This is a genomic window from Pseudomonas sp. A2 (assembly GCF_023100865.1).
Classification (GTDB): Bacteria; Pseudomonadota; Gammaproteobacteria; order Pseudomonadales; family Pseudomonadaceae; genus Aquipseudomonas; species Aquipseudomonas asiatica.
Map to the genome: position 1 here is coordinate 2340738 of NZ_CP039127.1, position 57267 is coordinate 2398004.

General features: G+C 64.2%; 48 protein-coding genes, 1 pseudogene and 1 riboswitch (1 of these 50 cut by a window edge). Of the genes and pseudogenes, 18 read left to right on the forward strand and 31 right to left on the reverse strand.

All coding sequences use genetic code 11. The features are described 5' to 3' along the window. The 4 genes and pseudogenes from E5221_RS10935 to E5221_RS10950 form a co-directional block, all read right to left on the reverse strand. Positions 1-3 (reverse strand): annotated as a pseudogene (locus E5221_RS10935) (LLM class flavin-dependent oxidoreductase); its annotated part reaches 246 nt to the left of the window's first position; the annotation flags it as partial. A gap of 4 nt (positions 4-7) precedes the next feature. Beyond that, positions 8-811 carry a 2,5-didehydrogluconate reductase DkgB gene (gene dkgB / locus E5221_RS10940; RefSeq protein ID WP_015269745.1) on the reverse strand — a complete coding sequence of 268 codons (804 nt, stop codon included), beginning with the start codon at positions 809-811 and terminating at the stop codon, positions 8-10. A 356-nt stretch (positions 812-1167) separates the two neighbouring features. Continuing rightward, on the reverse strand, positions 1168-1662 hold the full coding sequence (locus E5221_RS10945) for a DUF934 domain-containing protein (RefSeq protein ID WP_013971943.1): 495 nt from the start codon (positions 1660-1662) through the stop codon (positions 1168-1170). Continuing rightward, complete coding sequence (locus E5221_RS10950; protein ID WP_085721263.1) at positions 1646-3298, reverse strand: nitrite/sulfite reductase; 1653 nt, start codon at positions 3296-3298, stop codon at positions 1646-1648. Before E5221_RS10950 ends, E5221_RS10945 begins: the two co-directional genes overlap by 17 nt. 213 nt (positions 3299-3511) lie before the next feature. Here E5221_RS10950 and E5221_RS10955 point away from each other — a divergent pair, with 213 nt between their 5' ends. Then, positions 3512-4588, forward strand: a complete 1077-nt coding sequence (locus E5221_RS10955; protein WP_247847380.1) for an ABC transporter substrate-binding protein — start codon at positions 3512-3514, stop codon at positions 4586-4588. Positions 4589-4851: 263 nt separating this feature from the next. On the opposite strand, the gene E5221_RS10960 is transcribed toward E5221_RS10955, so the two are convergent. Together E5221_RS10960 and metH are read right to left on the reverse strand one after the other, a co-directional pair. After that, the gene (locus E5221_RS10960) at positions 4852-5067 is read right to left on the reverse strand and encodes a DUF2970 domain-containing protein (RefSeq protein ID WP_003256398.1); all 216 of its coding nucleotides are present in this window, start codon (positions 5065-5067) and stop codon (positions 4852-4854) included. A 160-nt stretch (positions 5068-5227) separates the two neighbouring features. Next, complete coding sequence (gene metH / locus E5221_RS10965; protein ID WP_013971946.1) at positions 5228-8935, reverse strand: methionine synthase; 3708 nt, start codon at positions 8933-8935, stop codon at positions 5228-5230. A 183-nt stretch (positions 8936-9118) separates the two neighbouring features. Between metH and E5221_RS10970 the strand changes: the two genes are divergently transcribed. The 5 genes from E5221_RS10970 to E5221_RS10990 all read left to right on the forward strand — a co-directional run bounded on the left by E5221_RS10970 (position 9119) and on the right by E5221_RS10990 (position 14645). Beyond that, positions 9119-11419 carry a fatty acid cis/trans isomerase gene (locus tag E5221_RS10970; RefSeq protein WP_247847734.1) on the forward strand — a complete coding sequence of 767 codons (2301 nt, stop codon included), beginning with the start codon at positions 9119-9121 and terminating at the stop codon, positions 11417-11419. Positions 11420-11654: 235 nt separating this feature from the next. After that, complete coding sequence (locus E5221_RS10975; RefSeq protein WP_061550516.1) at positions 11655-12689, forward strand: acyltransferase; 1035 nt, start codon at positions 11655-11657, stop codon at positions 12687-12689. 58 nt (positions 12690-12747) lie between these two features. After that, positions 12748-13332, forward strand: coding sequence for a Fe-S biogenesis protein NfuA (nfuA, locus tag E5221_RS10980; RefSeq protein WP_003250416.1), 585 nt, complete (start codon positions 12748-12750; stop codon positions 13330-13332). Positions 13333-13553: 221 nt separating this feature from the next. After that, a complete protein-coding gene (locus E5221_RS10985; RefSeq protein ID WP_024086651.1) occupies positions 13554-14162 on the forward strand; it encodes an SCO family protein in 609 nt (202 codons plus the stop codon). Continuing rightward, complete coding sequence (locus E5221_RS10990; protein ID WP_013971950.1) at positions 14163-14645, forward strand: copper chaperone PCu(A)C; 483 nt, start codon at positions 14163-14165, stop codon at positions 14643-14645. It abuts the gene before it with no gap. A gap of 44 nt (positions 14646-14689) precedes the next feature. Here the strand turns inward: E5221_RS10990 and E5221_RS10995 are convergent, their stop codons facing one another. The 8 genes from E5221_RS10995 to E5221_RS11030 form a co-directional block, all read right to left on the reverse strand. Continuing rightward, a complete protein-coding gene (locus E5221_RS10995) occupies positions 14690-14917 on the reverse strand; it encodes a hypothetical protein (RefSeq protein WP_003260451.1) in 228 nt (75 codons plus the stop codon). 72 nt (positions 14918-14989) lie between these two features. Continuing rightward, a complete protein-coding gene (locus tag E5221_RS11000; protein ID WP_003260449.1) occupies positions 14990-15823 on the reverse strand; it encodes an AraC family transcriptional regulator in 834 nt (277 codons plus the stop codon). Then, positions 15820-16134 (reverse strand): AzlD domain-containing protein, encoded by a 315-nt coding sequence (locus tag E5221_RS11005; protein ID WP_003260448.1) that lies wholly within the window; start codon positions 16132-16134, stop codon positions 15820-15822. The genes E5221_RS11000 and E5221_RS11005 overlap by 4 nt, the downstream gene beginning before the upstream one ends. Further along, positions 16131-16823, reverse strand: coding sequence for an AzlC family ABC transporter permease (locus E5221_RS11010; RefSeq protein WP_025338488.1), 693 nt, complete (start codon positions 16821-16823; stop codon positions 16131-16133). Before E5221_RS11010 ends, E5221_RS11005 begins: the two co-directional genes overlap by 4 nt. Positions 16824-17046: 223 nt before the next feature. Beyond that, positions 17047-17742 (reverse strand): hypothetical protein, encoded by a 696-nt coding sequence (locus tag E5221_RS11015; protein ID WP_013971959.1) that lies wholly within the window; start codon positions 17740-17742, stop codon positions 17047-17049. Positions 17743-17880: 138 nt separating this feature from the next. After that, complete coding sequence (locus tag E5221_RS11020; protein ID WP_247847383.1) at positions 17881-18963, reverse strand: hypothetical protein; 1083 nt, start codon at positions 18961-18963, stop codon at positions 17881-17883. Between the two features lie 39 nt (positions 18964-19002). Next, complete coding sequence (locus E5221_RS11025; RefSeq protein ID WP_061550513.1) at positions 19003-19629, reverse strand: LysE family translocator; 627 nt, start codon at positions 19627-19629, stop codon at positions 19003-19005. Positions 19630-19631: 2 nt separating this feature from the next. Next, positions 19632-20420, reverse strand: a complete 789-nt coding sequence (locus E5221_RS11030) for a YqcI/YcgG family protein (RefSeq protein ID WP_015269755.1) — start codon at positions 20418-20420, stop codon at positions 19632-19634. A 159-nt stretch (positions 20421-20579) separates the two neighbouring features. On the opposite strand from E5221_RS11030, the gene E5221_RS11035 reads away from it, so the two are divergent. From E5221_RS11035 to E5221_RS11065, 7 genes are all read left to right on the forward strand, one after another. Next, the gene (locus E5221_RS11035) at positions 20580-21500 is read left to right on the forward strand and encodes a LysR substrate-binding domain-containing protein (protein WP_039614091.1); all 921 of its coding nucleotides are present in this window, start codon (positions 20580-20582) and stop codon (positions 21498-21500) included. Between the two features lie 435 nt (positions 21501-21935). Then, the gene (locus tag E5221_RS11040) at positions 21936-24296 is read left to right on the forward strand and encodes a DNA polymerase II (protein WP_247847385.1); all 2361 of its coding nucleotides are present in this window, start codon (positions 21936-21938) and stop codon (positions 24294-24296) included. 81 nt (positions 24297-24377) lie between these two features. Further along, positions 24378-28865 (forward strand): NEL-type E3 ubiquitin ligase domain-containing protein, encoded by a 4488-nt coding sequence (locus E5221_RS11045; RefSeq protein ID WP_247847387.1) that lies wholly within the window; start codon positions 24378-24380, stop codon positions 28863-28865. 199 nt (positions 28866-29064) lie between these two features. After that, on the forward strand, positions 29065-29619 hold the full coding sequence (locus E5221_RS11050) for a DUF4174 domain-containing protein (protein WP_247847390.1): 555 nt from the start codon (positions 29065-29067) through the stop codon (positions 29617-29619). Positions 29620-29782: 163 nt separating this feature from the next. Next, complete coding sequence (locus E5221_RS11055) at positions 29783-30274, forward strand: EF-hand domain-containing protein (RefSeq protein ID WP_247847391.1); 492 nt, start codon at positions 29783-29785, stop codon at positions 30272-30274. 76 nt (positions 30275-30350) lie between these two features. Further along, positions 30351-31199 carry a DUF692 domain-containing protein gene (locus tag E5221_RS11060; RefSeq protein WP_247847393.1) on the forward strand — a complete coding sequence of 283 codons (849 nt, stop codon included), beginning with the start codon at positions 30351-30353 and terminating at the stop codon, positions 31197-31199. Continuing rightward, positions 31192-31890 (forward strand): putative DNA-binding domain-containing protein, encoded by a 699-nt coding sequence (locus tag E5221_RS11065; protein ID WP_247847396.1) that lies wholly within the window; start codon positions 31192-31194, stop codon positions 31888-31890. The genes E5221_RS11060 and E5221_RS11065 overlap by 8 nt, the downstream gene beginning before the upstream one ends. A 120-nt stretch (positions 31891-32010) precedes the next feature. Here the strand turns inward: E5221_RS11065 and E5221_RS11070 are convergent, their stop codons facing one another. From E5221_RS11070 to E5221_RS11085, 4 genes are all read right to left on the reverse strand, one after another. Continuing rightward, complete coding sequence (locus E5221_RS11070) at positions 32011-32499, reverse strand: DoxX family protein (RefSeq protein WP_247847399.1); 489 nt, start codon at positions 32497-32499, stop codon at positions 32011-32013. Positions 32500-32513: 14 nt separating this feature from the next. After that, positions 32514-33131 carry a ferric reductase-like transmembrane domain-containing protein gene (locus tag E5221_RS11075; RefSeq protein WP_247847401.1) on the reverse strand — a complete coding sequence of 206 codons (618 nt, stop codon included), beginning with the start codon at positions 33129-33131 and terminating at the stop codon, positions 32514-32516. 247 nt (positions 33132-33378) lie between these two features. Further along, positions 33379-34665 carry a HAMP domain-containing sensor histidine kinase gene (locus E5221_RS11080; RefSeq protein WP_024086661.1) on the reverse strand — a complete coding sequence of 429 codons (1287 nt, stop codon included), beginning with the start codon at positions 34663-34665 and terminating at the stop codon, positions 33379-33381. Further along, positions 34662-35402, reverse strand: a complete 741-nt coding sequence (locus tag E5221_RS11085) for a response regulator (protein ID WP_003250463.1) — start codon at positions 35400-35402, stop codon at positions 34662-34664. The genes E5221_RS11080 and E5221_RS11085 overlap by 4 nt, the downstream gene beginning before the upstream one ends. Before the next feature lie 220 nt (positions 35403-35622). Between E5221_RS11085 and E5221_RS11090 the strand changes: the two genes are divergently transcribed. Continuing rightward, positions 35623-35898, forward strand: coding sequence for a DUF2790 domain-containing protein (locus tag E5221_RS11090; RefSeq protein WP_061550505.1), 276 nt, complete (start codon positions 35623-35625; stop codon positions 35896-35898). Then, on the forward strand, positions 35888-36424 hold the full coding sequence (locus tag E5221_RS11095; protein ID WP_177328667.1) for a thioredoxin family protein: 537 nt from the start codon (positions 35888-35890) through the stop codon (positions 36422-36424). The genes E5221_RS11090 and E5221_RS11095 overlap by 11 nt, the downstream gene beginning before the upstream one ends. 131 nt (positions 36425-36555) lie before the next feature. Here the strand turns inward: E5221_RS11095 and E5221_RS11100 are convergent, their stop codons facing one another. Together E5221_RS11100 and aroQ are read right to left on the reverse strand one after the other, a co-directional pair. Then, positions 36556-37404, reverse strand: coding sequence for a shikimate dehydrogenase (locus E5221_RS11100; RefSeq protein WP_061550504.1), 849 nt, complete (start codon positions 37402-37404; stop codon positions 36556-36558). After that, positions 37401-37850 (reverse strand): type II 3-dehydroquinate dehydratase, encoded by a 450-nt coding sequence (gene aroQ, locus E5221_RS11105; protein ID WP_013971975.1) that lies wholly within the window; start codon positions 37848-37850, stop codon positions 37401-37403. The genes E5221_RS11100 and aroQ overlap by 4 nt, the downstream gene beginning before the upstream one ends. A 328-nt stretch (positions 37851-38178) precedes the next feature. Here aroQ and E5221_RS11110 point away from each other — a divergent pair, with 328 nt between their 5' ends. The 3 genes from E5221_RS11110 to E5221_RS11120 are packed head-to-tail and all read left to right on the forward strand — an operon-like array spanning position 38179 to position 43787. After that, positions 38179-39432 (forward strand): TolC family protein, encoded by a 1254-nt coding sequence (locus tag E5221_RS11110; RefSeq protein ID WP_247847403.1) that lies wholly within the window; start codon positions 38179-38181, stop codon positions 39430-39432. After that, entirely contained in the window at positions 39425-40624 is a 1200-nt protein-coding gene (locus tag E5221_RS11115; RefSeq protein ID WP_247847406.1) for an efflux RND transporter periplasmic adaptor subunit, read from the forward strand. The genes E5221_RS11110 and E5221_RS11115 overlap by 8 nt, the downstream gene beginning before the upstream one ends. A 16-nt stretch (positions 40625-40640) precedes the next feature. Beyond that, positions 40641-43787 (forward strand): CusA/CzcA family heavy metal efflux RND transporter, encoded by a 3147-nt coding sequence (locus E5221_RS11120; protein WP_247847409.1) that lies wholly within the window; start codon positions 40641-40643, stop codon positions 43785-43787. 134 nt (positions 43788-43921) lie between these two features. Here the strand turns inward: E5221_RS11120 and E5221_RS11125 are convergent, their stop codons facing one another. The 11 genes from E5221_RS11125 to E5221_RS11175 form a co-directional block, all read right to left on the reverse strand. Further along, a complete protein-coding gene (locus E5221_RS11125) occupies positions 43922-45259 on the reverse strand; it encodes an MFS transporter (RefSeq protein ID WP_023662525.1) in 1338 nt (445 codons plus the stop codon). Between the two features lie 329 nt (positions 45260-45588). Then, positions 45589-47739, reverse strand: a complete 2151-nt coding sequence (locus tag E5221_RS11130; protein ID WP_247847410.1) for a TonB-dependent receptor — start codon at positions 47737-47739, stop codon at positions 45589-45591. A gap of 70 nt (positions 47740-47809) precedes the next feature. After that, complete coding sequence (locus E5221_RS11135; RefSeq protein WP_013971980.1) at positions 47810-48220, reverse strand: DUF2946 family protein; 411 nt, start codon at positions 48218-48220, stop codon at positions 47810-47812. A gap of 83 nt (positions 48221-48303) precedes the next feature. Next, the gene (locus E5221_RS11140) at positions 48304-49080 is read right to left on the reverse strand and encodes a ParA family protein (protein WP_039614116.1); all 777 of its coding nucleotides are present in this window, start codon (positions 49078-49080) and stop codon (positions 48304-48306) included. A gap of 228 nt (positions 49081-49308) precedes the next feature. Beyond that, positions 49309-50880 (reverse strand): sensor domain-containing diguanylate cyclase, encoded by a 1572-nt coding sequence (locus E5221_RS11145; RefSeq protein ID WP_061550498.1) that lies wholly within the window; start codon positions 50878-50880, stop codon positions 49309-49311. A gap of 78 nt (positions 50881-50958) precedes the next feature. After that, positions 50959-51438, reverse strand: a complete 480-nt coding sequence (locus tag E5221_RS11150) for a hypothetical protein (protein WP_003260897.1) — start codon at positions 51436-51438, stop codon at positions 50959-50961. Between the two features lie 111 nt (positions 51439-51549). Continuing rightward, a complete protein-coding gene (locus tag E5221_RS11155; RefSeq protein ID WP_247847412.1) occupies positions 51550-52875 on the reverse strand; it encodes an OprD family porin in 1326 nt (441 codons plus the stop codon). A gap of 16 nt (positions 52876-52891) precedes the next feature. After that, positions 52892-53680 carry an ABC transporter ATP-binding protein gene (locus tag E5221_RS11160; protein ID WP_061550496.1) on the reverse strand — a complete coding sequence of 263 codons (789 nt, stop codon included), beginning with the start codon at positions 53678-53680 and terminating at the stop codon, positions 52892-52894. Next, positions 53677-54693, reverse strand: a complete 1017-nt coding sequence (locus E5221_RS11165; RefSeq protein WP_013971986.1) for an iron ABC transporter permease — start codon at positions 54691-54693, stop codon at positions 53677-53679. Before E5221_RS11165 ends, E5221_RS11160 begins: the two co-directional genes overlap by 4 nt. Continuing rightward, on the reverse strand, positions 54693-55703 hold the full coding sequence (locus E5221_RS11170; RefSeq protein ID WP_247847415.1) for an ABC transporter substrate-binding protein: 1011 nt from the start codon (positions 55701-55703) through the stop codon (positions 54693-54695). Before E5221_RS11170 ends, E5221_RS11165 begins: the two co-directional genes overlap by 1 nt. Positions 55704-55813: 110 nt before the next feature. After that, a riboswitch (cobalamin riboswitch) is annotated at positions 55814-56012 on the reverse strand. A 28-nt stretch (positions 56013-56040) separates the two neighbouring features. After that, entirely contained in the window at positions 56041-57207 is a 1167-nt protein-coding gene (locus E5221_RS11175) for a DUF1624 domain-containing protein (protein WP_247847416.1), read from the reverse strand. Positions 57208-57267: the final 60 nt, after the last annotated feature.

Here is a 57267-nt window from a genome sequence, read left to right on the forward strand (position 1 = left end):
CATGGTATCAATCCCAGATTGGCGCCAGGCCGTCAGGGCTGACTTCACGGCCGTTGCGCTCGAGCTTGGCGATGCGTGCCATGTCGTCAGCGTCCAGCTTCAGGTCACGGGCGAGCAGGTTGCTGGCCAGGTTTTCCCGCTTGGTCGACGACGGAATCACCGCGTAGCCCAGCTGCAAGGCCCAGGCCAGGGCAACCTGGGCCACGGTGGCCTTGTGCTTGGCGGCGATGTCGGCCAGTACCGGGTCTTTCAGCACCTTGCCGTAGGCCAGGGTCATGTACGAGGTGACGGTGATGCCTTGCTCCTTGAGGAACGCGGTCAGCTTGCCGTTCTGCAGGTAGGGGCTGAGTTCGATCTGGTTGGTGGCGATCTCGCCTTCGCCGACCACTTCGATGGCCTGGCGGGTCAGTTCGATGTTGAAGTTGGATACACCGATCTGGCGGGTCAGGCCCAGCTTCTTGGCTTCGGCCAGGGCGGCCATGTACTCGGGCAGCTCAACGCCGTTGCCTGGGGCTGGCCAGTGGATCAGCAGCAGGTCGACGTAGTCGGTGCCCAGTTTTTGCAGGCTGTCGCGCAGGCTGGGGACCAGCTTGTCGGCGGCGTAGTTTTCGACCCAGATCTTGGTGGTGATGAACAGCTCGCCGCGCTTGACGCCGCTTTCGGCGATGGCCTGGCCGACGTCGGCTTCGTTCTTGTAGATCTGCGCGGTGTCGATGACGCGGTAGCCAAGTTCCAGGGCCGACTTGACCGAATCGATGACGGCTTGGCCGGTTAGGCGAAAGGTGCCGAGGCCGAAGGATGGAACGCTCATGGATCTGCTCCTGGTGAGTGAGGGGGTGAGCCGAATCGAGCTTGGTCGCTCGGGTTCGATCGCTCTTCGTGTGGGGGAGCAGTGTGCGGCTTTGAGGGGGATTGATTAAGGTGGGGCGGGGCCAAGGTCATTTGACCGGGAGGCAAGAATAGGTCGCTGTGCCGTGACTGTTGCTGGGGGAATGCAGGATAAACCTGTACCGGCCTCTTCGCGGGTGAACCCGCTCCCACAGGGACCGCGCCGCATTCAAGAACGGTGCAGTACCTGTGGGAGCGGGTTCACCCGCGAAGAGGCCGGTACAGGAAAATGAAACGGCCCGCCATATAGGCGGGCCGTCTGGCATTGCAAGGTGACGATCAGCGCCGGCGGAACAGCGGCAGCGGCTCGTCGGTGGCAGCCTGGTAGGTCACCGAGAAGTCCTTCAGGCTTTGCAGCGCGTCTTCCGGGTCCTTGTCGGCACGGATGGCGAACGCGTCAAAGCCGCAACGGGCCATGAAGAACAGCTGGTCGCGCAGCACGTCGCCAATGGCGCGCAGCTCGCCCTTGAACTTGTAGCGGTCACGCAGCAGGCGCGCATTGGAGTAGTTGCGCCCGTCGGTGAACGCCGGGAAGTTCAGTGCGATGACCTGGAAGTGCTGCACGTCTTCGCCGATTTCTTCGGCTTCTTCGTCACTGTCCAGCCATATGCCCAGCCCGCCGTCACGGGCTTTGAGCGCATGGGCATGGTCGCGCCACATCTGCAGCGGGACGATGTAGTCGTCGCAGTTGGTCAGCTCGTCAAAGGACGTTTCCTTGGGCAGCAGATGCCAGGTTTCGTCGACGATCTGGTTGTTCTTAATGATTCGCTGCATAGACGCGTTCCTTGAAGGGGTCGATGCCGATACGCTGGTAGGTGTCGATGAAACGCTCTTCCTCGGTACGTTGCTCGACGTACACGGCGATCAGCTTCTCGATCACATCGGCCATGTCATCCTGGGCGAAGGACGGGCCGAGGATCTTGCCAAGGCTCGCGCCACGCGCGGCATTGCCGCCCAGCGACACCTGGTAGAACTCCTCACCCTTCTTGTCCACGCCGAGGATGCCGATATGGCCCACGTGGTGGTGGCCGCAGGCGTTCATGCAGCCGGAGATGTTCAGGTCGATCTCGCCGATATCGAACAGGTAGTCCAGGTCGTCGAAGCGGCGCTGGATGGATTCGGCGATCGGGATCGACTTGGCGTTGGCCAGCGAGCAGTAGTCACCGCCCGGGCAGCAGATGATGTCGGTCAGCAGGCCGATGTTCGGCGTGGCGAAGCCGTTTTCACGCAATTCCAGCCACAGGGCATGCAACTGACGCTGCTCGACGTCGGCAAGAATGATGTTCTGCTCGTGCGAGGTGCGCAGGAAACCGAAGCTGTAGCGCTCTGCCAGGTCGGCCACGGCGTCCAGCTGCTTGTCGGTGATATCGCCAGGTGCAACGCCGGTGGGCTTCAGCGACAGGGTCACGGCCACGTAGCCCGGGCGCTTGTGGGCGCGGGTGTTGCGCGAGCGCCAACGGGCGAAGCCTGGGTACTCGGCGTCCTGCGCGGCGTAGTCGACGTTGTCCAGGGCCAGGTAGGCCGGGTCGACGAAGTGGCGCGATACACGCTGCACTTCGGCTTCGGTCAGGGTGGTGCTGCCGCCGCGCAGGTGGACCATTTCGGCCTCGACCTTCTCGGCGAACACTTCCGGGGTAAGGGCCTTGACCAGGATCTTGATCCGCGCCTTGTACTTGTTGTCACGGCGACCGTAACGGTTGTACACGCGCAGGATGGCGTCGAGGTAGCTGATCAGGTCCTGCCACGGCAGGAACTCGTTGATGAACGAGCCCACCACCGGGGTACGGCCCAGGCCGCCACCGACCAGTACCCGGAAGCCCAGCTCGCCAGCGGCATTGCGCACCGGCTCCAGGCCGATGTCGTGCACTTCGATGGCGGCGCGGTCTTCCTGCGAGCCGTTGATGGCAATCTTGAACTTGCGCGGCAGGTAGGCGAATTCCGGGTGGAAGGTGGTCCACTGACGGACGATTTCGCACCACGGGCGCGGATCGACGATTTCGTCTGCGGCCACACCGGCGAACTGGTCGGTGGTGGTGTTGCGCAGGCAGTTGCCGCTGGTCTGGATCGCGTGCATCTGCACGGTGGCCAGTTCGGCGAGGATGTCCGGGATGTCCTCCAGGGCCGGCCAGTTGAACTGCACGTTCTGGCGGGTGGAGATGTGGGCGTAGCCCTTGTCGTAGTCGCGGGCGATCCTGGCCAGGGTGCGGACCTGGGTGGCGTTCAGCTGGCCGTACGGCACGGCGACGCGCAGCATCGGCGCGAAACGTTGGATGTAAAGGCCGTTCTGCAGGCGCAGAGGGCGGAATTCTTCTTCGCTCAGCTCACCGGCCAGATAGCGGCGGGTCTGATCACGGAACTGCTTGACGCGGTCCTCGATGATCCGCTGATCGTACTCGTCGTATACGTACATAAAAGTCCTGTCTCAGGCATGCAGCTATTCGCGCGCACGGCCGCGCACTCCGCTTCGGAGCCGGGGAACGATAGCAGGTTGCGTTTATGCGCTAAAGTGATGTTTTTGCATATGAAAAGAACCAAATGGACTATGTGAGACTGACTGCCATTTGTGCGCTGGGCGTGGCTTGGCGTTTATAATCCGGCGTTTGCTTCGCAGGGATGTCAGCCCATGCTCAAGGCGTTGTGCCAAAGCTTGTGTCTTGCCTTGCCGCTGGCGGCAAGTGCGCAACCGGCTTCGGTGGTTTTCCTCAACCCGGGGCTGTCCACCGAAACGTTCTGGACCAGTTATACCCGCTTCATGCAGGCCGCTGCAGACGATCTGGGCATGACCCTGCACGTGGAATACAGCGAACGCCGCGCCGACCTGGCGCTGACCCAGGCCAGGGCGATCCTGGGCGGACCGCAGCGGCCGGATTACCTGGTCCTGGTCAATGAGCGGTACGTGGCGCCGGAGATCATCCGCCTGTCGCGTGGCACCGGCGTCAAACTGTTCCTGGTCAACAACGGCCTGACTGCCAGCCAGGCCCGTAGCATCGAGGCCCAGCCGGACAAGTATGCCGAGCTGCTGGGCACCTTGACGGCCAACGACGAGCAAGCGGGTTTTGAGATGTTGCACCAGATGGTCGCGCAATTGCCCCGCGACAGTGGGCCGGTGGACCTGCTGGCGTTTGCCGGGGTCAAGACCACCCCGGCCTCGCAGCTGCGCGAGGAGGGCATGCGCCGCGCCCTGGCCGACTTCCCCCAGGTGCGCCTGCGCCAGGTGGTATATGGTGGTTGGAGCCGCCAGCGCGCCTACGAGCAGGCGCAGCAACTGGTGGAGCGCTACCCGGCCACCCGCCTGGTATGGTCGGCCAACGACGAAATGGCCTTTGGTGCCATGCAGGCGTTCGAGGAGGCAGGGCGCAAGCCGGGGCGCGATGTGCTGTTCAGCGCCATCAACAGCTCGCCCGAGGCCCTGCATGCCCGTATCGACGGGCGTCTTAGCGTGCTGATGGGCGGGCATTTCACCCTCGGCGGCTGGGCCATGGTGATGCTGCACGATGATGCCCAGAGACTGACGGTGAACCGCGACGGCCTGCGCGAGCATCGCATCCCGGTGTTGCAGTCGATTGACCAGGCCAAGGCAACCCGTTGGCTGAAACTACTGGAACGGCCCGACTACGGTATCGATTTCCAGCATTACAGTGCCGAAGGGCGGCCGCCCGACTACCAGTACCCATTTCTGACATCACCGATCAATTATTGAAAGACCCTGCTTGAGGGAAGGGCATTGCTCGTCTTAACTGCTGGTGGTGAAGTGCATTCCCATAACCACTACAAGAGGCAATGCAATGGGAAACTCAACCAAGGTCCGCAAAGCTGACAGCAGCGTCGATGCCTGGGCGATCCTCTGCCTGATCGTTCTGGTGGTGGTCACTGCCGTGTATTGGGTCAGCCACCAGTAGACTTGTATTCAAGACCGTGATGCAGCCAGAGCGCCTGCGGGAGGGAGTCCCGCAGGCGTTCTTGCTAGCGCGCAAGGTGCAGGGCCAATTGCACCAGGCCGATCAGTACGGCAATGAACACCAGGGTGAACAGCGTCCCCAGCGCAATGAAATGGCTGGCCTTGCCGTGGGTGAAGTCGCGGGCGCGGTTCTTGCCGCTTTGCACGCCGAAGGCGGCAGCGAGGATGCTGTGCAGCATCTGCCAGAAGGTAGGGGGCTTGCCCTGGCTGGAATCGTCCATGGTGGCTCCTGAGGAAATCAGAGGCAATCAGGGACAGTGTAGGTGGCTATTGGGGCTGCTGTGCAGCCCATCGCGACACAAGGCCGCTCCTACAAGGGATTGCATTCTCCTGTAGGAGCGGCCTTGTGTCGCGATGGGCCGCAAAGCGGCCCCAAGGGTCTTAGCTGTCGTAACCCAGGTTAGGCGCCAACCAGCGCTCGCTGACACTCACATCCTGGCCCTTGCGCGCGCTGTAGCGCTCGATCTGGTCCTTGTCGACCTTGCCCACCGCAAAGTACTGCGCCTGCGGGTGGGCAAAGTACCAGCCGCTGACCGCCGCTGCCGGGAACATCGCAAAGTGGTCGGTAAGGAACACGCCGCTCGGCCCGGTCTCACCGATGGCAGTGCCATCAAGCAGGCGGAACAGGGTTTCCTTCTCTGTGTGGTCCGGGCAGGCCGGGTAGCCGGGGGCCGGGCGGATGCCGCGGTACTGCTCCTTGATCAGCGCCTCGTTGTCGAGGTGTTCGTCGCGGGCATAACCCCAGTGCTCTTTACGCACCTGCTCGTGCAGCCATTCGGCACAGGCCTCGGCCAGGCGGTCGGCCAGGGCCTTGACCATGATCGAACTGTAGTCGTCGCCCTTGTCCTGGTAGGCCTTGGCCACTTCCTCGGCACCGATGCCGGCGGTAGTGATGAAACCGCCCACGTAGTCGGTAACGCCACTGGCCTTCGGCGCGACGAAGTCGGCCAGCGACCAGTTGGGCTTGCCGTCCGGCTTGATGGTCTGCTGGCGCAGGTGGTGCAGGGTAGCCAGGGCCTGGCCGTCCTCGCCGTACACTTCGATATCGTCATCGGCCACCTGGTTGGCCGGCCAGAAGCCGAACACCGCGCGGGCGCTGATGAGTTTTTCGTCGATCAGTTTGTCGAGCATCTCGCGGGCATCCTTGTACAGCGCCGTCGCCGCTTCGCCGACCACTTCGTCGGTGAGGATGCGCGGGAACTTGCCGGCCAGGTCCCAGGAGATGAAGAACGGGGTCCAGTCGATGTACTCGGCCAGCGTGCGCAGGTCGATGTCTTCCAGCACCTTGACGCCGGTGAAGGAGGGCACCGCTGGCTGGTAGCCAGCCCAGTCGTACTGCGGCTTGGCGGCGATCGCCTGGGCGTAGCTCAGGCGCTCGGTGCGGGCACTGCGGTTGGCGGTGCGCTCGCGTACTTCTTCGTATTCCTGGCGGGTCTTCTCGACGAAGCCGGCTTTCAGCTCCTTGGACAGCAACTGGGTGGCAACACCGACCGCGCGCGAGGCGTCGGTGACGTAGACCACGGCGTCGTTGCTGTACTTGGGCTCGATCTTGACTGCGGTGTGCGCCTTGGAGGTGGTGGCGCCGCCGATCATCAGCGGCAACTGGAAGCCCTGGCGCTGCATTTCGCGGGCCACGTGGACCATCTCGTCCAGCGACGGCGTGATCAGGCCGGACAGGCCGATGATGTCGCACTTCTCGTCGCGGGCGGTTTGCAGGATCTTCTCGGCCGGCACCATCACGCCGAGGTCGACGATGTCGTAGCCGTTGCAGCCCAGCACCACGCCGACGATGTTCTTGCCGATGTCGTGCACGTCGCCTTTTACCGTGGCCATCAGGATCTTGCCCTTGGCTTCCGGCTTGTCGCCTTTCTCGGCTTCGATGAACGGAATCAGGTGCGCTACCGCCTGTTTCATCACGCGGGCCGACTTGACCACCTGGGGCAGGAACATCTTGCCCGCGCCGAACAGGTCGCCGACCACGTTCATGCCATTCATCAGCGGGCCTTCGATCACTTCGATCGGGCGGGCGCACTGCTGGCGGCATTCCTCGGTGTCTTCGACGATGAACGCGGTAATGCCCTTGACCAGCGCGTGCTCCAGGCGTTTTTCCACCGGCAGCGAGCGCCACTCTTCGTTTTCCACTTCCCTGGTTGCGCCGCCGCCCTTGTAGTCGTCGGCAATGGCCAGCAGTGCGTCGGTGCCATGCGGGGTGCGGTTGAGCACCACGTCCTCGACCTTTTCACGCAGGGCAGGCGGGATCTCGTCATAGATCTCCAGCTGGCCAGCGTTGACGATACCCATGGTCAGGCCGTTCTGGATCGCGTGGTACAGGAACACCGAGTGGATGGCTTCCCGCACCGGGTTGTTGCCACGGAACGAGAACGACACGTTGGACACACCGCCCGAGCTCAGGGCGTGCGGCAGGTGGTCGCGGATGTAGGCGCAGGCCTCGATGAAATCGACGGCGTAGTTGTTGTGCTCTTCGATGCCGGTGGCGACGGCGAAGATGTTCGGGTCGAAGATGATGTCTTCCGGCGGGAAGCCCACTTCATTGACCAGGATGTCGTAACTGCGTTGGCAGATCTCTTTCTTGCGCGCGGCCGTGTCGGCCTGGCCGACCTCGTCAAAGGCCATCACCACTACGGCAGCGCCATAGCGCTTGCACAGGCGGGCGTGGTGCTTGAACTGCTCGACGCCTTCCTTCATGGAAATGGAGTTGACGATGCCCTTGCCCTGAATGCACTTGAGGCCCGCTTCGATCACTTCCCACTTGGACGAGTCGATCATGATCGGCACGCGCGAGATGTCCGGCTCGCCGGCGATCAGGTTGAGGAAGCGGACCATGGCGGCCTGGGAGTCGAGCATCCCTTCGTCCATGTTGATGTCGATCACCTGGGCGCCGGCCTCCACCTGCTGCAGGGCGACTTCCAGGGCTTCGGTGTAGTTCTCTTCACGGATCAGTCGGGCGAACTTGGCAGAGCCCGTGATGTTGGTGCGCTCGCCGACGTTGACGAACAGCGACTGGCGGTCGATGGTGAACGGCTCCAGGCCCGACAGGCGGCAGGCCTTGGCGATTTCCGGAATCTCGCGCGGCTTGTACTTGGCCACGGCCTCGGCAATGGCCTGGATGTGGCCCGGCGTGGTGCCGCAGCAGCCGCCGATGATGTTGAGGAAGCCGCTGGCGGCGAATTCCTCGACCACCACGGCCATTTCGGCCGGGGTTTCGTCGTATTCACCAAAGGCGTTTGGCAGGCCGGCGTTGGGGTGGGCCGAGACATGGGTGTCGGCCTTGGTCGCCAGCTCTTCCAGGTACGGGCGCAGGTCCTTGGCGCCGAGGGCGCAGTTCAGGCCCACGGAAATCGGCTTGGCGTGGCGTACCGAGTTCCAGAACGCTTCGGTGGTCTGGCCCGACAGGGTACGGCCCGAGGCGTCGGTGATGGTGCCGGAGATCATGATCGGCAGTTCGATGCCGTCTTCCTCGAACACCTGCTGCACGGCGAAGATCGCCGCCTTGGCGTTGAGGGTGTCGAAGATGGTCTCGATCAGCAGCAGGTCGGCGCCGCCCTCGATCAGGCCGCGGGTGGCCTCGATGTAGTTCGTTACCAGCTCATCGAAAGTGACGTTGCGGTAGCCTGGGTCGTTGACGTCCGGTGAAATCGAGCAGGTGCGGCTGGTAGGGCCGAGCACGCCAGCGACGAAGCGCGGCTTGTGCGGGGTTTCCAGGGTCTTGGCATCGGCCACCTGGCGGGCGATGCGCGCGCCCTCGACGTTCAGCTCGTAGACCAGCGATTCCATGCCGTAGTCGGCCTGGGAAATCTGCGTGGCGTTGAAGGTGTTGGTTTCGAGGATATCGGCGCCGGCATCCAGGTAGGCCTTTTCGATGGCGGCGATCACATCCGGGCGGCTGAGCAGCAACAGGTCGTTGTTACCTTTGACATCGCTTGGCCAATCGGCGAAACGCGTGCCACGATAGTCGTGTTCCTCGAGCCGGTAGCTTTGGATCATAGTACCCATGCCGCCGTCGAGGATCAGGATGCGCTCCTTGAGTGCGTTCTGGAGTGCTTGGAGACGAGCGCTGCGGTCGGACATAGGAACTACCTGGTCGGGCGAATTTCAGAAGGTGCAGAATCATAACAAAGCTGCGCGGTTTTTAGGCGCATCGCCCATTTGCATGAAAATGGCTCATGTTGGGTGGGCGTCGGCAAAGCAGGGCACCCAAGGACGACCAGGCAACAAATCGTGATGGCTTTCAATACCCAGGACTTTCCGCACATGGTGCATCGTATTCTTGCCGGCGTTTTCGCCCTGCTCATCTGCAGTGTGGCGTTCGGGCAAGCCCCCCAGTCGAGCCCGGCTATTTCCTACACCCGGGACATTCAACCGATCTTCACCGAGAAATGCGTGGCCTGCCACGCCTGCAACGACGCCGCCTGCCAGCTGAAGCTGGAAAGCCCCGAAGGCGCGGTACGCGGCGCCACCAAGGTGCCGGTGTATCAGGGCGAGCGCAGCAAGGCAGTGCCCACCACGCGGCTGTTCTACGATGCCCACAGCGAGGGCGAGTGGCGCAAGAAGGGCTTTTACTCCGTGCTCGACAACCAGGGCAGCCAGGCCGCGCTGATGGCGCGCATGCTCGAGCTGGGGCACAAGACCCCGCTCACGCCCAATGCCAAGCTGCCCGAGGAAATCGTCCTGGGCCTGAACCGCAACAACATGTGCCCGTTGCCGCAAGAGTTCGATGCCTATGCCGGTGCCCATCCCAAGGAAGGCATGCCGCTGGCGGTGACCGGCCTGACTGACAAGGAATACGACACCATGCGCCGCTGGTTGGCCGCCGGTGCACCGGTCGAGTACCAGCCGATCAAGCCAAGCGCGGCCGAAGCCAAGCAGATTGCCGACTGGGAAGAGCTGCTCAACCGCCCGGGTTCCACCGAGGCGCTGGTCGGCCGCTGGCTGTACGAGCACCTGTTCCTGGCGCACATCTATTTCGTTGGTGGCGAGCAGGGCCACTTCTTCCAGTGGGTGCGTTCGCGTACACCGAGCGGTCAGCCGGTCGACCTGATCGCCACGCGCCGCCCCAACGACCCGCCGGGCACCGACTTCTACTACCGGTTGATCCCGGTGCAGGGCGTGATCGTGCACAAGACGCACATCACCTATCCGATGGGGCCGCAGAAGCTCAAGCGGGTCAAGCAACTGTTCTACGCCGGCGACTGGCATGCCACTGCGCTGCCAGGCTACGGCCCGCGCCACCGGGCCAACCCGTTCGAAACCTTCGAAGCGATCCCGGCAGTGGCGCGCTACCAGTTCATGCTGGATAACGCCGAGTACTTCGTGCGCACCTTCATCCGTGGCCCGGTATGCCGTGGGCAGATTGCCACCGACGTGATCCGCGACAACTTCTGGGCGTTGTTCCAGGAGCCGGCCCACGACCGCTACATCACCGATGCCAAGTACCGTGGCGAGGCCACACCGCTGCTGGCCATGCCTGGGCAGATCGATGACGTGGGCAGCGTGCTGAGCCTGTGGCACGCCTACCGTGACAAGCGCAACGAGTACGAAAAACTGCGCCGCGAAGCCTATGCCGACATGCCGGCCCCGGGCTGGGCGACGCTATGGGCCGGTAACGACAACGCGTTGCTGAGCATTTTCCGCCACTTCGACAGCGCCTCGGTGACCAAGGGCCTGATCGGTGATGTGCCGCTGACCGTGTGGCTGTTCGACTACCCATTGTTCGAGCGCACCTATTACCAGCTGGCGGTCAACTTCGATGTGTTCGGCAACGTCTCGCACCAGTTGCAGACGCGCCTGTACTTCGACCTGATCCGCAACGGCGCCGAGGTCAACTTCCTGCGCCTGATGCCGGCCGACCAGCGCAAGGCGATCCTCGGCGACTGGTACCAGAACAGCGGCAAGGTAAAGATGTGGATGGATTATGAAGACATCGACACCGACACCCCGAGCGGCATCCAGCTCGACCCGCGCAACCCCAAGCGCGACTTCGGCCTGAAGCTTCTGCAGCGTACCGGCAGCCTGAATGCCGCGCCTGACCCCATCAACCGCTGCCAGGGCGCGTTCTGTTCACGGCCGCAGGTCAGCGAAGAGTTCCGCAATGCCGAGCAGTCGCTCAGCCGCCTGGTGTCGCGCCCGGCTGCCGGGTTGAAGGTGATCAACCAGCTGCCCGAGGCAACCATGCTACGCATCGAAGGGCAGGGCGGCCAGCGCCAGGTGTACAGCCTGCTGCGCAACCGTGCGCACAGCAACGTGGCGTTCCTGCTGGGCGAGGCGTACCGCTACCAGCCGGGGCTGGATACCCTGACCCTGTACCCGGGCGTGCTCAGCAGCTACCCCAACTTCATCTTCAACATCCCCACCAGGGATGTGCCCGAGTTCGTCGAGGACATGGAGTATGCGAAAGATGACCCGGCCAGGTTCGAGCGCATCGTCATGCGCTGGGGTGTGCGTCGCAGTCACCCAGAGTTCTGGCGCTACTTCCATGACCTGAACAGCTTCATCAAGGAGACCGAACCGGTCGAGGCGGGAGTGCTGGACATGAACCGCTACGAGAACCTCTGATCGGTTGGGCTGACCTTTCCGATTACCCTGCGGTCGGACTTGCTGGGTGGTCCTGATCGATTGCAAGGGGGCTGCTTTGCAGCCCTTCGCGGGTAAACCCGCTCCCACAGGTATGGCACCGCTCTCGAGGTCAGCGCTAACCCTGTGGGAGCGGGTTTACCCGCGAACGAGCGCGTAGCGCTCGCCCCTGCATTCGAGCCTGGGCCTCAATGCACCGGCAACTGCAGGGTTCTCCATGCTGTATTCGCTTCAGGCACTGCGGGCGTTCGCCGCCTGGGTGGTGGTCTGCCACCATTTCATGCAGATCTTCTTCGACTTCCAAGCCTCCGGCCCCATCGGCCAACTGCTCACCGACCGCGGCGCCGCAGGCGTCGACATCTTCTTCGTCATAAGCGGGCTGGTCATCTACCTGTCGACCCGCGACAAGGCCATCGAGCCCCGCCAGTTCCTGCTCAACCGGGCGCTGCGTATCGTTCCGGCCTACTGGTTCTACACGGCGCTGATGGCAACCCTGCTGTTGGCCTTCAGCCAATGGATGCCGCACCAGGCATTCACCTGGCACCACCTGCTGCTGTCGCTGCTGTTCATCCCGGCGGAAAACCCCGGTGGCTACGGCTTGTACCCGACCCTGAACGTGGGCTGGACGCTGAACTTCGAGATGTTCTTCTATCTGCTGTTCGGCCTGGCCTTTCTGGTGCGCCAGCGTCATCACCAGCTGCTGGTCACCGCCGCGCTGCTGCTGGCCAGCGAGATACTGGGCGGGCTGGGCGTGCTCAGCCGCTTCTACAGCAACGACATCATCTACGAATTCCTGCTCGGCATCGGCCTGGGCGTGCTGCACCGTCGCGGGCTGATTCACCAGGGCCGCTGGCTGCCGTTGGCATTGCTGGCGGTGGCAGGCCTTGCCATCTACCATCTGGACGCTTCGCGGCGCTTGCTGCACTGGGGCGTGCCGAGCGCAATGATCGTGCTGGCCTTCGTCGCCCTGGAGCCGGTGTTCCGCGGCAACCGGGTGCTCAAGGCGCTGGGCGACTGTTCGTATTCGGTGTACCTGGTCCATGTGCTGGTGCTGTACGCCGGCTGGTTCGCCAGCCAGCGCCTGCAGTTGAACCCGTACCTGGTGTTTGCCCTGTGCGTGCCGTCCATTGGACTAATGTCGTGGTTCAGCTACCAGTGGCTGGAGCGCGGCCTGTACCGGCGCATGCAGGCCTGGCTGGCGGCGCCACGGGGGCGGGCCCCTGAATATGCGCTTTCCCGAGTCAAATACTAGGACTTTGTTCGAAGGCCGGGTTGGCGTACACTTGGCCGCAAGTCTGTGAGGAACCTACATGAGCGCTATAACCATTACCGACGCCGCCCATGACTACCTGGCCGATCTGCTCTCCAAGCAGAACACGCCTGGCATCGGCATTCGCATTTTCATCACCCAGCCGGGCACCCAGTACGCCGAAACCTGCATCGCCTACTGCAAGCCGGGCGAAGAGAAGCCTGACGACACCGCCGTGGGTCTGAAGAGCTTCACCGCTTACCTGGACGCGGTCAGCGTGCCGTTCCTGGAAGACGCGCTGGTCGACTATGCCACCGACCGCATGGGTGGCCAGCTGACCATCAAGGCGCCGAATGCCAAGGTGCCGATGGTCAACGAAGACAGCCCGATCAACGAGCGCATCAACTATTACCTGCAGACCGAGATCAACCCCGGCCTGGCCAGCCACGGCGGCCAGGTGAGCCTGGTGGATGTGGTCGACGACGGTATTGCCGTGCTGCAGTTCGGTGGTGGTTGCCAAGGTTGTGGCCAGGCCGACGTGACCCTGAAGGAAGGCATCGAGCGCACCCTGCTCGAGCGTATCCCCGAGCTAAAGGGCGTGCGTGACGTGACTGACCACAGTCAGAAAGAGAACGCCTACTACTGAGGATGACGCGCTCCTACAGGGATCGCGTTGAACACACTCCCTTAGCAACAAAGTGTTACTGTTTCAACCCCTGCGACAACAGGCCGCAGCCCGTATTCAAAGGGCTGCAGCCGATCCTTGCCTTCGTCGGGTAGAACCCCTCGGGGTGTCGTGCCAGAATGCCCCGGTTTTTCGACCGGCCCGTCCCGAGGGCCGGCACCTTCCCTGTAAAGGATGGTTTCATGAATGATCTATATACCCGGCGCGCAGTTGTCGCCGGGATGGGCGTTCTCGGGCTTGGCCTGCTCGCAGGCTGCAGCCCGGCCCGGGGGCTCGAGTTCAAGTACGGCAAGAACATGAGCAACGAAATCCTTGGGCGCAAGTTCAGCCTCAAGGACACCCAAGGCAATGTGCGCACCCTATCGAGTTTCTACGGCAGCATGCCGATGATCTTCTTCGGCTTCACCCAGTGCCCGGCCGTGTGCCCGACCACCCTGGCGCGCGCGGCGCAAATCCGCAAGCTGCTGCGCGGCCGCGATCGCGACCTGTTCCAGGTGGTGTTGATTACCCTGGACCCGGAGCGCGACACCCCCGAAGTGCTCGACGCCTACGTGAAGGCGTTCGACCCGTCGTTCACCGCGCTGACCGGCACCCCCGAGGAAATCGCCGCGGTGGCCAAGGAATTCAAGGTGTTCTACGAGAAAGTCCCGGCCGGTGATACCTATACCGTCTCTCACTCGTCCACCAGCTACGTCTACGATACGCGTGGCACCCTGCGCCTGAGCCTGGGCCATTCCCTGACCGCCCAGGAATGCGCCGAAGACCTGGTCACCCTGATGGAGATCTGCTGAATGTCGATGCAACCGATCAAGCACGGCCTGGCTGCCCTGGTCCTGATGGGCCTGGCGCTGCCGGCCCTGGCCCAGACCACCGTAAGTGACGCCTGGGTGCGGGCGACCGTGCCGCACCAGCAGTCCACCGGTGCCTTCATGACCCTGACCGCCAGCAGCGACAGCAAGCTGGTGGGCGTGGCTTCGCCTGTGGCCAAGACTGTGCAGGTGCACGAGATGACCATGAACGGTGATGTGATGGGCATGCGTGAGGTCAAGGCGGTCGAGTTGCCGGCCGGCAAGGCGGTGACCCTCGACCCGAACAGCCTGCATGTGATGCTGATGGGCCTGAACAACCAGGTGAAGGAAGGCGAGAAAGTGCCGCTGACCCTGACCATCGAAGATGCCAAGGGGGCCAAGGAAACCCTGGACGTGCAGGCCGAAGTGCGTGCGCTCAACGCCGAGGCGGGCGGTGGGCATGATCACATGCACATGAAGCACTGATCAGGCTGAACCCTTTGGGGGCTGCCAGGCAGCCCCCGGTTCAATCAGCTGCGAAACTTGGGCAGCGGTCTGTCCAGGGTCAGCGAGGTCAGGGTCTTGCGGACCTGGGCCTCATCAGCCTCCAGAGCCTTGAGGCTTGCGCGGATCTTGCCGGCGGCGGGCACGTCGCCCTGCCGGTCGATCCAGTCGGCTATCTCCTTGCAGGCACTGCTCAGGCAGGCTTGGCGCTGGTTCATCAGCGACAGGAGGGTGGTGAGCTCTCTTTCGGACATGGCAGGATCCTCCATTCAGCCTTGTCAGTGTAGCAGTGGCTGGCTGGCCTGCCTGAGGCCGGCTGTCGCAGCTCAGCCTTGCAGGCAGGCGCTGCGATAAGCCCCTGGCGTTACCCCGTAAGCCTGCTTGAACTGCCGGCTCAAATGGCTCTGGTCGGCAAAGCCCAGGTCGAACGCCACGTCCGAGGCAGCCCAGCCACGCTTGAGCATTTCCCGCGCACGGGCCAGGCGCCGCTGTTTCAACCAGGCATGTGGCGGCAGGCCGGTGGCCTGGCGGAACACCCGGGCGAAGTGGAACGGTGACAGGTTGACCGCCGCCGCCAGAGCTTCGAGCGAGGGTGGGTCGGCCAGTTGGCTTTCCAGCAGCTCACGGGCGCGGGCCACTGCCAGCGGTTCGTGGCCAGGGGCGGCAGGTTCGGCGCATTGCCCGTGCCGTTGCACCAGGGCCAGCACCGCCTGGCGCCAGGCGGTCTGCTGCTGCAGGGCACTGGCGCCGGCTTCGGACAGCTGGTGCAACTGGCTGAAGGCAAGCGCCAGGGCCGGGTCGTGGATCACGCTGTCCTTGAAGCTGGGCATGCCATGGCGGCCCAGTTCCAGTTCGTCGAGCACCCCGGTTACCCGTTCATGTTCCGGGTAGAACCCACGGTAGCGCCAGCCCGCTTCGTGGGCGGTGGCCCCGGTGTGCAGCTCGTCGGGGTTGATCAGCACCATGCTGCCGACCGGCGCCAGGTGCTCGCTGCCGCGATGCCAGAAGCGCTGGGCGCCCGACTCGATCACGGTGAACACATAGCCTTCATGCACATGCGGTGCGAAGCGCTGCTGGAAATAGCGCGCGTGCAGCATCTCGACGTCGCCCAGTGCCGGCGCCTGCCAGAGGTGTGTCTGTTCGCGCAGGGGCGTGCTCATGCCAGCCAGCTGCGCAAGAGGAAGAAGATCAACATGCTCACCAGCATGCTCAGCAACACGCTGCGGGTCAACAGCACCAGGGCGATGGCCACCAGCGAACCCAGCAGGTAAGGGTTGAGCAGGCTCAGGTCCAGCTGGTGCTCGGGCATGAAGATGATCGGGCCGCATATCGCGGTGAGCATGCCTGGCACGGCGAAGCCGAGGAACTGCCTGGCGTTGGAGCTCAGGCGCAAGGGCAGGCGCGGCTCCAGGAACGCATAGCGGTTGAGGAACACGATGGCGCCCATGGCAAGAATCAGGACCCAGGTCATGCGCGGGCTCCGGTGAATTTCTGGCAGACGAAACCGGCGCTCATGCCCAGCAGGCCTGCGGCCACCAAGGCGGTTTCCCAGTGCCAGTAGCTGAACAGCACCGAACAGAACAGCGACACTGCCACGCATACAAGTGTGGCCAGGTTGCGCACCAGCGGCGCGATCAGGGCGACGAAGGTGGCGACGATGGAAAAGTCCAGGCCGAGCTGGTCCAGGTGCGGAATGTTCTGCCCCAGCAGGATGCCGGCCAGGGTGAACAGGTTCCAGGCGACGTAGAAGGTCAGGCCCACGCCCAGGGCGTACCAGCGGTTGAACTGCTGCTGGTCGTACTGGCTGGTCAGGGCGAAGAACTCGTCGGTGAGCAGGAAGCCCAGGCCCAGGCGCCAGCGCAGCGGCTGGCTGGACAGCACCGGGCGCATCGTCAGGCCATACAGCAGGTGCTGCGAGGTCAGCAGCAGGGTAGTCAACAGGATCGACGCGAGGTTGGCGCCGCCCTTGAGCATGCCGATCGCCACCAGTTGCGCGGCACCGGCGAAGACGATGGCCGAAAGCCCTTGCCCCTCCCAGGCGCTGAGATTGGCCTCGATGGCCATGGAGCCAGCCAGCAGGCCCCAGGGGGCAACGGCCAGGGACAACGGGAGAATGGCGATGGCGCCGTGGAGAAAGGCTTGGCGGGCGATGTGGGGCATGGTGGCTGCAGTGCGTGTACGTGGCAGGCCAGCATGCCAGACGGGGCGGGGGATGGCTTGAACGATCTTGCTATGCCTGGGCACGGTCCCTTGTAGGAGCGGCCTTGTGTCGCGATGGGGCGCGCAGCGGCCCCGGCAATATCTGCGGCGAAGCTGAAATCCTGGGGCCGCTGCGCGCCCCATCGCGACACAAGGCCGCTCCTACACGGAAACCGTGTCCGTGTTACGGATGGCTGGTCAGGTGCTGCTGCGCCGTCACGCAGCCGTTGGTGTCCACGGCCTTCTGCAGCAGGCTCTGGCGGTGCTGCGGGTCCAGGTCGCCGAGCAGGCGGTATACCTCGGCCTGGTAGTCACGCTGGCGCCCCCACTGCATTTCCAGGCCTTGTGGCCGGTTGCGGTTGCAGGCCAGGTGCGTGGCCGGTTGCGGGTAGTAGGGCGCATACACGGTGGCCATGTTGGGGATGGCCTCCAGCGCAGTACGGTACTCGCTGCTGGCGTTGTAGGGAGGGCACCAGGTGGCGATGGCCGGCGCCGGTGCGGCAAAGCCCTGCCTGAGGCTGGCTTCGAGCAACGGGCAGGCGGCATCCGGGATTTGCGCGGCGGGCAGGTAGGTCATGTAGTACAGCGCCAGGCGGTACTGTGCGACCGGGTGGCCCAGCTCCACGGACTTTTTCAGCAAGGCGACCGCGGTCGGCAGGGTGTGGGCCATGGCCTGGCCCTGGCGGCTGAGCTCCGGGTCGCCGCCGACGGTCGTACGCAGCGTGCTGGCGCCGTCGTCCTGGTTGTCGGCCTGCTCCAGCAGGGGCAAGGCCTGGCGGTAGAGCAGGTCGGCATGAGGGTCGATGCGCACTTCCAGCGAGTGCGCAGCCAGTGGCATCAGGGCGATCAACAGTGGGGGCAAGCGAAGCATGCGGCTCACTGGCAAGCCCCAAGGGGTGCCGGGTACTGATGGATGGCTTCGATGTTCATGGCGGTCAAGCGTGCGCCTCGGGCAGATCGGAACGACGGCCTATTCTAGCCACCCAAGGGGCCTGGCCGAAAGACCACCCGGCAATTCTCAGACGAGCTTGATCGGCGTGACCTTGCGCTGGGCATGTTTTTCCTGGGCCAGGCCAAGCTTGGCGGTAATGACCTTGGCAAGGGCATTGTTGCCCAGGTCGTTCAGATGCAGGCGGTCGATGAACAGGTCGGCGCCGAACACCGGCGAGCTGCTGAGCATGCAATTCATGTCGTAGCAAGGCACCGGGTCGGCCTGGCTCTTGATGCGGCGGAAGAAGGCCGAGTGCAACTGGCTGTCGAATGCGCCGTCCAGCAGCCGGTCGAAATTCGCCGGTTGCCGCTGCAGCGCATTCAGCATTGCCTCCTCGCCAGCGGGCAGGCTATCCCGGCACCAAGGCAGCAACGGCTGCAGGATGAAGGTGAGGGTGGAATGGCTGTCTGCCAGCAGACGGTCCCATTGGCGCAAGGTCCGGCCAATGTTGTCGGCGGCTCGGGTGAGGCGCTTTTCCGGAGGCGACAGCGACCAGGTGGCAGGTGTCACGACCGGGGGCGTGGCCAACGCCTGACCGATGCGCCGCCACAGCGATTGCCGGCGTGGCGTTGTCGTGGGCTGTATGCCTTCGCTGAAACTGTTGAGAAAGTCCTGATAGGCCTTGGCTTGCCGCGGGTCGTTCAGGCTGGCGAGGACTTCGCAGAGGGCTTCGTGGGCCAGGGTGTTGAGGCCGCTTAGCACCACCACATGGCCAAGCTGGCCAAGGCGGTGCTGGTGGGTCAGGAACATCAGCAGCTCCTGGCTCGCATTGAGCCCGCAGCCGGCCAGGCTCAGCCAGACTTCGCCAGTAAGCATCGACAGGTGCGAGGCCACCGTGTGTTCGTCGGAGCTTGCTCCGATGCCCAGCGCGGCGGAACCGCCGACCAGCAGGTTGATGCGTGATGCACCACCGCGTTCGGCTACCGAAAAACGCTTGCCGGCGCAATGGCTGTAACGCAGGCCCAGGGCATCGGTATTGATGGTGCCGGAGCGGTAGCCGGTTTCGTGCACATGCACGGTGTGCGGTGCACGCCGGCTGCCCAGCAGCAGAAAGCGCTGGTAGTCCTGTTGCAACGGCGAAGGTGAAGGGCACGTGTCAATCGCAGTCATGGGTTCTCCTTCTCTCGCAGCGGGCACCATGCATCACATTCAGGCCGCCAGCTCCCTGACGTTGTACAGCAGGCCGCCGGCGGCAATCAGCAGCAGGGCGACCCCCGATGCCAGGCTGATCATGCGGTTGCTGCGTTGCGAGGCGATCTTGCCGATGGCGAAGATGTAAAGGCTGAGCACGGCAAAATCGATGGCCACCCACAGCAACGACAGCACCACCATGCTCTTGCCGAACGACTCGGTGATCTGGATGAACTGCGGGAAGAAGGCGATGAAGAAGATGATGTCCTTCGGGTTGGAAATGCCTACCATGAAACCTTGCAGCAGCCCGCCGCGGCCAGGCTTGGCGAGCTCGCCCGGTGCCTCGGCTGCCGGAGCGTGCAGGGCGTCCCGCAGCGTGCCGACGGCGATGTAGCCGATGAACAGGCAGCCCAGCAGGCTCATGGCGCTGAGCCAGGCCTTGTCGATGGCGGCGCTGGTGAGAATGATCCAGGCCGCTGCGCCGATCAGCACCAGTGATGCCCAGTTGGTGCCGACAGCGGTGAACATGGCCTTGCGTGAGCCGGAGGCGGCCGCGGTGTTGACGATCAGTGCCACCACCGGGCCGGGGGTGGCGATCAGTAGCAGGACAGTCAGGGCGTAGGTAGCGGTGAGTGCGGTATTCACGGTCAGGTCTCGATCAGTATGTCGGGTGTTGCCGGCTGTACGGCATGGGCGTGGAACGGGCAGCGGGACGGGTTGAGCGACCCTGCCTCCTGCAGTTGGTACTGCTTCCACTCGTAGTTGTCGGCATCGCCGAAGAAGCCAAGGGTGTCGGGCATGACGCCGTCGTTGTAGTGGTGCACGCGCTCGCGGATGCGTTCGCGGATACGATGGCCGCTTTCGGTGTTGACGTTGGCCACTTCGTCGAAGTTCGCCCGCGGGTTGATGACGAAGGTGATGTGTGGCCCCAGGTTGCGGCTTTTCATCTGCTGGTGGCCGGGGAAGTTCATGTTGATGAACAGCGGCATGCCGGCAAAGCAGAACGACCAGGCATTGTCGTCGGGGTCGGTCGGGATGCCCTGCGGCCAGGGATGCGGGTCGCGCGCGTGCACGCCACGCAACACCTTCCAGGCCAGCGCCTGTTGCTCGGCCAGGGTGTAGTCGGCGGCAGTTTCGAGAAACACCACCAGTGGGCTGCCGATACGCTGCTTGGGTGGGATGGGGGCGACGGTGCGTACGTAGTCGGCCAGGCCCATGGCGATGTCATCGGCCAGTTGCCCGGCGCGGGCGAAGAGGATGTGGCAAGTTGCGCCATTTACCGCCTTGCGGCCGAACAGGCAGGGAAACTCGGGGTTGGCGAGGACACTGCGAAAATGTTCTACGGCTTTGTAGGTCCAATGTCGCGTGTTGCGCACATGGTCAGCGGCCAGCTCTAGCGCATCCAGGCGATAGCAAGTTCCATAACCCGTCGACATGATTTCCCCAGGCGTAAATTTGATGAACGTTCAAGTCACATGCAGGCAGGATCTTGGTTATGTTTATTATTTACCTGCATTTTCCGAGACGTCCTTGACGTTGTAAAACGCGTGGAACTATGACCTACTATTAGTCTTACTCATGCTCGGGGCGTCGCCATGTCGGAACGGATTCAGGCTTTGCACGCGCTGCGTGCCTTCGAGGTAGCCTCTCGCTATGGCTCATTTACCCGTGCCGCGGAAGAGCTGGCCCTGACCCAGGGCGCCGTCAGCCACCACATCAAGACCCTCGAAGCCATGTTCGGCTGCGACCTGTTCGAACGCCGCGGGCCGAAGCTGGCCCTGACCGAGCACGGCCGCCTGCTGGCGCAGGAACTCAAGGTTGGCTTCAAGATCATCGAAAATGCCTGCGCCCTGCTGCGCCAGGACCGCTACGGCCTGCGTCTGAAGGCACCGTCCACGCTGACCGTGCGCTGGCTGCTGCGTGCGCTGGATGCGTTCAAGAAGACCGAGGACAACTGCAGCGTGCAGCTGTCCAGCGTGTGGATGGACATCGACAGCGTGGACTTCTATTCCGAGCCCTACGACTGTGCGATTCTCCTGGCCAACGGGCGTTTTCCCGCCGATATCGAGAGTTTCAAGCTGTTCGATGAATGGCTGATCCCGGTGTGCCACCCGGATTACATGGCCGAGGCGCAACCGGACCTTGCCGATCTGGCCCAGTGCGAATTCCTGCACCCGTCCCCTGACCGGCGAGACTGGCGGCGCTGGCTGGCTCGCATGGACGCGCTGGACATCAGCATCGACCACGGGCAAGTGTTCGATACCCTCGACCAGGGCATCTCGGCTGCCCAGCAAGGCCTGGGTATATCGGTGGTCGACCTGGTGCTGGCCAGTGCCGACCTGCTGGCCGGGCGCCTGGTTACGCCGTTCAAGCACGCGGTGGCCACCGGCGACGGCTATTACATGACCTGGCTCAAGGCCAGCCCCAAGGCGCGGCAGATGCACAAGCTGCGCGAGTTCCTGCTTGGCCAGGTGCCACCGCTGCCCTGCAAGGACATCAATTACCTGTACGGTTGAACACGCGTTCGAGCAAGCGCCCGGCCGCCGGCAAGCGCCCGGCGGTGGAGTGGTTTGTGGCGGGGGTGTTTGTCTTGAGGGATTCAGCGCCTGGGAGATCGAGCGCCGCCCGCGCGGCGCTTCGCAGCACAAGGCTGCTCCTACATCTTTTTCGGGCCAGTTATTCCTGTGGCAAAGGCGCGCGGCCACTTGGTGTCCACCTCGATATCATGCCGGGCAAACAAGGCGGTCGCGTGCATTGGGGCAGGCGTAATTGGCCCGAAACAGATGTAGGAGCAGCCTTGTGCTGCGAAGCGCCGCGCGGGCGGCGCTCGATCCCACAGGCGCTGAAAATATTGCGACAAACACCGGCTGGCCCCAACAAAATGCGCTGCGACGGTGCGTCAGCGGTAGAATCCCGCAATCAGCACAACAAACGATTCAGAGGTCGACGCGGTGGAGTTGCAGCAGGGCTTTGTCCTGACCCGACATTGGCATGACACGCCCGAAGGCACCTGCGTGGAATTCTGGCTGGCCACCGACCAGGGGCCACGGCAGCTGCGCCTGGCGCCACAGGTATCGGTGGCATTCATTCCCCAGGCGCAGGAAGCGCACGCGCGGGTGCTGCTGGCCAACGAAGCCGGTGTCGAGTTGCGGCCGCTGCAGCTGAAAGACTTTGACCAGCGCCCGGTGCTGGGCCTGTACTGCCGCCAGCACCGGCAACTGATGCAGCTGGAGCAACGCCTGCGCACCGCCGGTATCGATGTGTTCGAAGCCGATATTCGCCCGCCCGAGCGCTACCTGATGGAGCGCTTCATCACTGCCCCGGTGCAGTTCACTGGCCAACCGGATGCCCAGAGTGTGTTCTGCGATGCCCAGCTAAAGCCCTTGACGGGTTATCGGCCGCCGCTGCGCCTGGTGTCGCTGGACATCGAGACCAGCGAGCGGGGCGAGCTGTACAGCATTGCCCTGGAAGGCTGTGGCCAGCGCCAGGTGTACATGCTCGGGCCGGCCAATGGCACGGCTGATGGCCTGGACTTCGACCTGCACTACTGCACCGACCGCGCCGACATGTTGGCCTGCCTCAACCAGTGGATGGCCAGACACGACCCCGATGCAATCATCGGTTGGAACCTGATCCAGTTCGACCTGCGCCTGCTGCATGAGCACGCCAAGCTGCTGCAGGTCCCGCTGGCACTGGGGCGCAATGGCGCACCGATGACCTTGCGCAGCCATGCCGGTGGTGGCCACGTGTTCGCCGATGCCCCGGGGCGGCTGCTGATCGATGGCATCGAGGCGCTGCGCTCGGCGACCTGGAGCTTCCCGTCGTTCAGCCTTGAAAGTGTCGCCCAGACGTTGCTCGGTGAGGGCAAGGCCATCGATACGCCGTACCAGCGCATGGATGAAATCAACCGCCGCTTCGCCGAGGACAAGCCGGCGCTGGCGCGCTACAACCTCAAGGATTGCGAGCTGGTGACGCGCATTTTCGCCCACACCCGCCTGCTCGAATTCCTGCTGGAGCGGGCCTCGGTCACCGGCCTTGCGGTGGACCGCAGCGGTGGCTCGGTGGCTGCGTTCTGCCACTTGTACATTCCGCAGATGCACCGCCTTGGCTTTGTTGCGCCCAACCTCGGTAGCCGCCCCGACGAAGCCAGCCCCGGTGGCTTCGTCATGGATTCGCGCCCGGGCCTTTACGACTCGGTGTTGGTGCTGGACTACAAGAGCCTGTACCCGTCGATCATTCGTACCTTCCTGATCGACCCGGTGGGGCTGGTCGAAGGCTTGCGCCTGCCCGACGATGAACACTCGGTGGAAGGCTTCCGCGGTGGGCGTTTTTCCCGTAGCGAGCATTGCCTGCCGGCCATCGTCGAGCGGGTATGGCAGGGCCGGGAAGCGGCCAAGCGCGAGGGCAACGCGCCGCTGTCGCAGGCGCTGAAGATCATCATGAATGCCTTCTACGGAGTGTTGGGTTCGAGCGGCTGCCGCTTCTTCGACCCGCGCCTGGCTTCGTCGATCACCATGCGCGGCCACCAGATCATGCGCCAGACCCGTGCGTTGATCGAAGCCAGGGGCTATGAGGTGATCTATGGCGATACCGACTCCACTTTCGTCTGGCTCAAGGGCGCCCACGGCGAGGAGGCTGCAGCACGCATCGGCCGTGAGCTGGTGGCCGAGGTCAACCTGTGGTGGCGCGAACACCTGCGCGAGCAGATGAACCTGGAAAGTGCGCTGGAGCTGCAGTTCGAGGTGCATTACCGGCGCTTCCTGATGCCCACCATCCGCGGCACGGACGAGGGCAGCAAGAAGCGCTACGCTGGGCTGGTGCAGCGGGCCGATGGCGGCGAGCAGATGGTCTACAAGGGCCTGGAGTCGGTGCGTACCGACTGGTCGCCGCTGGCCCGGCAGTTCCAGCAAGAGCTGTACGGGCGGATATTCCGTGGCCAGCCATACCGCGATTACGTGCGCGACTATGTGCGGCAGACGCTTGCCGGTGAGCTGGACGAATTGCTGGTATACCGCAAGCGCCTGCGTCGGCCGCTGGCCGACTATCAACGCAACGTGCCGCCGCACGTGCGCGCGGCCCGGCTGGCCGATGACTACAACCGCCACCTTGGCCGCCCGATGCAATACCAGCGTGGCGGCTGGATCAGCTACCTGATGACCACCGCGGGCCCCGAGCCGCTGGAAAACCGGCAGGCGCCCATCGATTACGATCATTACCTGAGCCGCCAACTGCAGCCGGTTGCCGATGCCATTCTGCCGTTCGTTGGCGACAGTTTCGAAGGATTGGCAGGCCAGCAGCTGGTGCTGTTCTGAAGAGGTGGTACCTATCTAGCCTATCGCTTGGCAAGCCTGCGTCTAGTGTCGGGCCTTTGGATCAGCCAGAGGCGCAACAACGTGACTACACCCAGCCAGGAACTACCGCCAACCGCCGATACGCTGGCCATGGAGCAGGCCTATCAGGACAACCTCATCGTCAAACGACTGCCCAGATGGATTCGCCGGCTGCGTATCGTATCGCCGACCGAACAGAACATCCCGGCCAACGGTCTGTATGAATCGCAGCATGCTGCTTTACGTGGCGCGTTGAAAGACAGCCTGGCCTCTCGACAGTGGCTGGAAAAGGAGCTTGCGCGCATCGAGGGCATCGACCGTTTCGTCAAGCCGCTGCTTCAACACGCCATGCAGGGAGAATTCGGTACCAGGGAAAATGTCGATGGCCTGTATTTCAGGCGCTGGTACACCTACACCGCTCCCAGCCAGGGCAGCGTGTGGGGGCGCTATCCGGTGGTGGAAAAGGACTATTTCGACGTACCGCTGATCGAGGCGGCACTGGACAACTTCACGCCGGGCGAGGGGCGGAACGAACAGCACAAGGACAACTGCATCGTCGACAGCCTGTCGCAACGCCTCGCGTCGCCAACCGCGCCTGCCTTCGCGCGCTTGTGCCGCAAGCTGGACCTGGGCAAGCGCTATCAACAGCACCTGGACTCCGTGCTCAAAGCGCCGAACAGCCAGGCCAGCGGCTGGCGCAGCATGGCTTCGACGCTTGCCCAGCTGTACAGCTCGGTCATGCTGATCGATGCGTGCAAGGCCAAGAGTGATGGCGTACTGAATGCCGCTGAACTGGAACTGGTGGTGGAACTGTGCAAGCACGGACGCCCCGGCACGCTCTACGAATCGAAAGTGGTGGCCCGGCAACTGAAGGCGTTCGGCTGCGACTTGCAACAGATCGTGATACTCGATGTATTTCATGACAAGGTCAGCCGCAAGATCATTGTCTATATTCCCGATGACCCCCACGGTCCCTGGACCGCAAGCCCCGACCTGGAAAGCTTCACCCGCAAGGTCCTGGGCCAGCGTCTGCGAGACAAGCGCTATCAGGATTTCTTCAAACGCTTCATACGCCGGCGCGACAGCCAGCAGTTCTTCTCCAGAGTTGCCAAGGACCTGGTAGGCGTCGCCGATTGGGCAACCCGGGAAATGGACCAGCACATGCGGGACTACCCGCTGCCGTTGTTCGAGCACCTTGCTTGCGCACGCATCGATCACATCAAGGACGATGCTGCGGTGATTGCAACGCCGGTGTCTGACCTTGACCGCAAGGCCCAGGAAGCTCATCAACAAAGGTTGGTTGCCGAGGGTTGGACACTGGCCACGGTGGCGGGCGTGTTCATCCCTGCGCTCAATGCACTGCTGCTGGCGGTAATGGTCTGGGACCTGCTGGGCGAGCTGTTCCAGGCCGTCGAAGACTGGCGCGAGGGCGATACCAGCGCCGCGATGGAGCATGTGCTCAGCGTGACCAAAGACCTGGCCGTGATCGGTGTCACCGCTGTGGTATGGCGGGAAGCGAGCCGGGCCTGGGCCGCATTGGACCAGTGGGTGCCAGCGCGCCTGGAAGACGGCAGCGAGAAACTCTGGAATGGAGACCTGGTGCCGTTTCGCAGTGCTGCACTTCCCGCTGGGGAAGTGGCCGATGCAATGGGCATCTACCGTGCCCAGGACAGAAGCTGGATGAGCATGGACGGCCACAACTACGAAATCGTCCAGCGCGCAGATGAAGAATGGCAACTGGCACCACGAGGTGGCCATGGACCTTTGTTGCGTCACAATGACGCCGGTGCCTGGCGGCTATGGACCGAGCAACCGGCCAGCTGGACAGACAAGCACAGGATGTTCCGCCGCCTGGGTGAGCGTTTCGCTCGCCTGGATGATGAACAGATTGACCAGGCCATGGCCGTCCATGCCCTGGATGCAGACCATCTACGGGCGCTGCATGTGTACGGCCGGCCACCTGAGGCCGAGCTGGTCGATACCGTAGAGCGCCTGCTGATCGACCGCCGGCTGCAAACCCTGCTGGACGATTTGAAGCTTGGGCGGGTGCCGGAGGACGCGCCGTTGCTGGCGAAGGCCCGCGCCTTGCCTGGCGTCACCGAGCAGGGCGGGCCAGCATTGGCGGCGCAGGTCTCTGCAAGGCGGCGCCAGCTGTTTCAACAGGTGTATGACGGGCAGCAGGAGCCAGACGATGCGGCGGTGGCAACCTTGCGCAAGGCCTTCCCGAGCCTGCATCGCCGAGCGGCGCGCGAGCTTGTGGGCGAGCTGTCGGCAGAAGGTGCGGAATTTCAGGCACTGGTCAGCGGCACAGTGCCGTTTCGGCTGGTCGAAAGGGCCAGGCTGAGCGTACTGCGTATACGTGTTGCGCGTGCCTGCGAGGCGCTGTTCATCGATACGCCCCAGACCCTGGACCAGGCCAAGGTCGCGCTGACTCTGCTGGAGACGCTGGATGTCAGGGAGGCCAGGCCGCGCTGGCGGCTGTACGATGGTGATAGCCCGCAGCCGATAATGACTACTGCTGGCGACGGGCAGAACTACAGGCTTGTGCATGACAACGGGCAGTTCGAGCTTGAAGATGCGCTAGGCCTCGAACTGAGTGGCCCCGGCGAGCTGTTCGAGACCTTGGCGGCTGCGTTTGCCCCGGCCGATCATGCGGCACTCGGTATCAATGAACCCTACGCCCCGGGTTTGCGAGCAGTATTGGCCCGGCAAATGGCCGGGCACACCAAAGTACTGGCCCAGGTGTTGGGCAAAAACCCTCGGCAGCCATGGATGCTGGCGCCACTGCGTCTGGAGGATGGCAGGGTCGGCTACCCGCTGGGCGGCGGCCTGGGGCGCTTTGCCCGGCCTGCGTCTCGACCCCGGGCGTTCGAAGCGCGTCTGCGCGATCTTTACCCAGCGTACAGTGATGAACAGATCGAAGCCTGGCTGACCCGGCTGCATGCTTCGGGGCGTGATACCGACACTGAGCTCGGTGTGCTCGAAGAGCAGGCACGTCGGTTGAGCGATCACCTGAAAAGCTGGGAGCGGCGAGGGTTGCCGGTCGGCGAACGAGCCGAGCGCAAGCGGTTTCGCAAAGCAATCATGCAATGCTGGCGGGCACGGGTACCCGGTCTGGTTGCACCTGAGAATGAACCTCCGGCTTTGGTGTGGCATTACGGCGCGTACGACCTGGGTTCATTGCCTGAATTGGGCCCCCTCTTCAGCTTCCCGCATATTACCGAACTTTCCCTGCGCAGCCTGTCGCTGAAAGAGGTACCAAAGCAATTCCTGCTTTCATTCCCCAACCTGACGTCTCTGGAACTGAGCTACAACAAGTTGCGAACTTTGCCAGGCAGCCTGTCATTGCTCGAGAACTTGCGCATACTCGACTTGTCCGGCAATCGCATCACTCTGGACGAGTCCCAGGCTCAAGTGCTTGCGCAATGCAGCCGGTTACGTTACCTGAACCTTTCGAACAACCGCTTGACCATGACCTTTTCTGTGACGCAGATGAACGAGTTGGCCGAGCTGCGTTTGCGCAATGCCGGGTTGGTATTGCTGCCCGAGGGCATCACGGATTGTCAGACGTTGTATATGCTCGATGCTTCCAACAACTCCATCGCTCTGTCGCCCCCTAACTTCATCCAGTCTCGGTTGTGGCGGGAAGGCTACGTGGCGCTGTCAGGCAATTCTGTGCCGCTGCAACAGGCTGAAGATGTGCAGGAGGCCTGGAACATCCCGGAGGACAGTTCAGTCCCTCACAAGTTTCGCTGGATGGACCGCCTTGACGGGCAGAGTCGTGAAAATCTGGGTCTCTGGTGGAACACTATCGAGCAGATGGAGGGGGTGACGAACTTCATGGAGCTGCTGAAACAGCTTACGCGCTCGCGAGACTTCACCCATCCTCGATATGGGGAAATGCTGGCCTCACGCGTTCTGGACATGATGGAAAAGATGGACAGCTCAGCAGCACTGGCCAGTGAAATTTTTGCCAATGCATTGGTCGAGAACTGTGCTGACAATGCCACGGTGGTCTTCCAGCAGCTTGAAATCCGATGCCTTGTGTGGGAAGCCGAGCAGGCCGCTCCTTCTGGCAACCAGGAGCAAGCCCTGGTGAAACTGGCGCGGCAGTTGTGGAGGCAGCAGGAGGTTGACTTCATCGCTTTGCGCGAGGCTGAGGCTTCAGGTGCGGGAAATGAGTCGATCGAATGGGGGCTGGCCTACTCGATCCGCTTGCGCGAGGACCTGGGACTCCCTGGCAACGCGCGGAGCATGCTACACGCGGGCATCCCGAACCTGGATGACGCTTCGGTGATGCGCGCGGCTGATCAGGTCAGGCGTAACGAGACAGACCAATCGGTGGCAGTGTGGATGGTTCAGCAACCGTTCTGGAGAAATTATCTAGAGAAACGCTACGCGCGCGAACTGGAAGTGCCGGCAACTTTTCATAATCAGTTGGCAGAGAATGCCAATGCCGAGGACGCCGCCAAGTTGATGGCGGCAGTCAGGCTGTGGACCGAGAAGACCGAGCTTCAACTGACCATCGAGGCTCTGCAACGGCCGGCATGACCAGGGCGCATTGGACTATGCTCAAGCTACAAGTGATAGGGGTACTTTTTCGGGCTCGGGACGGGGAACGACCGCACTTGGTAACCGCCGGTAACTGTTCATTCAAACATGGAGGCCTTTTGCTGGTTTACGCTCGCTCGTCGGATCTTTCGCCCTGATCTGTAGTCTTCTGGTTTATCGAGAGAATAAGGAGATACGCATGCTCGTCCGGTCACTGACCCTCGCCACCTTGCTCGCGCTCGTCGGCCCTGTGTTTGCTGCCGACAGTGACGCGCCGCTGGCCAAGGAACTGGGCAAGGCCAGGCCCTTGGTCGTCATTGCGCCCAGCAGCGCCGACCCGACCTTGCGTGGGTTGAACGAGGCCCTCAAGGACCCGGCCACCCAGGCCGCCTTCAAAGAGCGCAACCTGGTGCTGTACAGCGTTGCCAACATGATGGGCAAGCGTGAGGACAAGAACCTCGAGCAGCAGACCACCATGGCCCTGATCCGCGAGTTGAAGCTGGGTGCCAGCAAAGGCACCAAGGTGATCCTGGTGGGCAAGGACGGTGAGCGGCACATGCTCAAGGACGACGAGGAGGGCGAGGCTATCGACCCTCAGGTGATCCTCAAGGCGGTCGATGATCTGCCTGCCAGCGAAAAAGCCGTGACGGCGCCGGAGCCTGTGGCAGCGACGGCACCGGAACCCAAGGCCAAGGACAGCAAGCCTGCCAAACCCGCCAAGCCGGCCGCGCCACCCAAGCCGCTGGAAGACTGACCCTGCACGACGGCCCCGAGGCACCTTGGGGCCGTTGTGTATCCCACTGTATCTGCCCACGCCGCAGACCCATTCCCATACAAAACCGCACCCCGCGCGATACATCCACGACATACCGCAACGGCCTAATGGCTCCACATTCCAACCACAGTGGAGCGACACCATGACTCAAGTACGAAACACCCTCGGCCTGCTCGGCGCTGCCCTGATCGGCAGCATGGCATTGAGCAGCAGCGCCTTTGCCGTCGAGCCGTTGGCCCAGGGTTACCAGCTGGCTTCGGCCAAGGTGGCAGGCGAGGGCAAATGTGGTGAAGGCAAATGTGGTGGCAGCGCAAAGGCCACCCAGGGCGAAGGCAAATGCGGTGAGGGCAAGTGCGGCGCCAGCGCCAAGGCCGGTGCCGAAGGCAAATGTGGCGAGGGCAAGTGTGGTGATGCCTCGTTCGCCAAGACCGACAGCAACCACGACGGCAAGGTCTCGCGCGACGAGTTCCTGGCGGTGGCCAAGGACCGTGCCGGCGACTTCGACAGGATCGACAGCAACCATGATGGCTTCATCTCCGAACAGGAGGCGGCGGATCACCTCAAGGCGATCTACCAGGCAAATGGCAAGGCCATGCCCGAAGGCTTGTTCAGCCACCTGACCGGCAAGTCCTGACCTTCTGCCCCATGAACCGCGCAACGCCCCTCCTGCTGGTCAGGCGGGGCGTTGTGCCTGTTGCGGAGACCTGTTCATGCACCCCACATCTTTGTCCCCTGTACCTTTACAGGCCGGGCTAGGCCTGCGCCGCGGCCTGCTGCCGGAACTGCTGGCCATGGAGGCTGGCGCCGTGGACTTCCTGGAATGCGCACCGGAAAACTGGGTTGCCGTGGGCGGTGCCTACGGCAAGGGCCTGGCGCAGTTGGCCGAGCGTTTTGCCATTACCTGCCACGGGCTGTCGTTGTCGCTGGGTGGCAGCGAGCCGCTGGACCGCCATTTCCTTGGCCAGACCCGCCAGTTTCTCGATCGCCACCAGGTGCGCTTGTACAGCGAGCACCTGAGCTACTGCAGTGATGACGGGCACCTGTACGACCTGATGCCCATTCCATTCACCGACGAAGCGGTGCGCCATGTGGCCGCGCGGATTCGCCAGGCCCAGGAATACCTGGAGCGGCGCATTGCCGTGGAAAACATCAGCTACTACGCCGCGCCGTACCAGGCGATGAGTGAACTCGACTTCATCCGCGCGGTACTCGATGAGGCCGACTGCGACCTGCTGCTGGACGTCAACAACGTCTTCGTCAATGCCTGCAATCACGGCTATGACGCCCGCGAATTCCTGGCGGGCTTGCCCCAGGCGCGGGTCACCGGCATGCACGTGGCTGGCCATTACGATGAAGCGCCGGACCTCAAGGTAGACACCCATGGGGCTGCGGTGAAGGAAGATGTGTGGGCGCTGTACGCGGTCGCCTGTGCGCGCTTCGGTGTGCAACCGACCGTGCTCGAGCGTGATTTCAACTACCCGCCGCTGGCCGAACTGCTCGCCGAAGCGGCGCGCATCCGCACTGTGCAGCGTGCTGCGGGAGGGCATGCGAATGAATGAGACCTTGCGTGAGCAGCAGTACACCTTGGCCCGGCACCTGCGTGACCCGCAGCGCCATGCGCCGCCGCCGGGCGTGGAGGCCCGGCGCCTGAAGGTTTACCGCGAGCTGTTCTATGGTGCTATCGAAGGTTTGCTGGCCGGCAGTTTTCCGGTGATGCGCCAGGCGTTGGGCGAACCGCGCTGGCATGCCCGAGTGCGAGATTTCTATGCCAACTATCGCAGTCAGACCCCGTTGTTCACCGAGATTGCCGAGGCGTTCGTCGACTACCTGCAGGGTGTCGAGCTGGATGCACCCTGGCAGCTGGAGCTGGCGCACTATGAGTGGGTCGAGGCGCAGTTGTATCTGAGCGATGCCGAGGACCCGGCCCATGACCCGGCAGGCGACCTGCTGGAAGGGGAGCCACTGTTGTCGTGTGTGGCGCGGGTGTTGGCCTATCGCTGGCCGGTGGAGCGGATCGGGGCGGATTACCAGCCAGCTGTCGCGCCAGAGGCGCCGACCTTGTTGCTGGTTTATCGCGATGCGGGGCTGAAGGTACGCTTCGCGCGCCTGGCGCCGCTGGCGTACCGATTGCTGGCGCTGGAACAGGGCAGTGGGCGGGCTCGGTTGCAGGCGTTGGGCGGTGCTGTGGAAGAGGGGTTGGCGTTGCTGGAGGGATTGCGCGAGCAGGGGGTCATCATCGGTACATGTTGAGTGCGGGTACGGGGGCGCCTTGCGCCCCTATCGCGACACAAGGCCGCTCCTACAGAGGTACACGATCCCCTGTAGGAGCGGCCTTGTGTCGCGATGGGCTGCAACGCAGCCCCGGCGATATCACCTGCAGAACCGCCCTCTGAGCCAATGATCCAGGCTCAACCGCCCAGCCCCTTTCAGCAGCAGTGGCAGCAACGCCACCAGGTAGATCAGCGGCAACTTGAAGTTGCCAAAGCCCTGGTCGGTAATCGCATACCCTTGAGCCAGCTCGGGCAGGCTCGACCAGTGCGCCGGCCAATGCACCGCGGCAATCGCCACCACGGTCACCACCATCAGCCCCAACGAGGCCAGCCGGGTGCCCAGCCCCAGCAACAGCAGTAACGGCAGGATCAGCTCCGCCCACATCGACAGCTGCCAGTTCAGCTCTGCAGGCAGCAGGTTGAAGGGGAACGGGAAGTTCGCCTGCAGGTCGGCGAACCAGTTGCTGCCATTGAATTTCTCCCAGCCGGATTCGAAAAATTCCCAGGCCAGAAACAGCCGCAACGGCAGGTCGGCGCTCCAGGTACCGAAACGGTCGAAGGTGGTCAGGGTGCGGGTCAAGGTGGTCATGCTGGTTTCTCTCTTCAGGAAAGGGCACGGGCGTTACGGCGTTGCTGGCGGGCCAGCTTGGCGGTGAGCTTGACGGCGATGGCGCTGAACATCAGGGCGAACGCCAGCGGGTACCAGCCGCCCATTGGGATGCGTTTGTAGAACGACAGGCAGAACACCGCGGCCAGTACCCACATGCCGGTACTGTGCAGGGCCTGCCAGGCACGGCCACCCAACAGGCGCATCGGGGCCTTGAACGAGGTAATGGTGAGCAGCAGCAGGAACAGGTAGCCGAGGGTGCCGGGCAGGCTGGAAGTGAACGTGCGGCCGGCCCAGAACAGCTCGGGGAATTGCTGGGCATAGCGGTAGATCAGTACGCCGTGCACGGTGTGGGAAAAGGCGAATGCCAACCCCAGATAGCGCCGTTCCTGGAGGATGCGGCGGCTGCTGGTGCCAGGCAGCAAGGTCACCAGCGACGAGGCCAGGAAGGCCAGCAGGAATAGCGCGAAGGAGCTGCGCGCAGTGGCACGAATCGCGCTGCGCAGGCTGTCCGGATCAGGTTGGCTGGCCAGGACCACGGCGGTCATCGCCAGGGTCAGGCCGGCGAGCGTGGCGAACAGCTTCCAGCCGGAGGGAAGGGTGAGGGGTTTCATCAGGGAGGCTCCCGGGTGTGGTTGTGTGACCGGGAGTGTGTCGGGGTGGGGTATCTGCAGTGTGTCGGCGGTGGTGGGGTTGTGTATCGGATTGTAGAAGTCGCTCAAGCGCCGCAGTCCCTGTAGGAGCGGCCTTGTGTCGCGATGGGCTGCGAAGCGGCCCCAGGTTTTCAGCTTCGCCGCATGAATTGCCGGGGCCGCTTTGCGGCCCGATCGCGACACAAGGCCGCTCCTACCTGAGATTGCCTTACTTCAGCTCGATCTGCGCGCACAGCCCACCGCCTGCGCGGTTGCTCAGGGTCAGTCGGCCGCCCATGGCCTGGATCAGCTGGTGGGCAATCGCCAATCCCAGCCCGGTGCCGCCGGTGCTGCGGTTGCGTGAACCTTCCACGCGATAGAACGGCTTGAGCACTTCATCCAGTTCGCCGCCGGGTATGCCTGGCCCGTTGTCGAGCACGCGGATCACGGTGCTGTCGCCCTCGCGGCACACCTCCAGTTCGGCAGCACCGGCAAACTTGAGGGCATTGTCCACCAGGTTCACCAGCACCCGGCGCAGGGCATGCGGGCGGGTTTCCAGCAGGCTGCCGCTGCTGCCATGGCGCTCGACCTGGGCGCCACTGTCCTGGTAGTCGAACACCAGGCTGTCGAGAAAGGCATCGAGGTTGACCCGGCACGGGGCCTCGGTGCTGGTGTCCATGCTGCGGGCATAAGCCACGCCTTCGCGCACCAGGTGTTCCATTTCACCCAGGTCGCTCCACAGCTTGTCCTTTTCCACCCCTTCGTCCATCACTTCGACACGCAGCTTCATGCGCGTGATCGGTGTTTGCAGGTCGTGGGAGATGGCCGCTAGCAACTGCATACGTTCCTTGAGGTAGGCTGCGATGCGCGCCTGCAGGGCGTTGAAGGCCACGGCGGCGTAGCGCACCTCGCGCGGGCCGCTCTCATCCAGCTGCACGCCAGGCTTGTCCGGGTCGAGGTTGTCCACCGCACGGGCCAGGCGGGTCAGCGGGCCGATCGCCAGTCGTACCGCCAGCCAGGTGCATAGCAACAGCACGGCCAACTGGATCAGCAACACCACGGGCAGCCAACGTGCCACCGGGACCGGCGATGGGGTTACGTCGATGGTCAGCGGAGCGCCATCGGCGAGGGTAAGGTGGGCCTGGAAGTGCGCATTCGGGCCGGGGATTTCCTGGAAGGAAAGGCGATAGTCGGCGCCAATGGCCTTGACGATCGAGTCCGCGGCCATGGGCGGGTCGCTGGTCGGCATGGCTTCGCCCGCCAGGCCCTGGTCCAGCCGGTAGCGGTAGGTACGCCGCTCCAGACGCGGCAGCCAGGCGGCGCGCTCGGCCGCGGGCAGGCGGTCGAGGATGGCCACCGAGGTGGCCACGTCCTGCTCCAGGGTGCTGAGCATCATCGAGCGGCTGCTGATGTAGCGCTCGTACGCTTGCAGGCCGAACGACAGGCCGTAGGCCAGCACCAGGCCGGTGAAGAAGATCAGTGCCAGGCGCGAGGCCAGGGTACGTGGCCACTTCATGATGGCGACTCGAGCAGTTGCACCGGCAGCGAGAACACGTAGCCCTCGCTGCGCACGGTCTTGATGCAGCTGGGTTCGCGGGCGTCGTCACCCAGGCGCTGGCGCAGGCGGCTGACCAGCAGGTCGATGGAGCGGTCGAAGATGTCGGCTTCGCGGCCCTGGGTCAGGTTGAGCAACTGCTCACGGCTGAGCACCCGCTGCGGGTGGTCGAGAAACACCCGCAGCAGGCGGTATTCGGCACCGCTCAGGGCTACCAGGGTGCCTTCGCTATCGAGCAGGTGGCGCGCGGTGGTGTCCAGCCGCCACTGGCCGAAGCCTAGCAGGCGGCTGCTTTCGCTGATGGTCAGGTTGGGCGGCAGCATGCGCGTACGGCGCAGCACGGCGTTGATGCGGGCCAGCAGTTCGCGGGCCGAGAACGGCTTGGTCAGGTAATCGTCGGCGCCCATTTCCAGGCCGATGATGCGGTCGGTTTCGTCGTTGCGGGCGGTCAGCATCAGCACCGGGGTATTGCGGTGCTTGCCGGCGCGCAGCTCGCGGCACAACAGCAGGCCGTCGTCGCCAGGCATCATGATGTCCAGGACGATCAGGTCGACGCTGTTGGCTTCGAGAAAGGCGCGCATCTGCCGACCGTCGGCGACGATGCTGGTGCGCAGTCCGTTCTTCTTCAGGTAGTTGCCGACCAGTTCGCGGATTTCGCGGTCGTCGTCGACGATCAGGATGTGATCGACGTGTTCCATGCGCTGCGTTCCTGTGCAAGAGGGGATGGGCGCAGTGTACCGAGCGCGTTCGCGCTTGCCTGCGGGGGATTGTATTGCAGTGTATCTGGCAGGTGTACAGACACAGGAGGAAGCACATCACAGCTTCGGGCGACACATACGGGATACCTGGCCGGCGTGAAATGGCTCTCGACCGGGGAGCACAACTCCCCACCCTCAAGCGTTACACAGGAGAGATGCCATGAACTTCAATACCTTCGCCCGTGCCAGCCTGCTTGCCGTGCTCAGCTTCGGCGCCATTGCCGCCCAGGCCTCCACCATGCCGATGGACGACAGCGGGGTCATGCAGTACCGCTACGGTGACCACCTGGATGTGAAGAAAGTGCTGTCGATACAGGATGACCAGAGCGACGCCTGTGGCCTGGTGAACACCCGCATGGATTACCTCGACTCCAAGGGCCAGCAGCAGAGCGTGCAGTACCGCACCTATGCCACCGGCGGTTGCCATGAGAATTGATCGCCGCTTGTTGTTGAAGGTTGGCGGCATTGCCCTGGCGCTGGCGGGCCTGGGTCTGGGCGGGCACCTGATGGCCCGCGACAGCTACGGTGCCATGCCGTCGCTGTCCGGCGCCAGCCAGTGGCTGAACTCGGCACCGCTGGATGGCCCCGGGCTCAAGGGCAAGGTGGTGCTGGTGGACTTCTGGACCTGGGACTGCATCAACTGCCGGCGCAGCCTGCCGCATGTGAACGAATGGGCGCGGCGCTATGCCGACCAGGGCCTGGTGGTGGTCGGTGTGCACACCCCGGAGTACGACTACGAGCACGATGTGGGCACCTTGCGTGACAAGGTGGCCAGCCTGGGGATCGGTTACCCGGTGGCGGTGGATAACGACTACAAGGTGTGGAATGCCTGGGGCAACCAGTTCTGGCCGGCACACTACTTTGTCGACCGCAAGGGGCAGGTGCGTCATGTGCACTTTGGCGAGGGGGATTATGGTGGGCAGGAGCAGGTGATACAGGCGTTGCTGGATGAGAAAGGGTGAGTTGTCAGTGCCGGCCTCTTCGCGGCGGTTCGACGACTCGATGAACCCGCTCCCACAGGTACTGCACCGCTTGCAGACTGTGCGATCCCTGTGGGAGCGGGTTTACCCGCGAAGAAGCCAACACCGATCCGTCAGGTGAAACTGGCAAAGTGCGCCTGCATCCGCGCCGCATCCGCCTGGCGCCCGCTGAACAGCTCGAACGCCTTCACCGCCTGGAACACGGCCATGTTGCTGCCATCCAGGGTGCGGCACCCCAGTGCCCGGGCGGCGCGCAGCAGTTCGGTCTCCAGCGGGAAGTAGATGATCTCCGCCACCCACAGGCGAGCATGCAGCAGCTCCACCGGCAGCGGTGTGCCCGGCAGCTTGGCCATGCCCACCGGTGTGGTGTTGACCAGCCCGTCCGCCTCGGCCAGGGCCGTGGCCAGGTCGTTGCCGACCACGGCGCGCCCGGCACCGAAATGGGCATTCAGGTTGTCCACCAGGGCCTGTGCACGGGCCACGTCCACTTCGAACAGTACCAGCCGCTCGACCCCTTCACCCAGCAGGGCATGGGCCACGGCCGAACCTGCGCCACCGGCACCCATCTGCACTACCTGGCGCCGTGCCACATCCGGCAGGCCACGACGCAAGCCTTCGGCAAAGCCCAGGCAGTCGGTGTTGTGGCCGACCCGCTTGCCGTCCTTGAGCACCACGGTGTTCACCGCACCGATGCCGCGGGCTTCGTCCGACAGTTCGTCGAGCAACGGCAGGATCGCCTGCTTGAACGGGTAGGTGATGTTTAGCCCCGTGAAACCGGTGTGCTGGGCGGCATCGAGCAGGCTGGGCAGGGCGCTGTCATCCAGTTGCAGCTGGTCGGCATCGATCAGCCGGTACAGGTAGCGCAGCGCCTGGGCATCACCTTCGTGTTCGTGCAGGGCAGGGGTGCGCGACAGCTGGATGCCGCGGCCGATCAGGCCGGCGAGGATGGCTTGCTGGCTCATGCGCTGCGCTCCTGCAACATTTCGGCAAAGTGGCTGATGGCCATGCGATAGCCATGGCTGCCCAGGCCGCAGATGACCCCGACGGCGATGGACGATATGAACGACAGGTGACGGAACGGTTCGCGCTTGTGCACGTTGGACAGGTGCACTTCGATAACCGGCACTTCGCCGGCCACCAGGGCATCGCGGATGGCCACCGAGGTGTGGGTCCAGGCGCCGGGGTTGATCACGATGCCGGCGCAGCGGCCACGGGCGGCATGGATCCAGTCGATCAGTTCGCCTTCATGGTTGGTTTGGCGGAATTCGATTTCCAGGCCGAGGGAATGGGCGGTGTCGGCACAACCCTGGGCCAGGTCGGCAAGGGTTTCGTGGCCGTACTGGGCAGGCTCGCGGGTGCCCAGCATGTTCAGGTTGGGGCCGTTGAGTACGAGAATAAGGGGCTTCATGACGGGCATCGCTTTGTTGTTGTTGGATGCTTCCTAGTTTTGTACCGCCTGGTTAGTTTAGTCAATTGGACTAAACCGCTGTACCCGGAAAGTGGGCGATTATCGAACCCTCAGCATGTACACACCTCTGTAGGAGCAGCCTTGTGCTGCGAAGAGGCCGGCAATGCCATTACATCTGCTGTGGCAGTACCGGCCTTTTCGCAGCACAAGGCTGCTCCTACAAAGAGAAACGCGGACTGGATTACAAAATTGTAATTTTCCCGCCACCGCCCCGATAAGCGCGGCTTTCTACAGTCCCTCGGCAAATCTCGCCGACGAGGACTGTTTCGTGCCCATCCCCCGCAAGACCGCCTTGCTCTGCCTGTTGCTGGCTGGCGCCGGCACTGCCCAGGCCAGCCAGAGCCTGAGCCTGCCCCAGGCGCTAGACGCCGCCTTTGCTCAGAACCCGGAGCTGGCCGCAGCCGGACGGGAAATCGGCATTGCCGATGGCGAACGGCGCCAGGCCGGGCTGATCCCCAACCCGGAGCTGTCCTGGGAGGTCGAGGACACCCGCCGTGACACCAGCACCACCACGGTCACCCTTAGCCAACCGCTGGAGCTGGGCGGCAAGCGCGGCGCACGCATCGCCGTGGCCGGTGCTGGCCAGGCCATTGCCCTGCTGGACCTGGAACGCCAGCGCAACGGCCTGCGCGCCGATGTGATACAGGCCTTCCACGCGGCCCTGCGCGCACAGACCGCGCTGGATTTGGCGCAGCAATCGCAGGCGTTGACCGAGCGTGGGCTGCGAGTGGTGCAGGGGCGGGTGACCGCTGGCCAGTCATCGCCCGTTGAGGCCACCCGCGCCCAGGTGCAGTTGGCCCAGGCCCAGGCTGAAGTGCGCCGTGCGCAAACCCAGCGCAGTGTGGCCTACCAGGCCCTGGCACGGTTGACCGGCAGCCCGCTGGCAAGCTTCGACCAGTTGCAGGCAGCCAACCTGTCCCCCGGTGATGCGCCCAGCGCCGATGCCCTGCTAGACCAGGTCGAGCAAACGGCCGAATGGCGCCTGGCCGCCGCCCAGGTCGAGCGCGGCGAAGCGTCCCTGGGATCGGAAAAGGCCCTGCGTATTCCCAACCTCACCGTCAGCCTTGGCAGCCAGTACAGCCGCGAAGACCGCGAGCGGGTCAATGTGGTGGGCCTGTCGATGCCCTTGCCGCTGTTCGACCGCAACCAGGGCAACGTGCTGGCCGCAGCCCGCCGTGCCGACCAGGCGCGTGACCTGCGCAACGCCGTGGAGCTGCGCCTGCGCAGTGAAACCCGCAGTGCCGTCAGCCAGTGGACCACGGCCATGCAGGAAGTGCAGGCCTATGACCGCACCATCCTGCCTTCTGCCCAGCAGGCCGTGGACACCGCCACACGCGGTTTCGAAATGGGCAAGTTCGCCTTTCTCGATGTGCTCGACGCCCAGCGCACGCTGATCGAGGCACGCGGGCTGTACCTCGAGGCGCTGGCCTCGGCGACCGACGCGCGGGCACAGGTCGAGCGGATCTATGGCGACCTCGATGGGCTGAGCAACAAATTGAACAGCAGGAGCAACAATGACTAATCCACGCAAGATAGCCCTTCTGGCTGCCGCCATTGCCGCGCTCGGCCTCGGTGGCCTGGCCTGGACCGGCAACCTCGGCAACGCATCGAGCACTGAAGCCCGGCACGACGACCACGGCGAAGAAAGCCATGGCCACGGCGAGGAACAGGCCGGCGAAGGTCACGAAGAAGAGGCGGGCAAGTTGCACCTGTCCATCGCCCAGATCGAAGCTGCCGGTGTGCAACTGGCCGATGCTGGCCCTCGTGAACTGGGCACCGCCATCAGCTTCCCGGGTGAAATCCGCTTCGACGAGGATCGCACTGCCCACGTCGTGCCACGCGTGCCCGGTGTGGTCGAGTCGGTGCAAGCCGAACTGGGCCAGGCGGTCAAGCGTGGTCAGGTGCTGGCGGTAATTGCCAGCCAGCAGATTTCCGACCTGCGCAGCGAACAACAGGCTGCCCAGCGCCGCCTGGAACTGGCGCGCCTGACCTTCCAGCGCGAACAGCAGCTGTGGCAGGAGCGGATCAGCGCCGAGCAGGATTACCTGCAGGCCCGCCAGGCCTTGCAGGAAGCGGAGATTGCCTTGGCCAACGCCCGGCAGAAGGTCGCCGCCGTGGGCCCGGCCGGCGCCGGCAACCGCTATGAACTGCGCGCGCCGTTCGATGCAGTGGTGGTGGAAAAGCACCTGACCGTGGGTGAGGTGGTCGATGAGACCAGCAATGCCTTCACCCTGTCTGACCTGAGCCGGGTCTGGGCCACCTTCGCCGTCGCCCCGCGCGACCTGGACAAGGTGACCACCGGCCGCAATGTCACGGTCAGCGCGCCGGACCTGGGTGCCCGGGTCGAGGGCAAGGTCAACTACGTCGGCAGCCTGCTCGGCGAGCAGAACCGTGCCGCCACTGTCCGCGCCACGCTGGCCAACCCCAACGGCGCCTGGCGCCCCGGGTTGTTCGTCAACGTCGCGGTCAGCGTCGAACGCTTCAACGCCGCCGTGGTGGTACCAGAAAGCGCATTGCAATCCTGGGAAGAGCAGACCGTGGTGTTTGCCCGTACCGAGGAAGGCTTCGAGGCCCGCCCGGTGAAGGCCGGCCGCCGCGACGCCGGCCTGGTGGAAATCACCACCGGCCTTGCCGCCGGAACCCAGGTGGCCGCTGCCGGCAGCTTTGTCCTCAAGTCCGAGCTGGGCAAGGGCTCGGCCGAGCACAGCCATTGATCACGGGGACGCCTGCATGTTCGAACGCCTGATCCAATTCGCCATCGAGCAGCGCCTGGTGGTGATGCTGGCCGTGGTCCTGATGGCCGCGGTGGGTATCCACAGCTACCAGAAACTGCCGATCGACGCTGTACCGGACATTACCAACGTCCAGGTGCAGATCAATACCGCCGCGCCCGGCTATTCGCCGCTGGAGACCGAGCAGCGCATCACCTTCGCCATCGAGACCGCCATGGCCGGCCTGCCCGGGCTCAAGCAGACCCGCTCGCTGTCGCGCTCGGGCCTGTCGCAGGTCACGGTCATTTTCGACGACGGCACCGACCTGTTCTTCGCCCGCCAACTGGTCAACGAGCGCCTGCAAGTGGCGCGTGAGCAGTTGCCCGCCGGCATCGAAGCGGGCATGGGGCCGATTTCCACCGGGCTGGGTGAAATCTTCCTGTGGACGGTGGAAGCCGAGCAGGGCGTGCTGAAGGAAGACGGCACACCCTACACCCCGACCGACTTGCGGGTGATTCAGGACTGGATCATCAAGCCGCAGTTGCGCAACGTGCCCGGGGTGGCCGAAGTCAACAGCATCGGCGGCCATGCCAAGCAGTACCTGATTGCGCCGGAGCCCAAGCGCCTGGCGGCCTACAAACTCACCCTCAACGACCTGATCGCGGCGCTGGAGCGCAACAACGCCAACGTCGGCGCCGGCTACATCGAGCGCAATGGCGAGCAGTTGCTGATTCGCGCGCCAGGCCAGGTGGCGTCAGCCGAGGACATCGCCAATATCGTCATCTCCAGTGTCGATGGCACGCCAATCCGCGTCAGCCATGTTGCCCAGGTCGGCCTGGGCGAAGAGCTGCGCTCGGGCGCGGCCACCGAAAACGGCCGGGAAGTGGTGCTCGGCACGGTGTTCATGCTGATTGGCGAGAACAGCCGCACGGTGGCCCAGGCGGTCGCCGCCAAGCTGGTCGAGATCAACCGCAACCTGCCCAAGGGCGTGGTCGCGGTGACGGTGTACGACCGCACCAACCTGGTGGAGAAGGCCATCGCCACGGTGAAGAAGAACCTGGCCGAGGGCGCCATCCTGGTCATCGCCGTGTTGTTCCTGTTCCTGGGCAACATCCGCGCTGCATTGATCACCGCCATGGTCATTCCGTTGTCGATGCTGTTTACCTTCACCGGCATGTTCAGCAACAAGGTCAGCGCCAACCTGATGAGCCTGGGCGCACTGGACTTCGGCATCATCGTCGACGGCGCGGTGGTGATCGTGGAAAACGCCATCCGCCGCCTGGCCCACGCCCAGCAACGCCATGGCCGCATGCTGACCCGCACCGAGCGCTTCCATGAAGTGTTCGCTGCCGCCCGTGAGGCGCGCCGGCCGCTGATCTACGGCCAGCTGATCATCATGGTGGTGTACCTGCCGATCTTTGCCCTGACCGGGGTGGAGGGCAAGATGTTCCACCCTATGGCCTTTACCGTGGTCATCGCCCTGCTTGGTGCCATGATCCTCTCGGTAACCTTCGTGCCGGCGGCCATTGCCCTGTTCGTCACCGGCAAGGTCAAGGAAGAGGAGGGCCTGGTAATGCGCACGGCGCGTCGGCGTTATGCCCCGGTGCTGGCCTGGGTGCTGGGCCGGCGCAAGCTGGCATTCGCTGCCGCCGCAACCTTGGTGTTGTTGTCCGGGGTGATGGCCAGCCGCATGGGCAGCGAGTTCATCCCCAGCCTCAGCGAAGGCGACTTTGCCCTGCAGGCCCTGCGCGTGCCGGGCACCAGCCTGTCGCAGTCGGTCGACATGCAGCAGCGCCTGGAACAGGCGATCATCGCCCAGGTGCCGGAAGTGGAACGGGTGTTCGCCCGCACCGGCACCGCCGAGATCGCCTCCGACCCGATGCCGCCGAACATTTCCGACGCCTATGTGATGCTGCGCCCGCGTGAGCAATGGGCCGACCCGGGCAAGCCGCGTGATGAGCTGATCGCCGAGGTACAACGTGCCGCCGCCAGCGTGCCGGGCAGCAACCACGAGCTGTCGCAGCCGATCCAGCTGCGCTTCAACGAGCTGATTTCCGGGGTGCGCAGCGATGTGGCGGTGAAGCTGTTCGGTGATGACATGGACGTGCTCAACCGCACAGCCGCGCAGATCGCCAGCAGCCTGCAAGGCGTGCCGGGCGCGTCCGAGGTAAAGGTCGAGCAGACTACCGGCCTGCCGGTGCTGACCATCGATATCGACCGCGACAAGGCGGCCCGCCATGGCCTGAACGTGGGCGATGTGCAGGACGCCATTGCCATTGCCGTGGGTGGTCGCACGGCCGGCACGCTGTACGAAGGTGACCGCCGTTTCGACATGGTGGTGCGCCTTTCGGAACCCCTGCGCACCGATGTCGACGGGCTGGCCAGCCTGCTGATTCCGGTGCCGGCCAGTGCTGCTGCGGGTGCCGGGCAAATCGGCTTCATTCCGCTGTCACAGGTGGCCACGCTGAACCTGCAGCTGGGGCCGAACCAGGTCAGCCGCGAGGACGGCAAGCGGGTGGTGGTGGTCAGTGCCAACGTGCGCGGGCGTGACCTGGGTTCGTTCGTCGAGGAGGCCGAACAGACGCTGATCCAGCAGGTGCAGATACCGCCGGGTTACTGGACCCGCTGGGGCGGCCAGTTCGAGCAGCTGCAGTCGGCGGCCGAGCGCCTGCAGGTGGTGGTGCCGGTGGCCTTGCTGTTGGTCATGGCGCTGTTGCTGATGATGTTCAACAACCTCAGGGATGGCCTGCTGGTGTTCACCGGCATCCCGTTCGCCCTTACCGGTGGGGTGCTGGCGCTGTGGTTGCGGGACATTCCGTTGTCCATATCCGCTGGCGTGGGGTTCATTGCCTTGTCAGGGGTGGCGGTGCTCAACGGGCTGGTGATGATCGCCTTTATCCGTAGCTTGCGGGAGGAGGGGCGCACGCTGCGGGCAGCGGTCGAGGAGGGCGCGCTGACGCGCTTGCGGCCGGTGCTGATGACGGCACTGGTGGCGTCGCTGGGGTTCATCCCGATGGCCTTGGCTACCGGGACCGGGGCCGAGGTGCAAAGGCCGCTGGCGACCGTTGTGATTGGCGGGATTCTGTCGTCCACCGCACTGACCTTGCTGGTGTTGCCTGCGTTGTATCAGTGGGCGTATCGGCGCGAAGAGGTGCAGGAGGGGTGAGCGTTTTGGGGCTGCTTTGCAGCCCATCGCGACACAAGGCCGCTCCTACAGGGGACCGCATCAGCCGCAAATTGACGCGATCCCTTGTAGGAGCGGCCTTGTGTCGCGATGGGCCGCAAAGCGGCCCCAAATTCTCAAACAGTACGACGAGCCCCAGCCCTTGCACCGTCGCCCCCAGCCTCATCATGCAACGAAATCCGCGAAGTCTCCGGCAACGCTAAACCACCCACCAACGCCACCAGCGCAATCACCACCAGGTAGAACGCCGGTGCCAGGCTGCTGCCGGTCTGCCCGATCAGCCAGGTCGCCACCAGCGGCGCAGTGCCGCCAAACAGCGTATAGGCCACGTTGTAGGTAATTGCCGAAGCGGTATAGCGGGTGCGGGTGGGGAAGCTTTCCGACAGCAATGCCGCCGTGACCACGCCACTGCACAGCGCTCCGACCGCCAGCAGGATCACTCCCAGCAGTGCACCGGGCATCGAGCCGGAACTGGCCAGCCAGTACGCCGGGAACACGCACAGCATCACCCACAGGCAGGTAAAGCCGATGGTCTTGCGTCGCCCCACGCGGTCCGAGAACGCCCCGGCCAGCGGGCAGCCGACTGCGGCGAACAGCAGGGCCACGGTGGTTACCAGCAGCGATTGCGCGCGGGTCAGGTTGCCGACCAGTTGCAGGTAGGTGGCGAAGTAGGTGGTGAACATGTAGAACGACAACGCGGTCAGCGAAATGAAAGCCCCCAGGTTGCGGATGGCCCGGCCATGGTTGCGCAGGGTTTCCTTGAGCGGCGAATGTTCATGCTCCTTGCCTTGGGCGATGGCTTCGCGGAACGCCGGTGTTTCTTCCATGCGCCAGCGCAGGTACAGGCCGACCAGCCCCAACGGCGCGGCGATCAGGAACGGGATGCGCCAACCCCATGCATTCATCGCCTCGGCCGACAGGCTGGCTTCCAGGCCATAAGCGATCACCGCCGCGCAGGCAAAGGCGGAAAAGGTCGACACCGGCACGAAGCTGCCATAGAAGGCGCGCTTGTCGTTGGGCGCGTGCTCCATCAGGTAGGCGCAGGCCCCGGCATACTCGCCACCGGCAGAAAAGCCCTGCAGGCAGCGCGCCAGGGTCAGCAGCGCGGGGGCTGCCAGGCCGATGCTGGCGTAGGTCGGCAGCAGGCCGATGAGCGTAGTGGAGCCGGCCATCAGCAGGATGGTCAGCGACAGGATGCGCTTGCGCCCTAGGCGGTCACCCAGCGCGCCGAACACGATGCCGCCCAGCGGGCGCAGGGCGAAGGCCACGGCGAACACCGCAAAGGTCTTCAGCAAGGCCACGCTGGCGTCTTCGCTGGCGAAGAACTGGCTGGCGATCAGGGTTGCGAGAAAGCCGTAGACGGCAAAGTCGAACCATTCGACGAAATTGCCGATGGCCGAGGCGGCGATCACCCGGCGCAGGGTGGCGGGGGATACCTCGTGAGGTGTGGGCATGCGAGTGCTCTCCGGTTCCATTGGCAGGCATGATGAAAGTGGCGCTGTCGTGCAGCGCCATCATTGTTGTGCTTGCCAGTAGATCGCCGGGTGCTGGAGGACGCTTTGTCGAGGGCGACCTCGGGATACCTGATTCAACCGCGAGCTGTTCGCTTGGCACGGTCCACTGTAGGAGCGGCCTTGTGTCGCGAAAGGGCTGCGCAGCAGCCCCTCGATTGCAGCTTCGCTACTGACATCGCCGGGGCCGCTCTGCGACCCTTTCGCGACGCAAGGCCGCTCCCACAAGAGCCAATGCAGGCCGGGATGTTCATGCAAGACAGGCCATGCGCTCAGAAGCGCATGTCCAGCACCAGTTCGAAGGTGCGCGGCGGCCCCAAGTAGTACTGGCTGTTGTAGGCCTGCTTGGCATACACCTCGTCGGTCAGGTTGCGTACCCGACCGGTGAGCGTGGTGTGTTCATCCAGCCGGTAGCGGGCGAATGCACCGAACAGGGTGTAGGCCGGGGCCTTGAGGCTGTTGGCGTTGTCGGCATACACCGAGCCCACGTAGCGCCCGTCTGCCCCCACCGACCACGCCGGGGTCAGGCTGTAGGTCAGCCACAGGTTGGCGACGTTGGCCGGTACGTTCACCGGTGCGTTGCCCTTGCGCGACACCGACACGCCGTTGACCGCCTCGTTGAACTCGTCGTACTGCGCATCGACATAGGCATAGTTGGCCTCGGCCAGCAGCTTCGGCGTCACCTGCAGGCGCCCGGACAGCTCGACGCCACGCGAGGTCTGCTGCCCGGCCTGGACCGTGAGGTTGGCGTCGTTGGAGTCGCGCACGGCAAAGTCCTTGCGCACGATCTGGTACAGCGCCAGCGTGGCCGCACCGCGCCCGTCGAGAAAGTCGAACTTGCTGCCCACTTCCCACTGCTCACCCTTGGACAGGTCGAACATCCCGACGTTGGAATAGGTCGCCGCCGCCAGCGAGCCTGCCGGCAGGTCGGCAGAGGTACTGTACTGCGCATAGACGCTGGCGGACGGGGTCAGCGCATAAGTCAGGCCGATACGCCCGGAAAGCGGTTCCCAGCGGCGTTCGAAGAACGCCGGCGAGGTTGGCGTCACCGCGCCGTAGTTGGTCACCTGCATGTCCAGGTAGTCGTAGCGCAGGGCGGTCAGCAGGGCCAGGCGTTCGGTGAGTTGCAGGCGGTTTTCGGCAAACACCGCGCGGTTGGTCACCTCGTGGCGGCGTTGCTTGGTCAGGCCGGCATTCACCCCGGGGATGTCGTCGAAGCTGCCGGGGGCGAAGTGCTCGGCATCGACCACGTCGCTCCAGCTGCTCGAGGTGGGGTAGAGGGTCTGGCGCATGCGCGAGTACTCCAGCCCCAGCGACCACTGGCTGGCCAGGCCGAACAACTGGTTGTCGTGGCGCAGCTCGATGCGGTCGCCCAGCAGGTTCTGGTCGTGGCGCTGCAGGTAAGGGCTGCTGCGTCGTACCTTGCCATCGCTGGTGTAACTGTAGCGTTCGAGGTTGCGGTAGTCGCGCTGGGCGTTGTAGTGGTACAGCGTGTTCTGCACGCTGGTGCTGTCGCTGAGCTGGTAGTCGAGGATCGAGCGTAGCCAGCGTACCCGCTGCTCATAACGGCCGTCGCCGACGTTGTAGTTTTCGAAGCGGCGGCTGTTGTCGATCTTCATCGTGCTGCGCCCGGGCAGGATCGGCGAGCCCCAGTAAGGGCTGTCTTCGCGGTCTTCCTGGTACTCCAGGGCCAGGGTGTGGGTGAGGTTGGGCGTGAGGTCGCTCAGCAACGAAAAAGCCAGGCTGTCTGTGTGCCGTTCGTTGCGGTCGATGTAGCCGTTGCCATGCCCGCGGCTGAAGTCCAGGCGCATGAAGTGGTGGGCATCGGCGGGGTTGCTGGCCAGAGCCTGGTTGATGCCGAACGCCACTTCGCTGTCGTCGAAGCTGCCATGGCGGATACGGCCGTCGATGGTCTGCTGATCGCGGCTGGCCAACTTGGTGATGTAGTTGATCGAGCCGCCGACAGCACCGGCACCATGCAGGAACGACGACGGGCCGCCAATCAATTCGACGCGGTCGAGTACCCAGGCATCCACTGGCCGGGTGGCGCTGCTATAGCCCAGGTTGATGCCGTTGTACAACTGGGTGACCTGGTTCTGGGTGAAGCCGCGGTAGGCGACGAAGCCGCCAAAGCCCGGGTTGGCCGAGGCGTTGACGCCGGTCATGGCGTTGATCACGTCCTGGCTGTCCTTGGCGCCGCGCTCTTCGATCAGGCGGCGGTCCGAGACACTGACCGAGGCTGGCGTTTCCCGCGCGTTGAGGCCCAGGCGCGAGCCAGTGCGGATCGGCTCGTCCAGTTGCACGCCGCTGGGGGCGTCGCGTTCACCGTCGATGGTGGTGGCGCTCAGTTCTACCGGGGCAGCATCCGCCCAGGCAAGGTTGCAGGTGCCCATGAGGAGCACCAGGGAGGTTTTGCGAAGCATGTTGGTGTGTCTTCCACGCAAAGGTCATGGCTGACCGCGAGCGCGCGCAGTCAGGCGCGCCCGGCTGAGGTCAGGCGAAATGAGGTACGGCTGCGGGGAAGGTGGCAGGGGAGGCGCGGGGGTTGAGGGCGGGGCGTTGATAACGCGGCGGCGGTTGCGCCCAGCTGCGCACCACGATGGGCGAGGTGGCCACGGCTTGCGCCGGGGTGAACGACCAGCCGCTGCTGCTGAGCGGCACGGCCAGGCCGAACGAGGAGCACACCGGGCAATCGAGCTGGGCCATGTGCTGGTCGCCGCCAGCGCCTTCCAGGTCGATGGCTACGCCGTGTTCGCTGTTGATCGAGCAGAAACCGCCTTCCAGGCCGGCCAGGCGCAGGCCACCCATCTGGCCATGGTGCAGGCCACACAGAACCAGGCTGAACAGGACGCTGGCGTAGAGCGTCCAGGCGGTCAGCGTGCGGGTGTGCCGGGTGGTTTTCATGGCGGCGAATCTACCACCCGGACGAACGGTCGGGTAGTGCTTCGGCCTTGATATTTTGCGGTGCTTTGCGCCCCGGGGTTCTGTCAGGCCGCACGCTCCAGTACATCCAGCAAATCGACGAACTCCAGCGCCAATTTGTGCCGCGGCGCCAGGTGCACCAGCGGCACCGAGGTATGGTGCGACTCACGCATCTTGATCGAATGGCTAAGGTATACCGGCAGCACCGGCATGCCCTCGCTGCGCAATTGCTCGACCAGGGTCTGGTGCAGTGCGGTGCGCCCGGCGAACTGGTTGACCACAACACCTTCCACCAGCAGCGCCGGGTTGTGGTCTTGGCGCAGTTCTTCGACCTCGGCCATGACGTTGTGCAGGGCCTGGCGCGAGAAACTGTCGCAGTCGAACGGAATCAACAGCCGCTCGGCCGCTACCAGCGCGCTGAAGGTATAGAAGTTGAGCGCCGGTGGGGTGTCGATGTAGATCCGCTCGTAGTCCTCGCCCAGCTCCACCAGCAGCTTGCGCAGCTTGTTGATCTTGAACTTGCGATCCAGCTTGCCTTGCAGGTCGCTGAGGTCGGGGCTGGCGGTGACCAGGTGCAGGTTGCGGTAGCGGGTCTCGGTGATCGCCACCCGGTGCTTCTTGCCGGCAGCGGTGACCGGCGACAAGGTCTGGCGGAAGAAATCGGCGATGCCGGAAGGAATGGCGTCATTGACCAGCCCGGTCAGGTAGTAGGTGGCATTGGCCTGCGGGTCGAGGTCGACCAGCAAGGTCCGGTAGCCTTCGGCGGCACTGGCTGCGGCCAGGTTGCAGGCGATGCTGGACTTGCCGACGCCACCTTTCTGATTGAAAACCACACGACGCATCAGACGTTCATCCATGAAGTGAAAATGTCAGGTTGGGGTCAATCCTATGACTGGAACAAGACAGTTTCATGACAATGAATGTTACAACCTGCCCATTCATTATTGTGTGTTCCGGCCCTTTCGCGGGTGAACCCGCTCCTACAGGTTATGCACCGCCCTTGAGGGCTACGGGGTACCTGTGGGAGCGGGTTTACCCGCGAAGAGGCCGGAACAGACAAGCAAGGGCGCTCAGGCAACGACCACCCGATTGCGCCCTTCCTGCTTGGCCCGGTAAAGCGCCCGGTCAGCCTCGCTGAACGCATCCCCCGGTTCGCTCTCGGCCTCGCCATCCCAATGCGCCACTCCCAGCGACACCGTCACCGCGCCCACCGGCTCCACCGGCGTATCCTGCACCGTTAGCCGCAGCCGCTCGGCCACCCCTGCCGCAACGTCCAGGCTAGCCCCCGGCAGCAGCATCAGGAACTCCTCGCCGCCGGTGCGGCACAGCAGGTCACCCTCGCGGCAGCAGCGGCGCATCAGCTCCGCCAACCGGCGCAACACCTGGTCACCCACCTCGTGCCCGTGGCAGTCGTTTACCCGCTTGAAATGGTCGACATCCAGCACGATGGCCGCAAACGGCCGGCCTTCGGCTTCCAGCAACGACAGGCTGAACTCCAGGCTGCGGCGGTTGCCCAGGCCGGTCAGCGGGTCGGTCTGGGCGTCTCGGTTGAGCCGACCGATGCGTTCATGCAGCAGGTTCAGCCCGAACAGCAGCGCGCGCTTCAACTCGGCCGCCTCGAAATACCAGGCCGGTACCCGATGCAGGCGTTCGGCAGTGCCGGCCCGATCCATCGAGCGGGCGCCGGCGGCCAGCTGCCACAGCGGCCGAGCGATGGTCATGGCCAGCCACCACAGCAGCATGCTGCCCACGAGTGCCAACGGCGCGGAGGTGCCGACCACGTTGAGGATCAGATGGCTCAGCGGCATCACTGTCTGGGTCAGCGGCTGCTGCGCCACCACGCCCCAACCGGCGCTGGGCACGGTGGCGTATCCGGCGAGCATTTCCACGCCGAGGCTGTTGGTCAATTGCCGGGTACCATTGCCCAGGCCCGCCAGCTGGTCGATCAGTGCATTGCCCTCAACCACCGTACCCACCCGCTGACTGTCGGGGTGGTAAAGCAGACGGCGGTTGCGGTCGACCACGTACAGGTAGGACCCGTCCTTGTAGAAATGCTCGCCCAGCAGGCTGTTGAGAATGTTGTGTTCACGCAGGTACAGGCTGCCGCCGACATACCCCAGGTAGCGGCCGTTGCTGTCGTAAATGGGTTGCGACAGCGCCACCACCAGGTTGTTGGCCGCCGAAATGTAGGGCGTCGACACCAGTGGGCGGCGCGCCTGTAGCGCCTCCTGGACACCGGGAGAATGCATGTGCCTGCCGACCAGGTGCCGCAAGGGGGCGGGAGAAACCGCCAGCAGCACCCCGTTGGCATCGATCACGAACGTGGAATTGAAGGCCATGCTCTGGCTCAGGACACGCTCGGCCTCCGCCTGCAGGGCAACGGCGTCACCCAGCTGGCGGCCTTGCACGCCCGCGCTGAACGACAGCTGTTGCAAGGCGTTGCCGATAAAAGTTTCGGTAATGCTGGCCAGCTTCATCGCATACACCCGGTTGGCTTCCAGGGCGTGGTCGATCAGCAATTGGCGTTGCACCCGGTAGCTGGCGAAATAGCTGGCGCACAGCATCACCACGGCGGTAAGGGCGCAAAGCACCAGAATGAGTGTGCGTAGATCCAGGCGCAATCCGTGCTTGGTGTGTGGCAATCCTGACCTCGAGTGATCAAAAACCGGCTACGAAATGTGGGCAACATTACGCGTTATGGGCGCAGTGGGGAACTGCGTTCAGGAGCCTGCGTTTTCCAGCGCGTCCAGCTCGTCTTCAACCTGTTGCATGCGCTGCTGCGCCAAGGCCTGCACCTTTGCGTCGCGGGCCGATTCGCGCATCAGGGCAGTGAGCTTCTCGCTCAGGCGTTTGCCGGCCTCGGTGTCTTCCAGGGCGCGGGCCTTCGCCGGGTCCCGGGTTGCCTCGACGATGGTGGCGAACTCGGCATCGCTGAAGTTCTTTTCGCTGTACAGGCGGAACAGGTCCTGGCGCTGGTCCTCGACCGTCAGGTGCTTGCGCAGCACGCCCTGGATGGTCGCCTGCGACAGCTGCGGGTGCGTGCGGCCGAGCAGCGCGGCCATGCGCTCGATGTTGTGCGTGTAAGCATCCTGCAGCGGCAGCTGGGCCAGGATCTGTTCTTCGCGGGAAGGTTTCTGGTCGCAGGCGGTGAGGGCTGCAGTCAGCAGCAGGGGCAGCAGCAACTTCTGGAGGCGAGGCATGGCGTGGCCTGGTTGGGCAGTGAGTGCTGCCGATTATACGGCAGTTGTGGTTGCCTGATGGATTTTGCGGGCCGCTGTGCGGCCCCAGGATTTTTCAGGTCACGCGAAACATCAGAACCCACCCCCCAACGGCCATTCCACCGCCAACCGTATCTGGTCCCCATCCAGCTCCGCCTGTGCCGTATTGCCCCGATGCACGTTATGCCGCAGCGAAAACGCGGTGCCTTTGGCCTTGCCGCTCTGCACCACATAGCGTGCCTCCAGGTCGCGCTCCCAATGCTTGCCCCCCTTGCCATACCCCAGATAGGCATACCCTCCCGCAGGGTCGACATGGGTACCGTCGATATCGAACCCGCGCACGTACAACGCCGTCAGGTTCAACCCCGGCACGCCGTAGGCGCCCATGTTCAGGTCATAGCGCGCCTGCCACGACTTTTCGTTCGGCGCGTTGAAGTCCGACATCTGCACCGCGTTGGTAATGAAGATCGCCCCTCGCGTCACGTAGTCGAATGGCGTGTTGCCGTCCACCTGCTGCCAGCCCAGGCTGAAACCGTGCGGCCCATGGTCGTAACGCGAGACCAGGCTCCAGGTGGTGTTGTCGATGCGCCCGGACAGCGCCTTGCCGGTATCGGTGGTGCGGTAAAGGTTGAGGTCGAGGGTGAGGCTGCGGCGCTCATCCAGGGCATGGCTTAGGGTGCTGCCCAGGTAATGCTGGTTCCAGCTGTCCTGGTAACGTGAGGTGTACAGGCTGCCGCTGAAGGCGGCGCCGGGGTTCCACACCACGCCGGCCAGGTCGAAGCTGTTGCCTTGGCGGCCATTGGAGTAGTTCACCACGAAGCCCTGGTCGTGGCTGGATGCATTGCGGTCGGTGTTTTCATTGAAGTGCCCGGCCACCAGCCTGAGGTGGTCGAACTCGGTGCTGTCAAGGAAGAACCCGGTCGCTGTCTCGGGTAGCAGGCGGCTGTCGGATGAACTGAACACCGGGGTCTTGACCCGTTGCTCACCGTAGGACAGCACGGTATCGGCCATGCGCAGTTTCAATGCTGCGCCGGCACGGCTGTATTCGTTCTTCGGGTGCCCCTCGTTATCCACCCCGAGCAAGCGTGCCTTGCCCACGCGCCCGCCGCCGCTGTCGAGTTGCACGCCCAGGTAGGCGTGGGCGTCGACCCCGACACCGATCAGCCCCTGGGTGAAACCGGACCGGAAGGTGCCCATCAGGCCATAGGCCCATTCCTCGGCCTTGCCGCTACGTTCATCGCGCGGCTTGTAGGCGTTGCGCCCGCCATGCTTGTAGTCGCGCTGGTCGAATACGCTGCGGTTGAGCAGGCTCCAGCGGCCATCCTCGACAAAACCGTTGCTTTGCGATTGGGCGGAGTCGGCCAGCGCTGGGGGCGCGAGCAGGGCGCTGGCGAGCAGCAGGGCGACAGGGCGCGGCATAGGCAGAACTTCCTGTTCAGGGGGCGCGCAAACGCAGGATGTGCGCGCCGTCGAAGGGGTCGATGAGGTAATGGGCGTGCACGCCGAAGGTGTTCAGCAGGCGCTCGGGTGTGAGCACCTCGAGCGGTTTGCCGAGGGCGACCAGGCGGCCCTTGTCGAGCACCGCGACGCGGTCGCAGGTGAGCGCCTGATTGAGGTCGTGCAGGGCCACCAGGGTGGTCACCGGCAGGGCCTGCACCTGTTGCAACAGGCTCAGCTGGTGCTGGATATCCAGGTGGTTGGTCGGCTCGTCCAGCAGCAGCACCTGCGGCCGCTGTGCCAGGGCTCGGGCGATGTGCACCCGCTGGCGCTCGCCCCCGGACAGCGACCCCCAAAGGCGTGCGCGCAGGTGCAAAGCGTCGAGGTCGGCCAGGGCCTGCTCGACGATCGCACGGTCTTCCCGGGAGAACGGCGCCAGCACCGACAGCCAGGGGGTGCGGCCCAGGGCAACGGCATCGAACACGCTGATCGCATCGAGGGTGTCGGCCTGCTGTTCGACCAGCGCCAAGGCCTGGGCGACACGGCGGCGGGGCAACCGTGCCAGCGGTTCGCCCAGCAACTGCACGCTGCCGTTGCCTGGCTTGCGCAGCCCGGCCAGCACCTTCAGCAGCGAGGACTTGCCGGAACCGTTGGGGCCGACGACGCCCAGGGTTTCACCGGCGACAACGCTCAGTTCGATATCACTGAGCACGGTATTGCCGGCCAGTTGCAGCCCCAGGTTCTGGCAACTCAAGGGGGCCAGCTGTAGCGCCGTCATGACCGTCATGGGCGCCCCCGGCGGCTGACCAGGATCAGCGCGAAGACCGGTGCGCCGAGCAGCGCTGTGACTACGCCCACGGGGATCACCTGGCCAGGGATCAAGATGCGCGACAGGATGTCGGCGGCAATCAGGAACAGTGCCCCGCCCAGTGCGCTGGCGGGCAGCAGGCGGCTGTGCCCGGGGCCGAGCAGCAGGCGCAGCGCATGGGGGATCACCAGCCCGACAAAACCGATGGCGCCGACGATGGACACCATCACGGCGGTCACCAGCGCCGCGCAGCTGATCAGCAGCAACTGGGTACGCCGCACCGGGATGCCCAGCGACGCCGCCGAGTCGGCACCGAAGGTGAAGGCATCCAAGGCACGGCGATGCCACAGGCACACCAACAGCCCGAACAGTACAACTGGCACGGCCAGCCACACCGAAGGCCAACGTACGCCACTGAGGTTGCCCAGCAGCCAGAACAGGATGCCGCGTGCCTGTTCGGCAGTGGCCGACATGGTGATGAGGAAGGCGGTAAGGGCGTTGAACAGTTGCGAGCCGGCGATCCCGGCAAGGATCACCTGGGCATTGTTGCTGCTGGGGCCGGCTGCCCGGGCCAGCAACAGTACCAAAGCGAACGCTGCCAGGGCACCGATGAACGCGCCGCCGGACATGCTCAGCGCCAGGCTGCCGAAGCCCAGCAGGCCCACCAGCACCGCACCGGTCGAGGCGCCGGCAGACAGCCCGAGCAGGTAAGGCTCGGCCAACGGGTTGCGCAACAGTGCCTGGAGGATCACGCCGCAGGTGGCCAGGCCGGCGCCGCAGGCCGCGGCAACCAGGGTGCGGGGCAGGCGGTAGTTCCAGACGATGCCGGCGTCGATCGGGTCGACCGGGTAGCCGGCCTGCCACAGGTGGTTGGCCAGTACCTGGCCGACCACGCCGGGCGACAGGTTGGTTTCGCCGATGGCGGTGCCGGCCAGCAGGGCCGCCAACAGGGCGGCCAGGGCAACGGCGATGCAGGGTAGCAGGCGCATCATCACAGGGCTGCTTTGCCGCTGGCGAAGGCGGCGGCCAGTGTCTGCAGGCCGCTGAACAAGCGAATGCCGGCCTGCATGGCGTCGGCGTCGAGGATGATGATGCGGTCGTGCTTCACCGCGTCCATGTTGCGCGTCACCGGGTCGCTACGCAGGAATGCCAGCTTCTTCTGGTAGTCGTCGGCGGGGTAGCGGCGGCGGTCCATGCGGGCAATGATCAGCCAGGTGGGGTTGGCCTTGGCCAGGGTTTCCCAGCCTACGGTCGGCCATTCTTCGCTGGACTCGACCACGTTGCGCACGCCAAGGGTGCGCAGCATGAAATCGGCGACCCCCTGACGGCCCGCCACATAGGGGTCGATGTGCAGGTCGGCGCTGGAGAACCAGAACAGCGCCGAGGTGGCGGACAGGTCCTTGTCGGCCAGTTGCGCCTTGGCACTGTCCAGGCGGCCTCTGAGCTCGGCATTCAGGGCCGTGCCACGGTCCTGCACGTCGAAGATTGCCGCCAGCTGGCTGACGCTCTTGTAGATAGTGTCGACCTGGAACGCCTGCAGGCGGGTGCCATCGGCACCCACCAGATTGTCCTTGCCTTCGCAGTCCGATGGCAGCAGGTAGGTGGGGATGCCCAGTTCATCGAACTGTTCGCGGGTGGCGACCGCCCCCTGAGCACCGACCATCCATTCGAACTGCACCGTCACCAGTTGCGGGCGCTTGCCCACTACTGCCTCGAAGCTGGGCTCGTTGTCGGCCAGGCGCGGCACCTTGGCGTTCTGCACCTGGTACTCGGGCAGCACATTGTTGAACCACAGCGAGGTGGCCGCCAGTTTGTCGCCCAGCCCCAGCGCGTAGAGCATCTCGGTACTGGCCTGGCCAATGGTGACCGTGCGTTGCGGCGCCTGGGCGAAGGTTTGCGGCTTGCCGCAGTTGTCGACCGTCAGCGGGTAGTGGGTGGCAGCAGCCTGGGCCAGGCCGGTGAGGCCGAGGCCGGCGAGCAGGGTGGCAAAACGGGGCAGCATGCTGGGCGATCTCCTATCGGACAGTTCGGGTGAGGAACGCACGGACAGGCATCGCCGAGCCCCAGCTGGCGGCAGGGGCAACACTGATGGCCAATCCCGGACACCCCGCCGGTTGGTGAATGTAGGCCGGCAGGTCTCCTGACTGGTGCGTCATGGCCTGGCTCCGGCCTTCCCGGGTTCGTGGCCCAGTGGCATTGATGGAGCAGGCTCGGCACCTACAGTTGCGGGGGCAGTTCCGTTTGGCCCGAATTGGCGGGCCTGGGATTCCCTATTGATTCCGTGGTGGAAACCGGCGGCCGGCATGGTAGACCATCGTGCCGCCGGGTGAAAACGCTTTTCAGAAGTACTTCAGCCAGGCGATGTCGCGCCGCCGCGCCTTCAGGCGAGCGAACCAGCGCACCGGCAGGTACAGCGAAACTGCCAGCAGCACTGCCCCCAGCCACACCGCGGCGATGCCATCGAAGCCGAAGTAGTCGCCATGGTTGCGGCCGAACAGCGCCACGCTGGCCAGGTACAGCAGCTTCAGCACATACAGGTGCAGCAGGTAGAAGAACATCGGTGCCGCGCCGAACACCGCCAGGGCACTGATCCAGCGGGCCTGGCCGGCGCGTTCGAAGGCGCGCAGCAACAGCAGGCCACAGCCCAGGGTCAGGGCCAGGAACAGCAGCGATGGCGGGTACTTGGTGATGTTGAAGAAGCTCATCAGGGTTTGCGTGACGGTCGGGTAAACGCTCCATGGCGCCTCGCCGTAGCCGTTGACCAGGCGCAACACGACAAAGCCCAGCAGCGCGATCAGCCCGGCCAGCAGCAGGCGATGCTGGCGTTGGCCGGCCTCGCTGCCACGGGCGAACCACGGGCCCAGGCCGTAGCCCAGGGCGATGACACCGATCCATGGCAGCACCGGGTAGGAGGTGCGCAGGCGCAGGCTTTCGGAGAACTCCAGCCAGCCCCGGTCATGCAGGATCGCCCATGGCACGTGCAGGGCGGATTCGACCCCGAAGTGCAGGCCATCGAGCAGGTTGTGGCCGGCGATGATGATTGCGCCCACGGCGAGCAGGGCGGCACGTGGCAACCACACCAGCAGCGACAGGGCGATCATGCTCACGCCGATGGCCCAGATCACTTGCAGGTAGATGACGCTGGGCGGCAGCTGGAAGGTCCAGGCGAAATTGACCAGGGTGAACTCCAGCACCACCAGGAACAGCCCGCGCTTGAACAGGAACGCCGAGACATCGCCGCGGCCCTGGTGTTTCTCGCCGTACAGCCAGGCTGAAAGGCCGGTCAGCAAGACGAACACCGGCGCGCACAGATGGGCCAGGGTGCGGCTGAAGAACAGCGTGGGCTCGGTAGTATCGATGGCCATCGGGTCACTGACCTGGCGGTGCAGAAAGAAGGTTTCACGAACGTGGTCCAGGAGCATGAACAGGATTACCAGGCCGCGCAGGGCGTCGATGCTCTGCAGGCGCTGGGTGAGCAGGGTGGGGGTGGCACTGGCGCTTGTCATGGGAGGTCGCTGATAGGAATGGATGTCAACTGAAACGTTATCTTATAACTATTTTTTCGG

Excerpts from the sequence above, each read along its gene's own strand:
- dkgB (WP_015269745.1), bottom strand. The coding sequence starts at position 811 with ATGAGCGTTCCATCCTTCGGCCTCGGCACCTTTCGCCTAACCGGCCAA.
- E5221_RS10945 (WP_013971943.1), bottom strand. The coding sequence starts at position 1,662 with ATGCAGCGAATCATTAAGAACAACCAGATCGTCGACGAAACCTGGCAT.
- E5221_RS10950 (WP_085721263.1), bottom strand. The coding sequence starts at position 3,298 with ATGTACGTATACGACGAGTACGATCAGCGGATCATCGAGGACCGCGTC.
- E5221_RS10955 (WP_247847380.1), top strand. The coding sequence starts at position 3,512 with ATGCTCAAGGCGTTGTGCCAAAGCTTGTGTCTTGCCTTGCCGCTGGCG.
- E5221_RS10960 (WP_003256398.1), bottom strand. The coding sequence starts at position 5,067 with ATGGACGATTCCAGCCAGGGCAAGCCCCCTACCTTCTGGCAGATGCTG.
- metH (WP_013971946.1), bottom strand. The coding sequence starts at position 8,935 with ATGTCCGACCGCAGCGCTCGTCTCCAAGCACTCCAGAACGCACTCAAG.
- E5221_RS10970 (WP_247847734.1), top strand. The coding sequence starts at position 9,119 with ATGGTGCATCGTATTCTTGCCGGCGTTTTCGCCCTGCTCATCTGCAGT.
- E5221_RS10975 (WP_061550516.1), top strand. The coding sequence starts at position 11,655 with ATGCTGTATTCGCTTCAGGCACTGCGGGCGTTCGCCGCCTGGGTGGTG.
- nfuA (WP_003250416.1), top strand. The coding sequence starts at position 12,748 with ATGAGCGCTATAACCATTACCGACGCCGCCCATGACTACCTGGCCGAT.
- E5221_RS10985 (WP_024086651.1), top strand. The coding sequence starts at position 13,554 with ATGAATGATCTATATACCCGGCGCGCAGTTGTCGCCGGGATGGGCGTT.
- E5221_RS10990 (WP_013971950.1), top strand. The coding sequence starts at position 14,163 with ATGTCGATGCAACCGATCAAGCACGGCCTGGCTGCCCTGGTCCTGATG.
- E5221_RS10995 (WP_003260451.1), bottom strand. The coding sequence starts at position 14,917 with ATGTCCGAAAGAGAGCTCACCACCCTCCTGTCGCTGATGAACCAGCGC.
- E5221_RS11000 (WP_003260449.1), bottom strand. The coding sequence starts at position 15,823 with ATGAGCACGCCCCTGCGCGAACAGACACACCTCTGGCAGGCGCCGGCA.
- E5221_RS11005 (WP_003260448.1), bottom strand. The coding sequence starts at position 16,134 with ATGACCTGGGTCCTGATTCTTGCCATGGGCGCCATCGTGTTCCTCAAC.
- E5221_RS11010 (WP_025338488.1), bottom strand. The coding sequence starts at position 16,823 with ATGCCCCACATCGCCCGCCAAGCCTTTCTCCACGGCGCCATCGCCATT.
- E5221_RS11020 (WP_247847383.1), bottom strand. The coding sequence starts at position 18,963 with ATGACTGCGATTGACACGTGCCCTTCACCTTCGCCGTTGCAACAGGAC.
- E5221_RS11030 (WP_015269755.1), bottom strand. The coding sequence starts at position 20,420 with ATGTCGACGGGTTATGGAACTTGCTATCGCCTGGATGCGCTAGAGCTG.
- E5221_RS11035 (WP_039614091.1), top strand. The coding sequence starts at position 20,580 with ATGTCGGAACGGATTCAGGCTTTGCACGCGCTGCGTGCCTTCGAGGTA.
- E5221_RS11050 (WP_247847390.1), top strand. The coding sequence starts at position 29,065 with ATGCTCGTCCGGTCACTGACCCTCGCCACCTTGCTCGCGCTCGTCGGC.
- E5221_RS11055 (WP_247847391.1), top strand. The coding sequence starts at position 29,783 with ATGACTCAAGTACGAAACACCCTCGGCCTGCTCGGCGCTGCCCTGATC.
- E5221_RS11060 (WP_247847393.1), top strand. The coding sequence starts at position 30,351 with ATGCACCCCACATCTTTGTCCCCTGTACCTTTACAGGCCGGGCTAGGC.
- E5221_RS11065 (WP_247847396.1), top strand. The coding sequence starts at position 31,192 with ATGAATGAGACCTTGCGTGAGCAGCAGTACACCTTGGCCCGGCACCTG.
- E5221_RS11070 (WP_247847399.1), bottom strand. The coding sequence starts at position 32,499 with ATGACCACCTTGACCCGCACCCTGACCACCTTCGACCGTTTCGGTACC.
- E5221_RS11075 (WP_247847401.1), bottom strand. The coding sequence starts at position 33,131 with ATGAAACCCCTCACCCTTCCCTCCGGCTGGAAGCTGTTCGCCACGCTC.
- E5221_RS11080 (WP_024086661.1), bottom strand. The coding sequence starts at position 34,665 with ATGAAGTGGCCACGTACCCTGGCCTCGCGCCTGGCACTGATCTTCTTC.
- E5221_RS11085 (WP_003250463.1), bottom strand. The coding sequence starts at position 35,402 with ATGGAACACGTCGATCACATCCTGATCGTCGACGACGACCGCGAAATC.
- E5221_RS11090 (WP_061550505.1), top strand. The coding sequence starts at position 35,623 with ATGAACTTCAATACCTTCGCCCGTGCCAGCCTGCTTGCCGTGCTCAGC.
- E5221_RS11095 (WP_177328667.1), top strand. The coding sequence starts at position 35,888 with ATGAGAATTGATCGCCGCTTGTTGTTGAAGGTTGGCGGCATTGCCCTG.
- E5221_RS11100 (WP_061550504.1), bottom strand. The coding sequence starts at position 37,404 with ATGAGCCAGCAAGCCATCCTCGCCGGCCTGATCGGCCGCGGCATCCAG.
- aroQ (WP_013971975.1), bottom strand. The coding sequence starts at position 37,850 with ATGAAGCCCCTTATTCTCGTACTCAACGGCCCCAACCTGAACATGCTG.
- E5221_RS11115 (WP_247847406.1), top strand. The coding sequence starts at position 39,425 with ATGACTAATCCACGCAAGATAGCCCTTCTGGCTGCCGCCATTGCCGCG.
- E5221_RS11120 (WP_247847409.1), top strand. The coding sequence starts at position 40,641 with ATGTTCGAACGCCTGATCCAATTCGCCATCGAGCAGCGCCTGGTGGTG.
- E5221_RS11125 (WP_023662525.1), bottom strand. The coding sequence starts at position 45,259 with ATGCCCACACCTCACGAGGTATCCCCCGCCACCCTGCGCCGGGTGATC.
- E5221_RS11130 (WP_247847410.1), bottom strand. The coding sequence starts at position 47,739 with ATGCTTCGCAAAACCTCCCTGGTGCTCCTCATGGGCACCTGCAACCTT.
- E5221_RS11135 (WP_013971980.1), bottom strand. The coding sequence starts at position 48,220 with ATGAAAACCACCCGGCACACCCGCACGCTGACCGCCTGGACGCTCTAC.
- E5221_RS11140 (WP_039614116.1), bottom strand. The coding sequence starts at position 49,080 with ATGCGTCGTGTGGTTTTCAATCAGAAAGGTGGCGTCGGCAAGTCCAGC.
- E5221_RS11150 (WP_003260897.1), bottom strand. The coding sequence starts at position 51,438 with ATGCCTCGCCTCCAGAAGTTGCTGCTGCCCCTGCTGCTGACTGCAGCC.
- E5221_RS11155 (WP_247847412.1), bottom strand. The coding sequence starts at position 52,875 with ATGCCGCGCCCTGTCGCCCTGCTGCTCGCCAGCGCCCTGCTCGCGCCC.
- E5221_RS11160 (WP_061550496.1), bottom strand. The coding sequence starts at position 53,680 with ATGACGGTCATGACGGCGCTACAGCTGGCCCCCTTGAGTTGCCAGAAC.
- E5221_RS11165 (WP_013971986.1), bottom strand. The coding sequence starts at position 54,693 with ATGATGCGCCTGCTACCCTGCATCGCCGTTGCCCTGGCCGCCCTGTTG.
- E5221_RS11170 (WP_247847415.1), bottom strand. The coding sequence starts at position 55,703 with ATGCTGCCCCGTTTTGCCACCCTGCTCGCCGGCCTCGGCCTCACCGGC.
- E5221_RS11175 (WP_247847416.1), bottom strand. The coding sequence starts at position 57,207 with ATGACAAGCGCCAGTGCCACCCCCACCCTGCTCACCCAGCGCCTGCAG.